Source organism: Streptomyces sp. NPDC045678, assembly GCF_056432085.1.
The window spans coordinates 1-57,671 of record NZ_JBWKJS010000011.1 but is presented as its reverse complement, the minus strand read 5'-3'; the positions used below and the strand labels follow the sequence as shown (position 1 = coordinate 57,671).

Below are 57,671 nucleotides of genomic sequence, written 5' to 3'. Positions count from 1 at the left end.
GCGGGAGAGTCTCCGGAACCAGTTTCTGAGCTGGGTACCCGGGGCGCCGAAGGAGCAAGCCCCTCCCTTGAATCTCTCAGGCCCCGTACCGCGCGGGCGAGGCACATCTGAAAAGCGGGCCGCCCCGGCGGTCCCACCCAAGGTGCAAGCCGGCGTCTCGGAGAACGAGACACTCCCGGCGAACCTCTCAGGTTCCGATGACAGATGGGGAGGACAGACCTCGCCGCCCGTCATGCCCTGGGAGTCCCCTTCATGAGCACTGCCCCCCGTCTCACCGCCCTCGATGCCGTGCATCGTGCGCTCGGCGCGACCATGACCGACTTCGCGGGCTGGGACATGCCGCTGCGGTACGCCAGCGAGCGCGACGAGCACAACGCCGTGCGCACCAAGGCCGGCCTCTTCGACCTGTCGCACATGGGTGAGATCACCGTCAGCGGCCCCGAGGCCGTGGACTTCCTGAACTTCGCGCTGGTCGGCAACATCGGCTCCATCGGCGTCGGCCGCGCCCGCTACACCATGATCGTCGCCGAGGACGGCGGCATCCTCGACGACCTGATCGTCTACCGGCTCGGCGAGCCCGACGCCCCCGAGTACATGGTCGTCGCCAACGCGTCCAACGCCCAGAACGTGCTGAACGAGCTGAGCAACCGCGCCGGGGAGTTCGACGTCGAGGTCCGCGACGACCGCGAGGCGTACGCGCTGCTCGCGGTCCAGGGCCCCGAGTCCCCCGGCATCCTGAAGTCCCTCACGGACGCGGACCTGGACGGCCTGAAGTACTACGCGGGCCTGCCCGGCACCGTCGCGGGCGTCTCCGCCCTGATCGCCCGCACGGGCTACACCGGCGAGGACGGTTTCGAGCTGTTCGTCTCTCCCGGTGACGCGGAGAAGCTGTGGGGCGCGCTGATGGAGGCGGGCACGCCCGTCGGCATGGTCCCGGCCGGCCTCTCCTGCCGCGACACGCTGCGCCTGGAGGCGGGCATGCCGCTGTACGGGCACGAGCTGACCGCCGGCCTCACGCCGTTCGACGCGGGCCTCGGCCGGGTCGTGAAGTTCGAGAAGACCAGCCAGTCGGACACCTTCCTCGGGCGTGCCGCGCTCGCGGCCGCCGCCGAGCGCGCCGAGACCGCCCCGCCGCGCAAGCTGGTCGGCCTGATCGCCGAGGGCCGCCGCGTCCCGCGCGCCGGTTTCCCGGTGGTCGCGGACGGCAAGGTGATCGGCGAGGTCACCTCGGGCGCCCCGTCCCCGACGCTGGGCAAGCCGATCGCGATGGCGTACGTGGACGCGGAGCACGCGGCGCCGGGCACCGAGGGTGTCGGCGTGGACATCCGCGGCACCCACGAGCCCTACGAGGTCGTGGCGCTGCCGTTCTACAAGCGCCAGAAGTGACCCCCGCGTCAGAAGTGACCCCCCGCACATCTTCCCCGTTCCGCAGCACCCACCCGCGTACAGGAGAATTCAGGTCATGAGCAACCCCCAGCAGCTTCGCTACAGCAAGGAGCACGAGTGGCTCTCGGCCACCGAGGACGGCGTGGCGACCGTCGGCATCACCGAGCACGCGGCCAACGCGCTCGGTGACGTCGTCTTCGCGCAGCTCCCCGAGGTCGGTGACACGGTGACCGCGGGCGAGTCCTGCGGCGAGCTGGAGTCGACCAAGTCGGTCAGCGACCTCTACGCCCCGGTGACCGGCGAGGTCGTCGCCGCCAACCAGGACGTCGTGGAGGACCCGTCGCTGGTCAACTCCGCTCCGTTCGAGGGCGGTTGGCTGTTCAAGGTTCGCCTCGCGGGCGAGCCGGACGACCTGATGTCCGCCGACGAGTACACCGCATTCACCGCCGGCTGACCCATACCGATAGGGATCGTGTGATGTCGCTTCTGAACACCCCCCTCCACGAGCTGGACCCGGACGTCGCCGCCGCCGTCGACGCCGAGGTCCACCGCCAGCAGTCGACCCTGGAAATGATCGCTTCGGAGAACTTCGCTCCGGTCGCGGTCATGGAGGCCCAGGGCTCGGTCCTGACCAACAAGTACGCCGAGGGCTACCCCGGCCGCCGCTACTACGGCGGCTGCGAGCACGTCGACGTCGCCGAGCAGATCGCGATCGACCGGGTCAAGGACCTGTTCGGCGCCGAGTACGCGAACGTGCAGCCGCACTCCGGCGCCTCCGCCAACCAGGCCGCCCTCTTCGCGATCGCCCAGCCCGGCGACACGATCCTCGGCCTGGACCTGGCGCACGGCGGCCACCTCACCCACGGCATGCGCCTGAACTTCTCCGGCAAGCAGTTCAACGTGGTCGCCTACCACGTCGACGAGGCCGGTCTGGTCGACATGGCCGAGGTCGAGCGCCTCGCCAAGGAGAACAACCCGAAGGTGATCATCGCGGGCTGGTCGGCCTACCCGCGCCACCTGGACTTCGCCGAGTTCCGCCGGATCGCCGACGAGGTCGGCGCGTACCTGTGGGTCGACATGGCGCACTTCGCCGGTCTCGTCGCCGCGGGCCTGCACCCGAACCCGGTGCCCTACGCGGACGTGGTCACCTCCACCACGCACAAGACGCTCGGCGGCCCGCGCGGCGGCATCATCCTGGCCCGCGGCAAGGAGTTCGCGAAGAAGCTGAACTCCGCGGTCTTCCCCGGCTTCCAGGGCGGCCCGCTGGAGCACGTGATCGCGGCCAAGGCCGTCTCCTTCAAGGTCGCCGCGTCGGACGACTTCAAGGAGCGCCAGCAGCGCACCCTGGACGGCGCCCGCATCCTGGCCGAGCGCCTGGTGCGGGACGACGCGAAGGCCGTCGGCGTCGACGTCCTGTCCGGCGGCACGGACGTGCACCTGGTCCTGGTGGACCTGCGCAACTCCGAGCTGGACGGCCAGCAGGCCGAGGACCGCCTCCACGAGGTCGGCATCACGGTCAACCGCAACGCCGTCCCGAACGACCCGCGCCCCCCGATGGTCACCTCGGGCCTGCGGATCGGTACGCCGGCGCTCGCGACCCGCGGCTTCGAGGCGGACGACTTCCGTGAGGTCGCCGACATCATCGCCGAGGCCCTGAAGCCGGACTTCGACGCGGCGTCCCTCAAGGCCCGTGTGACCGCTCTGGCCGACAAGCACCCCTTGTACCCCGGCCTGAAGTAGTTCCGTACCCTCTGTTTGTACGCTTTTGTTCGTATGCCGTTGTTCATACGTACGAAACATCGGGGCACCCCGCACACTGGAGAGTGAGCGAGGTGCCCCGCACCACGTCCCGCACCGCCTTGTACTTCTGCATCACCCCGGCAGACAACGGCGTCTACCAACCACCCTTGGAGTTCTCGTGGCCATCTCGGTCTTCGACCTGTTCTCGATCGGCATCGGCCCGTCCAGCTCCCACACGGTCGGACCCATGCGCGCGGCCCGCATGTTCGCGAGCCGCCTCAAGAACGAGGGCCTGATGGCCCACACCACGGCGATACGGGCGGAGCTGTACGGCTCGCTCGGCGCCACGGGCCACGGCCACGGCACCCCGAAGGCCGTCCTGCTCGGCCTGGAGGGCGAGTCGCCCCGCACGGTGAACGTGGAGGGCGCCGACGACCGTGTCGAGGAGATCAGGAGCGGCGGCCGCATCAACCTCCTCGGCATGCACGAGATCGACTTCGATTGCGACGAGGACCTGATCCTGCACCGCCGCAAGGCGCTGCCGTACCACGCCAACGGCATGACGATCTTCGCGTACGACCGTGAGGGCGCCCTCGTCCTGGAGAAGACGTACTACTCCGTAGGCGGCGGTTTCGTGGTGGACGAGGACGCCGTGGCGGGCGAGAACCCGATCGTGCCGGACGACACCGTCCTGCGGCACCCCTTCCGCACCGGCGACGAGCTGCTCCGCCTCACGGAGGAGACGGGCCTGTCCATCTCCGCGCTGATGCTGGAGAACGAGAAGGCGTGGCGCACCGAGGAGGAGATCCGCGCGGGTCTGCTCGACATCTGGGGCGTCATGCAGTCCTGCGTCTCGCGCGGCATGTCCCGCGAGGGCATCCTGCCGGGCGGCCTCAAGGTCCGCCGCCGCGCCGCGAACTCGGCCAGGCAGCTGCGCGCCGAGGGCGACCCGCAGGCCCGCGCCATGGAGTGGATCACGCTCTACGCGATGGCGGTGAACGAGGAGAACGCCGCGGGCGGCCGGGTGGTCACCGCGCCCACCAACGGCGCGGCGGGCATCATCCCGGCGGTCCTGCACTACTACATGAACTTCGTGCCCGGCGCCGACGAGGACGGCGTGGTCCGCTTCCTGCTGGCGGCCGGCGCGATCGGCATGCTCTTCAAGGAGAACGCCTCGATCTCCGGCGCCGAGGTCGGCTGCCAGGGCGAGGTCGGCTCCGCCTGCTCGATGGCGGCGGGCGCGCTCGCCGAGGTCATGGGCGGTTCCCCGTCCAAGGTCGAGAACGCGGCCGAGATCGGCATGGAGCACAACCTGGGCCTGACCTGCGACCCGGTCGGCGGCCTCGTCCAGATCCCGTGCATCGAGCGCAACGGCATGGCGGCGGTCAAGGCCGTCACCGCCGCGAAGATGGCGATGCGCGGCGACGGCTCCCACAAGGTGTCCCTCGACAAGGTCATCAAGACGATGAAGGAGACGGGCGCCGACATGAGCGTCAAGTACAAGGAGACCGCGCGGGGTGGTCTCGCGGTGAACATCATCGAGTGCTGAGGAGCTGGGCCGTCGAGCCGCGGACGACGAGTTCCGGCTCGAAGAGCAGCTCGCCGGGGTGCGTCTGGGTGCCGCGGATCTGGGCGCACAGCAGGTCGACCGCGGCGCGGCCCATCGCCTCGATGGGCTGGCGCACGGTCGACAGGGGCGGCTCGGTGCAGGTCATGAAGGCCGAGTCGTCGTAGCCGACGACGGAGACGTCGGCGGGGACGGAGAGGCCCTTGCGGCGGGCCGCCCTGATGGCGCCGAGGGCGAGCGGGTCGCTGCCGCAGACGATGCCGGTGACGCCGCGGTCCATGAGGCGCGCGGCGGCGGCCTGACCGCCCTCCAGGGAGAAGATGGACCGCTCGACGAACGCGTCGGGCAGCTCCATGCCCGCTGCCTCGGCGGTGTCGCGGGCGGCCACGAGCTTGCGGCGCGAGGGCACGTGGTCGGCCGGGCCGAGCACCAGGCCGATCCGTTCGTGGCCGAGCGAGGCGAGGTGGCGCCACGCCTGCTCGACGGCGACGGCGTCGTCGCACGCGACGCACGGGAAGTCGAGGCCCTCGATCGACGCGTTGATGAGGACGACCGGGATGTTCCGCTCGGCGAGGCGCCGGTAGTGGTCGTGCGGCGCGTCGGCCTCCGCGAAGAGGCCGCCGGCGAAGACCACGCCGGAGACGTGCTGCTGGAGCAGCAGGTCCACGTAGTCGGCCTCGGAGACGCCGCCCCTGGTCTGTGTGCACAGCACGGGGGTGAGGCCCTGCTGCGCGAGGGCGCCCCCGATGACCTCGGCGAACGCGGGGAAGATCGGGTTCTGCAGCTCGGGCAGCACGAGGCCGACGAGCCGGGCCCGCTCGCCGCGCAGCTGGGTCGGCCGCTCGTAGCCGAGGACGTCCAGGGCCGTCAGCACGGACTGTCGGGTCGCGGCGGAGACACCGGGCTTGTCATTGAGGACACGGCTGACCGTCGCCTCGCTGACCCCCACTTTCTTCGCAACTTGAGCAAGTCGTCGCGTCATGGCCGCAAGAATAGCGCAAGGCCTGCAAGCCAGTTACGTAAACGGCCGCCCGGAATCCGGACGGCCGTGCACGTGTGCACCTCCTGCACAGGTCAGGGCTGCATGGTGAGCTTGAACGTGGACGTGTCGTTCTTGATGTCCTGCCCGTTGCCGCTCAACTTGGGCCGTACGAACGTGGCTTCACCGACGGCAGGTCCCTGGCCCGCCTCCGGCATCTCGTTGACGTAGATGCCGATCGGCGCGCCCGTGATCGACACGTCGGTGAAGACGGTGTCCTTGACCGGGAACTCCGGTTGGCTGCCTGTGTACTTCGTCTGGAACATCACCCCGTGGAACGTCGGGTCGACGATGTCGACGTTGTTCACGCGGATCCCCTGGAAGACCTTCGACGCGGAGAACGCCCAGACGGCCGGGAAGTCCTGGCCCTTCCAGAAGGTGCCGCCGGCCCGCTCGACCGTGATGTTCTCGAACGTGGTCGGATCCTCGCCGAAGCCGTTCATCGGGTAGCCGAAGTCCAGCGAGGAGATGGTGATCCCGGAGTAGACGAGGGTGTCGGCGATGCGGCTGTTGCGGAAGGTGTTGTTGTAGCCGCCGTAGACGGCGAAGCCCGCCGCGCGCCAGGTCAGGAGCGAGGTCAGGTTCTCGTAGACGTTGTTCTTCATGTCCGCGCCGCCCGCGTCGATGGCGGAGAAGAGGGCGAAGCTGTCGTCGCCCGTGGCCCGCGCCTCGTTGTTGGCGACCAGGTTGTCGGTACTGCCGTTGGTCATGTTGACGCCGTCGGCGAACATGTCGCGGATCCGCGCGTTCTTGATGGTCATGCGGTCCGTGTTGGCGCCCCAGTAGAGGCACACCATGTGCTCGTTCCAGATGTCGTCGATGGTGATGTCGGAGACGTTCTGGAAGTCGAAGACCTTGCCGGGGCCGTCGATGCGGGACGTGTAGTTGCCGAAGTAGGCGAAGCCCGCGAAGGAGGAGCCCTTGGCGCTCGCCTCGGCACGGAATCCGACGTCCGTGTTGTCCTGGCTCCTCGGCGCGTGGAACCGGGTGAACCAGGGCCCGGCGCCGACGACCTGGACGGCCTTTCCGTAGACCTGGAACTTGCTGCTCGTCTCGTAGTCGCCGGGCGGCAGGTAGACGCCCGTCAGCTTTCCGCCGGTGTCCATGCGGACCTTGTCCAAGGCGTTCTGGACGTCCTGGTGCGTGAATCCGGCGGGCACCGTGTAGGCGGCCGGGTCGGGGTTGGCCTTCGCCGTCACCTGCTCCAGGTCGACGAAGTCGATGGCGTACCGGGAGGTGTTGGCGCCGTCCTTCTGCAGCTTGATCTTGCTGCCCGCCTTCACCGTCCCGTCGAGCATGACGTGCGCCTCGTCGTAGATGTGCCGGGCGGGTCCGGCTCCCGGCGAGTTGCCGGGCGAGGCCTCGTCCCCGTACAGCCAGGCGTACTTGGAGGTGAGGTCGATGGCCTTGCGGAAGACGCCGTCCACGTAGACGTTCAGGGTCGCCCGGGTGCCTCCGCCGCCCGGGGCGTCCGGGATGGAGAAGCGGGTGACCAGGGTGTTGGTGTCCTGCTTGGCGGTGAACTCCACGGACTCGCCGGTCGAGTTCAGCGTGACGGCCTTGCGGCCGGAGGCCTCGCCCGCCAGGTCGCCGACGGTGCGGTTGGGGCCGACGGTCTTCGCGCCGCCCGCGAGGACGCCGTCCTCCGCCTCGTAGGTGTCGTAGGGCATGTCGGCGCCCCTGCCGACGAACAGGGAGTGCGTGGTGGTGTTGTTCCCGCGCTTGACCGGCAGTTCGTTGGCGTCGTCGGCGATGACCGTGCGGATCGTGAAGCGGCCGTCGCCCGCGGTCCAGGTGCCGAGCTTGACCGGCGCCGTGGTGTCGCCCGCGCCGATCACGCCGTTGTGCTCCCCGGTCAGGGTCTTCAGTGTGGCGCCCTTGTCATCCTGGAGGATGAGCTTGATGCCGTGCCCGCCGGACGCGGACGCCTTCGCGCCCTGGTTCTTGACGGCGACACTGAAGGTGACCTCTTTGCCCTTGGAGGGCGCGGACGGCGTCCAGCTCACCGGGGACGCCACCAGGTCGGAGGAGTCGACCGGCTTGACCACGAGCGGGCTCGGCCCTGTGTAGGTGTTGTTGCCCTCGTCCTGTTCGATCACGTCGTTCTTGGTGTCCACCTCCGCGCTGAAGGGGTACGAGCCCGCGTCGCGCGCGCCCGTCCTGGCGCTCACCGTCGTCGACTCGCCCGCGCCGAGCGCGCCCACGGCCGCCGTGCCCGCCTTGTCGCCGCCGAGGCGGAAGACGGCGTCGGTGGCCGTCGAGGCCTCGGTGCCGCGGTTGCGCACGGTCGCGGTCAGGGTCAGTTCGTCGGTCTCGGTCGGCGCCTCGGGGGCGTACGACAGTTTGGTGATCTCCAGGTCGGGGTTGGCCGCCGGGGCGCCCATGACCTGGAACTCGGCCACCTGCCCGGCCGTGGCGCCGCTGTTTCCGGTGAACCTCAGGCGTACGTCGGCGACCTTGGCGGACACCGGGACGGTGACGGTGTTCTGGTTGCCCGACGGACTGAAGGAGTACTCCTTCTCCGCCACCAGCGAGGTGAAGTCGGAGGCCTTCTGCTCCCGCCCGAGGACCTGCATCTTCTGGGTGCGCGCGCGCCATCCGGCGTCCGGGTTGAGCTTGACGACGACCGCGTCGATGTCGGCGTTGGCGCCGAGCTCGACGGTCAGGGTGTTGGGGTAGCTGCCGGCGGCACCCTCCCAGTAGGTGGACGTCTGTCCGTCGTTGGCGTTCTCGGCGACGAAGGTGTGGATCACCGAGGAGGCGCTGATCGGCTTGGACTCGGCGAGGTTCTTGTTGCCGCCGCCGGGCCGGGTCACGGTGTTGCTGTGCGCGGAGACGTTGCCCGCCGCGTCGCGGGCCCGGACCGTGTAGGAGACGGTGACGCTCGCGGGACGGGTGTCGGTGTACGTCGTCGCGTCACCGGCCACGGACTTCAGGAGCTTGCCGTCCGCGTACACGTCGTACGCCGTGACCTTCACGTTGTCGTCCGACGCGCCCCAGGTCAGCTTGATCTCACCGCTGGAGGGCTGACTGAGGGTGAGGTTCGTGGGTGCGGTCGGCGCCTGGGTGTCGCCCGAATCCCCCTTCCGTGTCACGGAGTTGCTCTGGGGTGAGGCGTTGCCCGCGGCGTCGCGGGCCCGCACGTAGTACGTGACGGTGGCGCTCACGGGGCGTGTGTCGGTGTACGTGCGCACGTCACCGGCGACGCTGGTGAGCAGCTCCCCGTTGGCGTAGACGTCGTACGCGGTCACGCCCTTGTCGTCGTCGGAGGCGTCCCAGGCGAGCTTGACGCGGCCCGGCTCCGGTTCGGTGAGGGCGAGGTTCTTCGGCGCGGTGGGCGCCTGGGTGTCGCCGCCGGCCGGGCCGTAGATCTCCAGCTCGGACAGCTGGCCCGCGGGCTGCGCGGTGTTGGCGGTGATCAGGACGCGGACGTGGCGCGTGGTGACGGTGTCGAGGGCGAGGGTCGCGGAGTGTTCCGAGGCCGCGGTGAAGGCGTACTCCTTCGACGCGGTCAGGTCGGTGAAGTCCGAGCCGTCCGTGCTGCCCTGGATCTTGAGGGTCTGGCTGCGGTCGCCCCAGCCGTCGGGCAGGCGAAGGACCACCTCGTCGATCCGCGCCGAGCTGCCGAGGTCGGCCTGGATCCACTGCGGGAGCTTGCTGTTCTCGCTCTCCCAGTAGGTGGCGCGGTTGCCGTCGTTGGCTTTGGCGGCGGTGTAGTCCTGCGTGTGGCCGCTCGCCTTGAGGGTCTTGCCGAGCGCCAGGTTCACCGAGGCGTCGGCGGCCGCGTGCACCCGCAGTTCGGCGAGCTGGGCGGCGGGCCAGCCGGTGTTGGCGGTGATGTGCACCCGTACGAAACGGGTCTGCACGGACGGGAAGCGGATCGTCACCGTGTTGGCGGAGCCGGGCTCGAAGGAACGGGCCCCGGACGCGGCGAGGGTGCCGAAGCCGCTGCCGTCGGCGCTGCCCTGCACGGACAGGGTCTGCTTGCGAGCCTCCCAGGCGGGGGGCAGCTTGAGGACGACCTCGTCCACGCGCGTGCCGCGGCCGAGGTCGACCTGCACCCACTGCGGCAGGTCGGTCGACGCACTCTCCCAGTACGTGCCCGCGTCGCCGTCGGTGATGTGGGCTGCGCCGTACTCCGCCTTGGCGCTGCTCGCCTTGGCCGGCTTGCCCGCGGCCAGGTCGGGGCCGCCCGCCGCCGCCGCGGGCAGGGCGGGCAGGCCGAGGAGGAGGAGCGTCGCGGTGAGAGCGGCGGCGAAGGGCCGCCACCACCGGTGCGGTCTTCGGGCTCCGCCTCGTGCGGCGCGGGCTCCGCCCCGTGCGGCTCTGATGCGTCTCATGACTCGTGTGACTCCCTCACTGTGGGGCACGCAGTTTCTGGCGTGAAGCAGTGGGAGAATTGCAGAGAACTGTCGAGCTGACTACAGCCGTACCGGAAGTTGTGACAGCGCCAGTCGGGCCTACCTCCACCCCACCATCCAGTTTTTGCAATCTTCGTACAAGTTATTGCGCGCCCAGTTGCGTCGGTGGTTATGTGTGCGCCGCACCACCCGGCACCCGCAGCACGGACGTACAGCACGACCCGGAGGGGGTCTCCCGATGTCATCCACGAGCAGCCCACGCAGCCGCAGCGGCCGCACCCTGTCGCTCGCCACCGCGACCGTTCTCGCGCTGGTCGCGCTCACCGCGTGCGGCACGAGCAGCGACGGCACCGAATCGGACTCCGGCGGCAAGGTGAAGCTCGACGTCAACGGGCAGCCACCCAAGACCCAGGCCTTCGAGCGCAAGCTCTACGACAAGCACGTGCGGCAGTTCGAGAAGGCCAACCCGGACATCGACATCGTGCCCCACGAGGGCTTCATGGACCCGAAGACCTTCAACGCGAAGCTCGCGGGCGGCAAGCTGGAGGACGTCTTCTATGTCTACTTCACCGACACCCGGTCCCTGATCGAGAAGAAGCAGGCCGCGGACATCACGGACGCCGTGAAGGACATGCCGCGCCGCGGCGACCTCCAGGACCCGCTGATGAAGATCTTCCAGGACGACGAGGGCCGCCAGTACGGCCTGCCGACGTCGAACTACTCGATGGGCCTCATCTACAACCGCGCCCTGTTCGAGAAGGCCGGCCTCGACCCCGACCAGGCACCGAAGACCTGGGCGGACGTCCGCAGGGCCGCCAAGAAGATCGCCGCGCTCGGCGACAACACCGTGGGTTACGCCGACTTCTCCAAGAACAACCAGGGCGGCTGGCACTACACGGCGGAGCTGTACTCACGCGGCGGCCGGATCGCGACCGAGAGCGACGGCAAGTGGAAGGCCGCGTTCAACACGCCGGAGGGCAAGGCCACCTTCCAGGACCTCTACGACATGCGCTGGAAGGACGACTCCATGGGCAGCAAGCAGCTGCTCCAGGTCGAGGACGTCCAGCGGATGATGGGCTCCGGAAAGCTCGGCATGTACGTCGCGGCCGCCGACAACATCACTGTCATCGCCAAGCAGTTCGGCGGGAAGTACGCGGACTACGCACTCGCCCCCGTACCGGACGCGAAGTCCACGCTGCTCGGCGGCGAGGGCTACATGTTCAACCCCAAGGCGTCCCCGGCGAAGATCAAGGCCGGCGTCAAGTGGATCCAGTGGCGCTACCTCAACCCCGACGTCATCGAGAAGAACGTCGCCGACTACGCCGACGCCGAGCTCCCCGTCGGCATCCCGATGCCGACCGTCCCCGACGTCTTCGAGGGCGCCGTCCGCGACCGGGTCGAGAAGGCCAAACAGGACAAGGCGAACATGCCGACCGGCAACTACCGGGCGTTCATGGACTCCGCGCCCAAGGTGCCCGGCGTGATCGAACCGCCCAGGGCCCAGGAGGTCTACGCGGTCCTCGACTCGGCGATGCAGTCCGTCCTCACCAAGAAGGACACCGACATCGACGCCCTGCTCGACGACGCCGAGAACAAGGTCAACGCGATCTACGACGCCTCCTGATGAGCGTGTCGCTGAAGACCCCAAGCCGGCACCCTGCCATCGCACCGACCCCCTCCCCCGCACCCGGCAGACCGCGGGCGGCCCGCCGCCGCGCGTTGCGCGAGCACGTGACGGCGTACGGGTTCCTGAGCGCGGCCGTGGTGATCTTCGCGCTGTTCTCGTGGTGGCCGATCGTCCGCAACGTCCTCCTCGGCTTCCAGGACGTCAACTTCGCCACCGGCAACACCTGGAACGGCACCAGCAACTTCGAGAAGCTCCTCGACGACCCGCTGTTCCTCACCGCCTGGAAGAACACCGGCCTGTTCACCCTGTACGCGCTGGTCCTCGGCTTCGCCGTGCCGTTCCTGACCGCGGTGCTCCTCAACGAGTTCCGGCACGCGCGGGCCTACTTCCGGGTCCTCGTCTATCTGCCGGTCATGCTGCCGCCGGTGGTGGTGGCGCTGATGTGGAAGTGGTTCTACGACCCCGGCCCCGGCCTGTTCAACGAGATCCTCCGCACCCTGCACCTGCCGACGTCGGCGTGGCTCGACTCCTCTTCCACCTCGCTGATCTCCCTGGTCATCGTCTCCACCTGGGCCAACATGGGCACCACGACCCTCATCTACCTCGCCGCGCTCCAGACCATCCCCGGCGAGCTGTACGAGGCGGCGGAGCTGGACGGCGCGGGCGTATGGCAGCGGCTGCGCCACGTCACGGTCCCGCAGACCCGGTTCGTGCTGCTCGTCCTGCTGCTGCTCCAGATCGTCGCGACGATGCAGGTGTTCACCGAGCCATACGTCATGACGGGCGGCGGCCCCGAGGACTCCACGGTGACCGTGATGTTCCTCGTCTACCGGTACGCCTTCGTCTACAACGACTTCGGCACCGCCAGCGCACTGAGCCTGCTGCTCCTGATCGCCCTGGGCGTCTTCTCAGCCCTCTATCTGCGGGTCACCCGCGCCGCCAAGGAGTGAGTGATGTCCGCCTCGACGCGCACCCTCGTCCGCCCCGCCGTCCTGAGGACGCGCAAGGGACGACTGATCTACTGGTCGGCCCTCACCGTCGCGCTCGTCCTGTTCACGGTCGCCTTCATCGTGCCCCTGTACTGGGCGGCGACCGGCGCCATGAAGTCGTCCACGGAGCTCGCGCGGAACCCGCCCACGTACGTCCCCGAGAGCTGGCACCCCGAGAACTACGCGAAGGCATGGCGGGAGATGGACCTCTCCGGCTACTTCCTGAACACCGTCGTCCTGGCCGGCGGGGCGTGGCTGGTGCAGCTCGCCGTGCAGGTCCCCGCCGCGTACGCGCTGTCGAAGCTGCGCCCGCGGTTCGGGAACGTGGTCCTCGGCCTGATGCTCGTGACGCTGATGATGCCCGCCACCGCGCTCCTCGTGCCGGTCTACCTCACCGTCGTGGACGTACCCCTGTTCAACCGCAACCTGATCAACAGCCCCAGCGCGGTGTGGCTGCCCGCCGCCGCCAACGCGTTCAACATCTACATCCTGAAGAACTTCTTCGACCGGATCCCCGACGAGCTCCTCGACGCGGCGAAGGTCGACGGTGCCGGGCCGGTGACGACCATGTGGCGCGTGGTGCTCCCGCTGGCCCGGCCGATCATCGCCGTGGTCTCCATCCTCTCCATCGTCACGGCGTGGAAGGACTTCCTCTGGCCGCTGCTCGTGCTGCCCGACCCGGCACGGCAACCGCTGAGCGTGTTCCTCCAGCGCGTGGCCCAGGACACCCCGCTCAACAGCCTGGTGGCCGGGCTCGTCATGGCGTCCCTGCCCCTGGTCGCGCTCTTCCTGGTCTTCCAGCGCCACATCATCGCCGGGCTCGGCGCCGGCAGCCTCAAGGGCTGAGCTCTCCGCAGCACGTCTTCGGAGCACGTACGAAAGGACTCCCCTTGCCCAGCACGGAGTGGTGGCGCAGCGCTGCCATCTATCAGGTGTACGTCCGTTCCTTCGCGGACGGGAACGGCGACGGCACCGGCGACCTGGCCGGTGTCCGCTCCCGGCTCGACTATCTGGCCGAACTGGGCGTGGACGCCCTGTGGTTCACCCCGTGGTACCTGTCGCCGCTCGCCGACGGAGGCTACGACGTCGCGGACTACCGCACCATCGACCCGGCGTTCGGCAGCCTCGGCGAGGCCGAGAAGCTGATCGCCGAGGCCCGGGAGCTGGGCCTGCGCTGCATCGTGGACGTCGTGCCCAACCATGTGTCCGACCAGCACGAATGGTTCAAGGCGGCGCTGGCGGCAGGGCCAGGGTCCCCGGAGCGGGAGCTGTTCCACTTCCGGCCGCACTCGCCGGAGCCGCCCAACGACTGGGTGGGCGAGTTCGGCGGGGTGCCGTGGTCCCGCACGGAGGACGGCGAGTGGTACCTCCATCTGTTCGCGCCCGAACAGCCCGACCTCAACTGGGCCCACCCGAAGGTCCGGCAGGAACACGAGGACGTGCTGCGCTTCTGGTTCGAGCGCGGCGCCGCGGGCGTACGCATCGACTCGGCGGCGCTCCTCGCCAAGGCGGAAGGACTGCCCTCCATGGACCCGGCCCGCCCGCACCCCTTCCACGACCGGCCCGAGCTGCACGACATCTACCGCTCCTGGCGGCGGATCGCCGACGAGTACGGCGCCGCGCTGATCGGCGAGATCTGGCTGCCGGACGCGGAACGCTTCGCCCGTTACCTGCGCCCGGACGAGCTGCACACCGCCTTCAACTTCGACTTCCTGTCCCGGCCGTGGGACCCGGCGCGGCTGTGGGAGTCGATCGACCTGACCCTGACCACGCACGCCCCGGTCGGCGCCCCCGCCACCTGGGTCCTCGCCAACCACGACGTGACGCGCACCGTCACCCGGTACGGGCGGGCCGAGGACACCGGTTTCGCCTTCGAACGCAAACGGTTCGGCGTCCCCACCGACCTGGCCCTCGGCACCCGCAGGGCGAGGGCCGCGGCCCTGCTCACCCTGGCGCTCCCCGGCTCGCTCTACCTCTACCAGGGCGAGGAGCTGGGGCTGCCGGAGGCGGACATCCCGCGGGACCGCATCCAGGACCCGATGCACGCCCGGTCGGGCGGCCTCGACCCGGGCCGGGACGGCTGCCGGGTGCCGCTGCCCTGGGACGGCGCCCCGGAGCGGAGCTGGCTGCCGGTGCCGCCCGACTGGTCCGCGTACGCGGCCGAGCTCCAGGCCCACGACCCGGGCTCGATGCTCTCCCTGTACCGGACGGCGCTTCGGCTGCGGCGCTCCTTCGCCGACGCGGGACCGCTGCGCCGGCTGCGCGCCGACGAGCCGCGCGTGCTGTCCTTCGCGCGCACCTGCGAGCGGGACGGCGCCACGCTGATCTGTCTGGTCAACTTCGGGCCCGACGACGTGGCACCGCCCGCGGACACCGAACTCCTGCTGGCCAGCGGTCCCTTGTCCCCGCGGGGGCGGTTGCCGCAGGACACCGCGGTCTGGCTGCGGGCCTGAGCGCCCGCGGCCGGGCCGCACACCCCCGGTTCTCGTTTGTCGGCAGGGCGGGATTTCGGGGACCATGGCGGAAGGGGAGCGCGAGGGCTCCCCTTCCGCCATGCGTCACCCGGCGCCTGTGCCGCGCCGCGAGTTCGGAGTTCCGGCAGTGCTTTTCGACGTCACCCGCTCCGCGGTCACCGGCATCTTCGGCGAGCACCGGCTCGCGACGCTGCCCGCGTCCGCGTTTCCCGCCTCCGCCGCGGACACGCGGGGTGCCCGGCTCCTCCAGGCCGTCGGCGTCCCCACCGGGACGCTCCATCTGCGGGAGCCCGACGAGGACTCCGGGCTGCTGCCGCTCGTCCGGGAGGTCGTCGACGTCGAGGACTTCGAGGGTCTGGAGGGCGTCGAGGGCGGGGCCGAGGCAGCGGGCGCCTGGCCCGTCATCGGCTGGCTGCTCAACGCGCACCTCGTCCTCGACCCCGCTTCCGGCAAGGTGTACGCCTTCGACCCCGACGAGGAGACCGCGCAGGAACTCCACGCGGACGTCTCCTCCCTCGTACACGTCACCCTCCGGTTCCAGCGCCTGCTCGACGAGTTCACCTTCGACGACGAGGGCGACGACGGCGACGAGGAGGAGGCCGGCTTCGAGCGGCTGGAGCGCGAGGTCGACGGCATCCGCGAGGAGACGAGCCGCGTCGACCCGCTCCCTTTCCGGGACGACGAGACCATGTGGTGGGTGGTCGGCGACGAGATCGCCGCCGGTCAGCGCTTCACGGGTGACAGCCCGGGAGGGCGCTCGCTCTACGGATGACCGGGTCCTTCGGACGGTTTGCGTAGCCGTTTGCGTAGTTCTACGGATGCCGGGACCGCCCGCGCCCTGAAAAGCTGGCGGAGGATGTATGCGCATCCATGGGGAGCCGAGCAGCGTGCGTCCCGCCGCGCCGCGTCCGCACCCCACCCGGATCGTCCGAACTAGGAACGCACATGGGCCCGCAGGGCGCGATCAGGAACCTTCACGCCCGCGCCCGGGCCCGCGACGAGCGCCACGGCCGCCCCGAACACCACGAGCTCCTCGGCGCCGTCCTCCGGCTGGACGCCGAGCCGTACGGCAGGGTGCGCACCGCACGTGCCGAAGCGCTCGTCGACGAGGCCGCCGCCACCGGCGACCGCCCCCTGCTCGTGGCGGCGCTGACCCTCCTCGTCCACTCGTACAGCTTCGGCGGCGAGTGCGCGCGGACGTTCGTTCCGTTCCGGCGGCTGCTGCGCCTGTACGACGAGAATCCGGCGGACTTCGGCGAGGACGACGTCCGGCGGCTGCACTGGATGTTCAAGTGGGTGGTGACCGACGCGCGGCAGCACCCCGACGTCCCGCTCACCGAGGTCGAGGCGTGGCTGTCCCGGATGCGGCGCCGCTACCGTACGGCGCGCTACTCCGAACGGGCCGCGCACGGCGCCGAGTTCAGGCTCGCGCGACATCTGGGCGACGCGTCCCGCGCCACTCGTGCGTACGCGGCGTGGACGGCGGCGGCCCGCGACGCCATGGCCGACTGTCTGGCCTGCGAGTACGCGACGGAGGGCCTGCGGCAGCTGGACCTGGGCGACGACCGGGCGGCTCTCGACGGATGGGAGCCTGTCCTGAGCGGCACCCACAGCTGTCATCGCGAGCCGCACGAGACCCTCGCCCGCTCGCTGCTGCCCCTGGTCCGCTTCGGCCGCACGGACCGGGCCCGCGACCACCACCTGCGCGGCTACCGGCTGGTCCGCTCCGACGAGGCGTTCGGCCCCGTCGTCGGGCTGCACGTCGAGTTCTGCGCGCTCACCGGCAACGAGCCGCGCGGCCTGCGGATCCTCGCCGAGCAGAGCCGGCGCTGGGCCGACACGGGTGACCCGCTCGACCATCTGGAGTGGCTGGTCGGCGCCGCGCTGCTGATGCGCCGCGCGGTGGAGACGGGCCGCGGGGAGCGTCCGGTGCCGGGGCCGCCGGGTGGCGCGTGGACGGCGGCGACGCTCCTGGACCACACCCGGGAGGCGGCCCTCGGCCTCGCGGCCCGCTTCGACCGCCGCAACGGCACGACCACCGTCTCGGACGGCGCACGGTCCCGCATGGCCGCGGAACCACTCGTGGCCGACCTGCCGTTGGACATCCGGCCGCCCCGCCTCGCACCACGCCCCCGCGACCACCGGCACGGTCACGGTCACGACCACGAATCCGACTCCGCGTCGTCGTTGTCCCCGCTGAACCGGGCCCGGCTGTGCCTGACTCTCGCGCAGTCCTTGGTCTCGTCCGGCGACGGGGCGGGCCCGCAGGCGGCACGGCTCCTGACCGACGCCGCGTACTTCGCGGGGCTGCCCGGGGGAAGCCCGCACCTCAGCGCGCTGGCCCGGCTGCGGCTCGGCGGGCTGCACTGCGAGGCGGGCCGTCACGACGAAGCCGTAGCGGTCCTGGAGTCCGTAATCCCCGACCTCGGCGACGCCCACGAAGCGGACGACCGCACCCGGGCGCACACCTGGCTGGCCCGGAGCCACCTCCGCACGCACCACCCGGCGTTGGCAGCGGCCCAGTTCCTGCACGCCGCCGAACTCACCCGCGCCTCGCCCGACGGCCGGCACGAGGAGGCTTCCCTCACCCAGCGGGCGGCGCAGGCGCTGGGCCTGGCCGGACAGCCCGCGGAGGCGGCCCGGGCCTACGTGCGCGCGGAGGAACTCTGGCGCGCCCTCGGCGAGCACGGCGCCCTGGTCCGCGCGCGGCGGGCCCGGGCGTGGGAGACGCTGGCCGCACACGGCCCGGCCGCGGCCGACGCCGTCATGTCGGAGACCCTGGACACCAACCGGCGCCACGCCGAGGAGGCGGAACAGGACCCGGAGCGCACGGAGCTGCAGGTGGAACTGGGCCGCACCCATGCCCAGTTGGCGCGCCTCGCGATGGAACACGCAGACGGCCCGCCGCTGGCCGAGTGGGGCACCGCCGAGCAGTACACGGCCAACGCAGGCGCCTTTGAAGCCGCGCTCGGGCACACGGAACGGGCGATCGAGACGCTCCGCGCGTGCGGGGGGCCGGGTCTGGCGGACCTGCACCCCACGGAACTCCTCGCCGCCCGCTTGGAGTTCGTCCTGGGCCGTCGGGAGGAGGCGGCGATCCGGGCCCGGCGCCTTGCTGCCGCGGTACGCGAACGCCCGGACCCGGACGGCACGTTGGCGCTCCTCGCGGAGGAGTGCGACCTGATCGCCGGGCCGGGCCGTACACCACCGTGCTGACCGGCCACATCCCTCTACTCCCCGGAGCCCTCGGGGCCCCCGGGCGGCCCCGCGGCACAGCGCGTCACCAGCGTTGCCAGGGCCGCGCGTGAGGTGACGCCCGTCTTGCGGTACACCCGGCCCACGTGGCTCTCGACCGTGCGCGTGCTGAGGCAGAGCCGGTCGGCGACGGCCTGATTGGTGAGGCCCTCGGCGACCAGCGCGGCGATTTCGCGCTCGCGCGGCGTCAGGGACGCGAACGGGCCGGACGGCAGTGGCGGGACGTCGGCGTGCGGGCCCGGCGGTGCGGGTGGTGTCGGGCCGGGCGCGGGGCCGCCCGAAGGGGGCGGGGTGGTGGGCGCGTCCGCGCCTCTCGGCCCCCGCCCCGCCGCCCTCTCCCCTTCCGCCCGCCCCCGCGCCGCCATGTCCAGGAGCAGTCGGGCGCCGCCCTCCTCGGCGAGGCGGAGGCCGCGGCGGGACATGGTGGCGGCTCGGGCGGTGTCGCCCGTGGCGGCCGCGAAGGGGGCGCCGAGCAGGAGGCTCTGGGCCTCCCGCAGAACAGCCCCGGCCCGCGCGCATTCGTGCGCCGACTCCGTGAACGCCCGCGCCGCCGCGGCCAGTTCGCCGCGGCGGGCCGCGACGAGCCCGACGGCGCGCAGGGCCGCGCCCCGCTGGACGGGCAGGCCGAGACGGTCCGCCAGAGCGAGTGCGTGGGACGCCCAGCGTTCCGCGTCCGCCACGTCCCCGGTGGCCAGCGACGCGGTGACGAGCAGCTCGAAGAAGTTGGGCCGCATCGAGGGCTGTACGCGGGACAGGTCGCTGTCACCGCCCGCGTCGAGGAGGATGTCCCGCACCCGGTGCGGGTCGCCCGCGCCGAGCGCGGCGTACGCGAGGAGGCACCGGGACACCGTCGCCCACCAGCCCGCCACCGTCCCGACCGTCGCGGCCGCCTCCTCGGCCGCGGCCAGCACCTCCGGGTCACCGGCCGGCCGCACCTGCATGAGGATGAGGGCGCGTATGGCCCGGCTGAAGCCGAGGAGTTCGGCGCCGCCCAGCGCTTCGGCGACCGCGACGGACTCGTCGGCCCACTCCAGCGCTTCGAGCAGGCGCCCCGTGGTGAGGCGGGCGTACGCGCCGGTGAGCAGCAGTTGCGCCAGCGCGAAGGGCCGGCCGGTGCGCCGGGCGATGTCGACGCCGCGTTCGGAGTGGCGCTGCGCGGCGGCGCAGTCGTCGAGGAACACCTCGCTCCAGGCCAGGCGCACCAGCGACTCGCACTGCCCGGCGAGGTCGGCGTCGGTCGTGACGTCGGTGAGCGCGGCGGCCTCGGCGGCGTACGTGCGCGCCGCGGCGGTCTCCCCCTCGTACACCTCCCCGAGCGCGGCCAGCGTCAGTGCTTCCGCGGCGCCGAGTTCGTCGCCGCGGAGCCGGGCGTCGGCAAGGGCGTTCGCCAGTTCGTCGCGCACTTCGGGGTAGCGGATGGCGAACAGGGCGCGGGCGCCCCACTCGACGACCAGGCCGGTGCGCTGGGCGGGCGGCGGGCCGGGGCGCCGGTCGAGTTCGCGGCGGAGCAGGGCGCCGGCCGCCGCGTACCGTCCGAGGATGCGCTCCATGAAGGCGCACTGCACGACGGCGGACGTCCGCAGCGCGTCTCCGCCCTCCGGCCCTTCCGGGGCGGGGCGGTGCGTCGCGATGAGCCGGTGGAGCAGGTCCCTGCTCTCCTTGACGGCGCCGGTCATGCCGAGTGCGGTCGCCTTCTTGAGCATTAACTCGCTGCGGGTGGCGTGGTGTTCGGGCGTGTCGGGCAGGACGCGGAGGACCACGCCGAGGAGCCGCGCGCTGTCGGCGGGGGCCGTGGCGACCGCCTGCTCCGCGGCTTCCGTCAGGACCGCCGCCGCTTTGGGATCCCAGCGGGACAGGGACTCCTCCACGTGATGGGCGCGGTCGGTGAGGGACGCGCCGGTCCGGGTGAGTTCGACGGCGGCCGCGCGGTGCAGCTCGAGGCGGCGCCAGGGGTCGACGGCCTCGCGTATCCAGGCACGCAGGAGCGGATGGCGAGGGGCGAGGCAGCGGGCGCGACGGTCCGGTCTGAGCAGGTCGCGGTCCACCAGCACCCGCAGTGCCGCGACGAGTTCGAAGCGGTCGGCTCCCGTCACGGAGGCGATCCGCTCCGTGTTCGCATGCTCGCCGAGCACCGCGACGGCGTCCATGGCGGCCCGCTCCAAGGGGGAGAGCGCGGCGAGTTCGTCGAGGAACGCCGCCGAGTGGTCGCCGTGGAGGAGAGCGAGGAAGTGCAGCGGGCTGCCCTCGCTCGCCTCGTACATCTCCGCGGCCCGCTCCCGCGGCACCCCGGCGGCAAGCCCGTCGATCAACGCGTCGCCGCTCAGGGGGCCGAGGGCGGTCCGCAGTACGACACCGGAGTCGAGGCCGCGCGTGAGGGCGGCGGAGAGCGCCGACGGGGACTGCCGTTCGCGCCGGGCGACGGCCAGCAGGAACGGGGCGCGCACGGGGTGGCGTACGAGGTGGTCGACGAGCTCGACGGTCGCCTCGTCCGCCCAGTGCAGATCGTCGAGGACGACGACGAGACCACGCCCGCCGACACCGCCGAGCGCCACCGCGGTGACCCGGCACAGATCGAAGAGGTCAGCGCCCGAGACCACGCCGGGGACCGCCCCCGGGACCACGTCCGGGCACGCGTCGCCGGCCTCCCCCCGCACGACCGCGGGCAGCCCGCCCAGCGAGGGGAACGCACGGCGCGCACGCGGGTCGAGTTCGGTGAAGGCGTCCGTGAACGGCCGCAGCGGGCGCTCCCTGGCCCTCTCCGACCCCCTCCCCCGCAGCACGGTCACGCCCCGGGCCCGCGCGAGCGCCGCGAACTCCGTCAGCAGCCTGCTCTTGCCGATGCCCGGGTCCCCGACCACATCGACGACGCCCCCCGTCGCCCCCGCGGCTTCCGTCGCCCCCAGGTTCCGAAGGAGCGCTTCGAGGCGGCCGAGCTCCGCACTCCTGCCCACGAACGGCGCCCGCCCCGCGGACCCCGCCGCGCCTCCGACCATCTCCACCACAGCCCACGCCCCCCTCACGGAGGCGCGCGGCCCCCTCGGTGACGTTGTACCGCACCCGCCTCGCGCGCGACGCGGGCCGGGATCTCAGTTCGTGCACAAGATATGGAGAAAGGTCACGGTTGGGACACGGAAGGAAGCGCTGGCCATGGGGCGTACTCCTTGTCATCGGGCCCCTGCGCGGCCGCTACCCTAACCCCCGTCAGTAGTGCACCAAGAAGGGGTGGATCCGGTGGCGGACATCGAGGAAGCGCGCAAGACGTTCGAGCAGTTCGACGCGGACGGCGACGGCTTCATCACGGCGGCGGAGTGGAAGAGCGCCATGGCCAGGATGGGCGACTTCTACCAGACCGAGGCGGTGGCCGAGGCCGTGATCGGCACGAAGGACACCGACGCGGACAAGCGTCTCTCGTTCGACGAGTTCTGGGCGAGCCTGAACAAGTAGTCGTCGGTGGGTCGGCCGCGAACCGACGCAGCGGAAGGGCCCGGCACACCTGGTGTGCCGGGCCCTTCCCGTGCCGTCAGCGCTTCAACAGGAAGGTGAAGCCCCCGGAGAGCCTGCCGCCCGGCCGTACCGCGCAGCCCTCGGCGATCAGCCGGACCGGGATCCGGGCCGCGAGGCGGACCGAGACGTCGAGCGACTCGTCGTCGGGACGGTCCGGCCCGTCACCCGTGACGCGCTCGTCGAGGTGCCGGAATACCCCCGCCGATCCGGAGGTTACCTCCGTTACGACCGCGGCACCCCGCCGCCTCGCCTCGGAAAGGCAGTCAGTCATGAAGATCGGCATCATCGGCGCGGGCAACATCGGCGGCAACCTCACCCGCCGCCTCACCGCTCTCGGCCACGACGTCTCCGTCGCCAACTCGCGCGGTCCGCACACCCTGACCGCCCTCGCCGAGGAGACCGGCGCGAAGCCTGTCACCGTCGGCGAGGCCGCGCGCGGCGCGCAGGTCGTCGTCGTGACCATCCCGCTCAAGGCCGTCCCCGATCTGCCCGCGGGCTTCCTCGACGGCGCGGCGGAGGACGTCGCCGTCATCGACACCGGCAACTACTACCCGCAGCAGCGCGACGGGAAGATCGCCGAGATCGAGGACGGCCTGACCGAGAGCCGCTGGACGGAGCGGCAGATCGGCCACCCCGTCATCAAGGCCTTCAACGGAACCTACGCGCAGGACATCCTCGACAAGCCCCTGCCCAAGGGCGCCCCCGGCCGGGTCGCCCTACCCGTCTCCGGCGACGACGAGGCCGCCAAGAAGATCGTGCGCGACCTCATCGACGACCTCGGTTTTGACACCGTGGACAACGGCGGCCAGGACGACTCCTGGCGTCAGCAGCCCGGAACTCCCGTGTACGGGAACGTCGGTGGAACGGACGAGATCCGCAAGGCGCTGGACGCGGCGTCCCCGGAGCGTACGGCGGAGTGGCGCGCCTGACCGACGCGCCCTCCTGGGACGGCACTCAGGGCGTGGCCCACTCCCGCAGCGCGTCCTCGTTCTCGAAGTGGGCCACGTTCTTGTCCAGCGGCGTCGACGTGTACTGGTGGATCTTCCACTTCGCCTGGATGCGGGGCTTGCCCGCGCTGACGTAGTCGGCGATCCACAGTCCGTCGCCCGCGTAGGACGTGGTGTCGTGGTTCAGCCAGAAGTCCCGGTTGCAGTACAGGAGAACCCGGTGGTGGGGGCGCAACCGCTTCACCTCCCGGATGAAGCGGTCCTTCTCACCGTTGCTCGCTCGCGTGTGGTTGCCCGTCCACTCCCAGTCCGCCGCCAGCAGGTCCCCTTCCTCCTCAGGCGCCTTGCTCACGAAGTACTCCGCCTGGGCCTTGATGTTGCCCGGCCACAGGAAGTGGTAGTAGCCGACCACGCAGCCGCCGTCGCGGGCGCGCTTCGTCTGGGCGGACAGTTTCGGGTTGATGTATGAACGGCCCTCCGTCGCCTTTATGAAGACGAAGGAGAAGCCGTCCGTGTCGAAGGTCGTCTGGTGGGAGCTGACGTCGATGCCACGGATCACGGGCGCCTCCAGATTGGGCGCTAGGCAGTACCTGAACTGCCCGTTTGGTGCCCGCTGTCGGCTACGGCCAACCGTCAACCATCAACTGTTCAACGGAAGATCCCGGTGTGCCCGAGCGAGTAGCGGCCCGGCTGCGGGTACACCGCGAGGCCGTGCGGTCCTTCGCCGACCGGGATGCGGGCCAGCTGCACTCCGGTCCGGGTGTCGATGGCGTACACCTCGGAGTCGTAACGCCCGGACAGCCAGAGGGTGTTGCCGTCCGCCGAGACGCCGCCCATGTCGGGGCTGCCGCCGTCCGGGAGCTTCCACTTCTTGGTGAGTCTGTTCTTCGGGAAGTCGAAGACGGAGATGGTGCCCTCGCCCCGGTTGGAGATGTACATCTCCTTGGAGTCGCGGCTGACGTACAGGCCGTGGCAGCCCTTGCCCGTCGGCATCAGCTTCGGCTTCGTGAACTTGTCGCCGTCCAGGACCCACATGCCGTGCGCCATCATGTCGGCGATGTAGAACGTCTTGCCGTCGGGCGACATCTTCACGTCCTGCGGCATGGCGCCCTTGAAGGGGATCTTCTGCTGGCCGACGACCTCCATCTTCTCCGTGTCGACCTTGAGGAGTTCGCCGGAGAACTCGCAGGACACGATGAAGTAGCGGCCGTCCATGGAGAAGTCGGCGTGGTTGACGCCGGCGCAGGTGACGGGGACGGTCTTGGCGCGGTTCATGGTCTTCGGGTCGCGGAAGACGAGTTCGCGGTCCATGGAGGCCATCACGACGGCGTGCTTGCCGTTCGGCGTGAAGTAGAGGTTGTACGGGTCGGAGACCTCGACCGTACGGCCCGTCCTGCCGGTGACGGGGTCGATGGCGGTGAGGCTGTCACCGAGGTCGTTGTTGACCCAGAGCGTCTTCATGTCCCAGGAGGGGACGACGTGCTGCGGCTGGTTGCCGACCTTGATCGTCTCGATGACCTCGAACTTCTTGGGGTCGATGACCGACACCGTGTTGGACTCGGTGTTGGGGACGTAGACGCGCTCGAGGAACTTCTTGGCCACCGGCTGGAGCGCGTTGGGGCGGTCGGCGGCGTACGCGTCCTTGGGGTCGAGTACGGGCGGCATGCCCGGCAGACCCGGTGCCGCCTTCGGCTTCGCGGGCTTGCGGACGCCTTCGGTGCCGAGCGCTTCGGTGTCACCCTTGCCGCCGCCGCAACCCGCGAGGGCGGCGAGGACGGCGCCGGCTGCGAGCACGGCCGCGGTGCGCTTGGTGGCCTTGAGCCGCAGGGCGTGGGGCAGCGTCTCGTTCGGGTTCAGGTGCATCAGGTCAGCAGCTCCGTGGTCGTGACCGCGCGCAGGCCGCGGCGTTCCAGTTCTTCCAGGACGGCGGGCAGGGCGGCCACCGTGTCCGCGTACCCGAAGTGCAGACTCACGACGGACCCCCCGCGGATCTGGCCGGCGACGGTACGGGCCACGGCCGGGGCGCCCGGCGACGTGAAGTCGAGCGAGTCGACGTCGTACGAGAGGACGTGCGGGTAGCCCGCGCGGTGGGCGAGGCGCTCGACCAGGGGGGTCGCCGTCCGGGTGCGCGAGGGGCGGAACCAGGTGCCGACGGAGCCGGTGAGGCGGCGCAGGCGGTCCGCGCAGCCGGTGATCTCGGCGTAGGCGTCGGCCTCGGACATCGCGTTGATGTCGAGGTGGTGGTGGGTGTGGTTGCCCAGGTCGTGGCCGCCGTCGAGGATGCGGCGCGCCAGGTCGGGGTGGGCGTCGAGCCAGCTGCCGACGGCGAGCACGGTGACTCTCGCTCCGGCCTTCTCCGCCTGGGCGAGCAGCGCCTTCGCGGTGGCCGGGTCGCCCTGGCCGTGGAAGGTGAGGGCGACCTGGGGGCGGGCCCGGGGGCCGTGGCTGATCTGGGCAGGGAGGCCGGGGAAGCGGCGGGGTGCGGGGGCGGCGGCCGGGGCGGGCCCGGCCGGGCGGGGGGTAGTGGCTGCGGGCGGGCGGTCGCGTGCGGGGGCGGCGGGGCCGGTCGCGGCGCACCCGGTGGTCAGCGCGCCCGCGGCGACCAGGCCGGCGCCCGCGCGCAGGGCTCTGCGGCGGTCGGTCTCGATCACCGGACCATTTAATGGGAAAAACATGGAAAAGGCGCTGATTGCCCGCTTCGGCGGTGTTACGGGTCGGGGCCCGCACCCGGCGAGCAGCCTCTCGACCCTTGCTTATCGCCTGTCACAGCCGCCGCTTAACCAGCGTTTACCAGGCAGGTGTCCCATCTCACCAAGGATTCACCTCTAAACTGTGACGGTTTGCCCGCTTTTATTCAGGTGTGGGCTTTTGGATCGGGTGACGCCCGTCTGCCATAGTCGGGGACACGACCCCCATTGACCCGGGCTCAGGTCGTCCCGGCGGCCGTGGATCACACCCCCATGTCCACGCCGCTTCACGAAGGCCCCCTCGCGCCGACCACGGCAGCCGGGGGCTTTCGCGTATCCCGGCGGATCCCGGGGATCAGCGGTCGGCGGCCCGCATCTCGAACCACGTCGTCTTGCCGCGCGGCAGCAGATCCACACCCCACCGGTCGGAGAGCTTGTCGACGAGGAACAGGCCGCGGCCGCTCAGGTCCATCTCATGGACGGGCAACAGGCAGGGCAGCCCGCGCGACGGATCGCGGACCTCCACCCGGATCCAGCCGCGCCGCCGCTGCATGCGCAGGCCGAAGACGCGGGCGCCGGTGTGCCGCACGGCGTTCCCGACGAGTTCGGAGACGAGGAGGACGACGTCCTCGGTGAGTTTCGGGGAGAGCCCCCAGTGGCGCAGGACCACGACCTGGGCGAGGCGGCGCGCGATGGCGGCGGACTCCGGGCGCGACGGCAGCGGGACCTCCGCGTCCGTGGGATTGCCGAACAACTCGAGCGCCTTCAGCGCGTGTTCGTCCTCAACCGCCGGCGACCAGCGCGCCGCGGTCGCACTGCCGTGCCGCCGCGGCCGTTCGTCACCCTCCAGCCCCGCCATCCCCCCATCATGGCCGCCCAGAGCGCTCTCCGTGGCCGTTCCGGCGGAATAAGCCCCCCGGAACCATCCATTCCGGGGAGCCGGTTTGACATATGCCAGTGGCAGTTAAGAGCCGCTGTAGCGGCCGTGACCTGCGATGACCTCCCGCTTACGCATGATCACTTAAAGCTTTTCGACGGGTGCGCTTAAGGCTCTGTTAAGTCGTCCATAATCCGCCCCATCGAGGGACCCCGCCGCTGACGCCTCTTCAACTTGGCGCATGCACGGCCCAGTTCAGACGAACTTGGCCTTGCCGGGACCCTCCTCCACGAAGCTCCGCATGCCCCGCTCGCGGTCCTCGGTCGCGAACAGACCTGCGAACCACGTCCGTTCGATGGCGAGGCCCGTGTCGATGTCCGTCTCCAGGCCCGCGTCGATCGACTCCTTGGCGGCGCGCAGCGCGATGGCGGGACCCCGCGCCAGCCGCGCGGCCCACGCGTGCGCCTGCTCGTACACCTCGGCTGCGGGCACGACGCGGTCCACCAGACCCATGGTCAGCGCCTCGTCGGCCTTCACGTGGCGGCCGGTGAAGATCAGGTCCTTGGCCTTGGACGGGCCGACGAGCCGGGCCAGGCGCTGGGTGCCGCCCGCGCCGGGGATGACACCGAGCAGGATCTCGGGCTGGCCGAGCTTGGCGTTGTCCGCGGCGATGCGGAAGTCCGCGCAGAGGGCGAGCTCGCAGCCGCCGCCCAGCGCGTAGCCGGTGACGGCGGCGACGACGGGCTTGGGGATGCGGGCCACGGCGGTGAAGGACTCCTGCAGCGCCCCGGAGCGCACGACCATGGCCGCGTGGTCCATGGCCTGCATCTCCTTGATGTCCGCGCCCGCCGCGAACACCTTCTCGCCGCCGTAGATCACCACGGCGCGCACGTCGTCGCGTCGCGCCGCCTCTTCGGCGAGCTCCTTGAGGCGGTCCTGGGTGGCGATGTCCAGGGCGTTCATCGGGGGACGGTCGAGGCGGATCGTGCCGACGCCTTCGGCGACTTCGAGGGTTGCAGTCATGGCAGCAGGTTAACGGGGACTAACGGAACCGGGCCCGGTGCACTTGGTCACAGTGCGCCGGGCCCGGTACGGGAGAGGCGGATTCACCCGCCGGGAAGGCTTAGGCCTTCCACTCCTCCCACGACATGTTCCAGCCGTTGAGGCCGTTGTCCGGCTGGATCTCCTTGTCCGCGGAGTTCTTCACCACGACGACGTCGCCGATGAGCGAGTTGTTGAAGAACCATCCGGCGGGCGTCTTCTTGCTGTAGCCGCCGCGCACGTCGCTCAGGCCTATGCAGCCGTGGCTCGCGTTGGTGTTGCCGAAGGCACCGCCCGACCAGTAGTTGCCGTGGAGGAACGTGCCGGAGGTGGACAGGCGCATGGCGTGCGGGACGTCCTTGATGTCGTACTCGCCGCCGAAGCCGACGGTCTCGCCGTTCATCCGGGTCACCTGCAGCTTCTCGCTGATGACCATCTCGCCGTTGTACGTGGTGGTGCCGGGGGCGCCCGCGGTGATCGGGATCTTCTTGATCTGCTTGCCGTCGCGGACGACCTTCATCTGGTGCGTCTTGGCGTCGACGGTGGAGACCTGGCTCCGGCCGATGGTGAAGTTCAGCGTCTTGGTCTGCTTGCCGTAGACGCCCGGGCGGCCCTCGACGCCGTCGAGGTTGAGCTTGACGGTGACCTTCGTGCCGGCCTTCCAGTACTTCTCCGGGCGGAAGTCGAGGCGGTCGTTGCCGAACCAGTGGCCCTCGACGGGCACGGACGGTTCGGTCTTGATCTGGATGGCCTTCTCGACCGCGTCCGGGTCGGTGATGCCGCGCGTGAAGTTGACCGAGAACGGCATTCCGACGCCGACCTTCGAGCCGTCCTCCGGAGTGAACTGCCCGATGAAGGTGTTCTTCGGGGTCAGTGTCGTGAAGACGGTGTCCTTCGCGGACGCACGGCCCTCGGAGTCCTTGGCCACGGCGTGGACCTTGTACTTCGTCGCGGCCGCGAGATGGTGGGCCGGTGTCCAGCTCGTCCCGCCCGACGTGATCTTGCCGGGGACCGGATTGCCCTTGCCGTCCCGCACCTCGACCTCGGACAGCTTGCCCTTGGCCGCGGCTATCTTCAGGGCGCCGCTGGTGGCCACCGCGTCCGCGCCGTCCTTGGGGGCTATGGTGACGACCGCCGCCGAGGGGGCGTTCTTGTCCGCCTCGCCCTTGCCGTCACCGTCGCCCGAGTCCGAACCCCCGCCGCACGCCGCGACGAACAGCAGCGTCGCCCCGGACACCGCCGCCGTCAGAGTTCTGGCGCCCCGCCGTCGCGCGCGCACGCGCGCGCCAACCGACGTCCCCGATATCGGTCGCCCGTTCACGATCTCGTCTCCCCTCGCACGGCCTGTTCCAGGCCCGCACCCCAGTGCACCTGCGCGTTTCGGACACGCGCAAGCGATAGATAACCACACGGTTCCCGGCGAACAGTCCCCGCCAATGTCACCGTTCAGTTCCAACTGTCCCGGGGGTGCGGGCAGACCATGATCACCCGGTGGTCACGCGGTGGTCACCCGGCGATCATCCAGGGGATCAGGCGTTCTTCACCCAGTCCTTCCATTCCATGTTCCAGCCGCCGAGGCCGTTGTCAGGAGCGACTTTCTTGTCATTGCTGTTGATCACTTCGACGACGTCCCCGATGAGGCTCCGGTCGAAGAACCAGCCCGCGGGCGTGCGTGAGCTGCCGCCCTTCACATCGCGCAGGCCCACGCAGCCATGGCTGACATTGGTGTTGCCAGGGGCGTCCGGCGACCAGTAGTTGCCGTGCAGGAAGGTGCCGGAGGTCGTGAGGCGCATGGCGTGCGGGACGTCGGGGATGTCGTACTCGCCGCCGAAGCCGACGGTGCGGCTGTTCATGCGGGTCACCTCGAGCATCTCCGTCACCACCATCTTCCCGTTGTACGTGGTGGTCTTGGGGGCGCCCGCGGTGATCGGCACGGTGGAGAGCAGCTCGCCGTCCCTGCGTACCTCCATGGTGTGCTCGGCGGCGTCGACGAGGGACTGCTGGTCGCGGCCGACGGTGAAGGTGAAGCTCTTGTCCTGGAGGCCGTAGACGCCGGGGGCCGCCTGGACGTCGCGCAGGCGCAGGCCGACGGTGACCTTCGTGCCGGGCTTCCAGTACTTCTCGGGGCGGAAGTCGACGCGGCTCTTGCCGAACCAGTGCGGGCGGATGTCGACGTCCGGGTGCGCGGTGACGCGGATGGCGCGCTGGACGGCCCCGCGGTTCTCGATCTCCCGGTTGAACTCCAGGGAGACGATCATGCCGGTGCCGACGGTGGCGCGGTTCTCCGGTGCCACGTATCCGATGAAGCGCTCGTCGGGGACGTACGTGCGGAAGGTGGTGTGCCGGGCCGAGCGGCGGCCGTGGCCGTCCGTGGCGACGGCGTCGACCTCGTACGTGGCGGCCAGCGCGAGCGGCCCCCGGTCGAGGGGGCGCCACGTCATGCCGTCCTCGTCGATGCGGCCCGGTACGTCGAACTCCTGCGCGTCCTGCGTCCGGACGACCTTCACCGACTCGAGGCGGCCGTCCGGGACCTTCACCTCCAGGTGTTCGTCCGCCTTGACACCCTTGCTGTCGTCGTCGGGTGACACCCGGATCGCGTCCGCCGACGAGCGGGGCTTCCCCATCAGTCCGTCGACCCCTCCGGAGGAGCAGCCCGCGAGCAGCCCCGCCCATGTCAGTACCGCGGCCAGCGCGGCCCCTGCGCGCCGTGCGCGCCTCGCATCCTGATTCACGTGGGTCCCAACGACCGTCCCCCTGCCGGGGAAACGTGAGTGCGACGCGTGCGGTGGGCAGAACCATGGGGAGGACGACGCTTGGGGAGCCGCGGCCGGGACGCCGCACGCCCTTCTTCGCGCGTCGACCGACGGAGCCGCGGGAGGCCGACAGGTGGCGAGCGCACCCGAGCAAGAGGCAGTGCAGCAGGCGCGGGCGATGGGGCGCGACACGACGGAGCGGCCCGCGCCGGCATTGAACGGGAACAGGAGGGCGGCGACCCGCGCGGCGCCGACGCGACCCGTGTGGCCGGGGGCGCCGACGCCGCTCGGGGCACGCTTCCGGGTCGGGCCCGACGGGGTCGCGGGCACCAACTTCGCACTGTGGGCGGGCGGGGCGGAGGCGGTGGAGCTCTGTCTGTTCGACGACGGGCAGGTGGAGACGCGCTGTCCGCTGACCGAGCTGACACACGAGATATGGCACGGTTTCGTGCCGGGCGTGCGGCCGGGGCAGCGGTACGGCTACCGCGTGCACGGCCGCTGGGACCCGTGGACGGGCGCCCGCTGGAATCCGGCGAAGCTGCTCCTCGATCCGTACGCGCGGGCGGTGGACGGCGGCCCGGGGCTCGACTACGGATCGCTGCCCGCCGAGGTGTACGGGCATGTGCGGGACTGGCCGCAGCAGCATGTGGCGGACACGGTCCGCGACGACCGTGACTCGGCGCCGTACGTCCCGAAGGGCGTGGTGGTGCACGACGACGCGCCGGACGACGAGTGGACCGACGACCGCAGGCCGAAGACGCCGTGGGCGGACTCGGTCATCTACGAACTGCACGTGCGCGGCTTCACCAAGCTCCATCCGGGGGTGCCCGAGGAACTGCGCGGCACGTACGCGGGGCTGGCGCACCCGGCGGCGCTCGACCATCTCGTACGGCTCGGGGTGACGGCGGTCGAGCTGCTGCCGGTGCACCAGTTCGCGCACGAGGACCATCTGCTGCGGCGGGGGCTGCGCAACTACTGGGGCTACAACTCGATCGGCTACTTCGCGCCGCACGCGGCCTACGCGGCGTCCGGGACGCGCGGCGAGCAGGTCGGTGAGTTCCGGCGGATGGTGCGGGCGCTGCACGAGGCCGGCATCGAGGTGATCCTGGACGTCGTCTACAACCACACGGCGGAGGCCGGGGAGCTCGGCCCGATGCTGTCCTTGAAGGGCATCGACAACCGCGGCTACTACCGGCTCCAGCAGAACGACGCGCGGCGGTACGCGGACTACACCGGCTGCGGGAACACGCTCCAGGTCGTCCAGCCGCACGTGCTGCGCCTGATCACCGACTCGCTGCGGTACTGGGTCTCCGAGATGGGGGTGGACGGGTTCCGGTTCGATCTGGCGGCGGCGCTGGCGCGCTCCTTCCACGACGTCGACATGCTGTCGCCGTTCCTCGCGGTGATCGCGCAGGATCCGGTGCTGCGGCGCGTGAAGCTGATCGCCGAGCCGTGGGACGTGGGGTCCGGCGGCTATCAGGTGGGGGCCTTCCCCCCGCTGTGGACGGAGTGGAACGACCGCTACCGGGGTGCGGTGCGGGACTTCTGGCGGGGCGCGCTGCCGGACGTACGGGATCTGGGATACCGGTTGTCGGGGTCGAGCGATCTGTACGCGTGGGGCGGGCGCAGGCCGTACGCGTCGGTGAACTTCGTGACGGCGCACGACGGTTTCACGCTGCGGGACCTGGTGAGTTACGAGCGGAAGCACAACGAGGCCAACGGCGAGGGCAACCGGGACGGCTCCGACGACAACCGGGCGTGGAACTGCGGCGCCGAGGGCGAGAGCGACGACGCGGACGTCACGGCGCTGCGCAGGCGCCAGCTGCGCAACCTGATGACGACGCTGCTGCTGTCCACCGGTGTGCCGATGCTGGTCGCGGGCGACGAGATGGGCCGCACGCAGGGCGGCTCCAACAACGCGTACTGCCAGGACAACGAGATCAGCTGGGTCGACTGGGGGCTCAGGGAGGAGCCGGGCTGGCGGGAGCTGTTCGCGCTCACGTCCCGCCTCATCGAGCTCAGGCACCGGCATCCGGTGCTGCGCAGGCGGGCGTTCTTCTCCGGGCGCGCGCACTCCGCGGACGGGCTGCGGGACCTGGCCTGGTTCACGGCGGGCGGCGGGGAGATGACGGAGGCGGACTGGTACGCGCCCAGGGCGACGCTCGGCATGTATCTGTCGGGGCGCGACATACCCGGCAGGGACGCGCGGGGCGCGCCGGTCGTCGACGAGAGTTTCCTCGCGGTGCTGCACGCGGACGGGGAGCCGTCGGCATTCGTGCTGCCGGGTCCGCCGTGGGCGGACGCGTACGAGGTGGTGGTGGATACATCCCTGGAGGACCAGGCCACGCCGCCCGGCACGGTGCACCGGGCGGGCGAGACGGTGACGGTGCCGGGGAGGTCGGTGCTGCTGCTGCGGGTGACCACCTGACACCGGTGCTGTCGCGGGGCCCCGAAATATGCGCGCGCTTGGTCCGTACCTATGTCTTGCCCCTGCTCTTGGGTGACCCCAAGCTCGCCTTATGGACCTGGAGTTGCGGCACCTCAAGACGATCCGGGCGATCGCCGACGCGGGCAGCCTGACCAAGGCCGCCACCGCGCTCGGGCTCGCCCAGCCCGCCCTGAGCGCGCAGTTGAAGAGGATCGAGCGCGCCCTGGGCGGCCCGCTCTTCGAGCGGGGGCGGCACGGGGTGCGGGCCACGGCGCTCGGCGAGTTCGTGCTCGCGCGGGCCCGGGTGGTCCTGCCCGCGGTGAGCGGGCTGCGGGAGGAGGCGCAGCGGTTCGTACGGGCGTGGGAGGGCGGGGCGGGGTTCCGGCTCGGCGGCATCCACGGGCCGCTGCTCGGGGCGCTGGTGGACCGGCTCGCCGCGGCGTACCCGGGGGTGCCGGTGTCGACGCACACCTCGTGGTCGGAGCGGGAACTCGCGTCCCGTACGGCGGAGGGCCGCCTCGACTTCGCGCTGGTCGGCACGTGCGGGGCGAGCGCGCCGCCGGAGAGCGAACTCCTCGTGTGGCGCGAGGTGGCCCGTGATCCGGTCTTCGTCATGCTGCCCACCTCCCATCCGCTGGCGGGCGTCCAGGAGATCGACCTCTCGCTGCTGGCGGACGAGGCGTGGACGGACGTGCCGGGCGACGGGTGTTTCGCGGACTGTTTCTCGGCGGCGTGCGCGCGGGCGGGGTTCACGCCGTCGCGCGTGTACGAGACGGATGTCGCGTCGTGCGTGCATCTGGTGCAGGTGGGGCGGGCGGTGGGGCTCTGCCGGGCGACGTTCCCGCCGACGCCGGGCCTGGTGACCAGGCCGCTCACCGGGGCGCCGCTGTACTGGCGGCACCTGCTGGGCTGGCATCCGGCGGCGCCGGCCCACGACACGGCGGCGGCGGTCTTCGCGCAGGCCCGCGCGGCGCACGCGGAGGCGGCGGCGCGCAGCGAGAGCTATACGGCCTGGCTCTCGGCGCCCTCGCCGCCGTCTCCGTGACCCGATGACGCACGGGCGGTCCATAACGTCGGCGTACGGGGTCGAATGACAGCTCCTCGGGGGCTGTTGAGAGTTCTACCGTGTGGGCGATCCCCGCTCGTCCTTGGCACCACGAGGAGACCTCGTATGCTCCCCACCCATCACAGACGTGTCGCCGCCGCGTGTGCCGCGGTCACCGCTGCCGGTGCGCTGGTCTTCGCCGGTCTGCCCGGCGCCGCGTCCGCTTCCCCCTCCTCCTCCCCCGCTTCCCTCTCCTCTCCCCGGCTCTCCCCCGCCGAGAGCGCCGCCGTCGGCAAGACCTCTCCCGGAGTCTTGAAGGCCATGCAGCGCGACCTCGGCCTCACGTCGGCGCAGGCCGAGGCCCGTCTGGTCAACGAGGCCGAGGCCGGCGCCGTCGCGGGAGCCCTGCGGAACGCGCTCGGCCGTGACTTCGCGGGTGCCTGGGTGCACGGCGCCACCTCCGCGAAGCTCACCGTGGCGACGACCGACGCCGCCGACGTCCCCAGGATCGAGGCGCGGGGCGCGCGGGCCGCGGTCGTCGGCCACTCGGTCGCGCGGCTGGACGCGGCCAAGGCCCGTCTCGACCGCGCGGCGAAGAGGACGGCGACGCGTGACGCGCCGGTCTGGTACGTCGACGTGCGCTCCAACGCGGTCGTCGTGCGGGCCGTGCGGACGTCCGCCGCGAAGTCCCTCGTCGAGGCGGCGGGCGTGGACTCCTCCCTCGTACGCGTGGAGCGGACGGCGGAGCGACCGCGGCCGCTGTACGACCTGGTGGGCGGCGAGGCGTACTACATGGGTGGCCGCTGCTCCATCGGCTTCCCGATCACCAAGGGCACCCAGCAGGGCTTCGCCACGGCCGGTCACTGCGGGCGCGCCGGCACCGCGACCACCGGCTACAACCAGGTGGCCCAGGGCTCGTTCCAGGCGTCGGTCTTCCCCGGGAACGACATGGCCTGGGTCGCCACGAACACGCAGTGGACCGCCACCCCGTACGTGAAGGGCCAGGGCGGCCAGCGGGTCGGCGTCGGGGGCTCGACGCAGTCCCCGGTGGGTGCGTCGATCTGCCGGTCGGGCTCCACTACGGGGTGGCACTGCGGCACCATCTCGCAGCACAACACGAGCGTCACCTACCCCGAGGGCACCATCAGCGGCGTGACGCGGACGACGGTCTGCGCGGAGCCCGGCGACTCGGGCGGCTCCTACATATCGGGTAGCCAGGCGCAGGGCGTCACCTCGGGCGGTTCGGGCAACTGCTCCAGCGGCGGTACGACGTACCACCAGCCGATCAACCCGCTGCTCCAGCGGTTCGGTCTGACGCTGAAGACCACCGGCGGCGGTGAGGACCCGGGTCCTGGCGAGCCGGAGCCGGGCGGCACGTGGGCCGCGGGCAAGGTGTACGCGGCCGGTGACTCCGTCACGTACGGCGGGAGCACCTACCGCTGCCTCCAGGGCCACCAGGCGCAGCCGGGCTGGGAGCCGCCGAACACGCCGGCGCTCTGGCAGCAGGCGTAACGCCCGCGGGCCTGCCGGTCAGGCGCTGAGGATGCCGCGGTTGTACGCCGTCGCGACGGCCGCGGCACGGTCCTTGACGCCGAGCTTGCCGTAGATGTGGGTGAGGTGCGTCTTGACCGTGGCCTCGCTGATGAAGAGTTCCGCGGCGATCTCACGGTTCGACGTGCCCCTGGCGACGAGCGCGAGCACTTCCCTCTCACGGGTGCTCAGCGGTTCGTTGCCGGGGGCACGCACGCGTGAGACGAGGCGGGACGCGACGGCGGGCGAGAGGACGGTGCGTCCTTCGGCGGCGGCGCGGACCGCGGTGAACAGTTCGTCGCGCGGGGCGTCCTTGAGCAGGTAGCCGGTGGCGCCCGCCTCGATCGCGGGGAGCGTGTCGGAGTCGGTGTCGTACGTGGTGAGGAGCCGATCGGTTGATGCCGGGCTACGACCCCGTGGGCCGTGCGGCACACCTCCGGCCCCGCTCGTGGGCCTGGACGCGGCGCCCGCGCGTCCCGGTGTCCGCGCACCGGGTGAAGTGGTCGACGAGGACCCTGCGCCTGACGGTGTCGCGCCCGCCCCCGGGGTGGTCGTCGGCGTCCGCGACGACCAGGATGCGGTGCTTGCGCAGCATCGCCTTCCGTATGTCCCTGGACGCCTTCTCCCTGCCCTGGAGCGAGCGGGAGGCGGCGGGGCTCCCGGCAGGGGTGAGGACGTCGTCGACGCGGCTCTGCGGCGTGCGCGGGTCGAACTGGAGCGGCGGCAGGACGGCGGAGGCGGCCAGGGTGAGGCCCAGGCAGACGGCGGCCAGGATGGCGATTGTGGTGGTCGGCGCGCTCGGCTGCCGGTCCACCGGCTGCCGTTTCACCGGCTGCCGTTGCGTCGGCTGGGCGAGGGCATGACGGAGCTCCGCGTGGCGTGAAGGGGTGGGCGGCGACCGGGACGCCGGGCTGTCGCCGGTCGGCCGCGATCACGGTTCACACGCTAGGCAGCCGCACGATGAAGGGCGTCACCTGCGATGACGAGGCGCCGGCTCCGTCGCGGGAGTGACGCGGGACCGGCATCGGCCTCGGGGAGTAGCACTTCCGTACCCACTGCCGTACCCGCTTCCGCACCCGTGGCGTGTCCGCGGACTTGGGCGCAGGCCCTAGGTCCAGCGCAGTACCGCGTACCGTCCAAAACTCGGTGGGCTCTGTCAGTGGCGATCCGTAGGCTCGCTCCTGATGCCAAAATCAGATGCCCCTGCCAAGGATCGGTCCGCCGTACGGACGCTGATGCGCCTCTGGCCGTACGTGCGCCCGGTCCGAACTCGCCTCATCACCGCGGCGGTTGTCGCGGTCATCGCCTCCTGCACGGGGCTCGTCTTCCCCCTCGTGCTCAAGTGGATGGTGGACGGCCCGGTGGCCGACCGGGATCCGACGGGGGTGTGGCTGGGAGCCCTGCTGCTGCTTCTGCTCGGCGTCACGGAGGCGCTGCTGTTCGGGCTGCGGCGGTGGCTGGTCGCCCGGCCGCTCGCGAGCGTGGAGGCGGCGATGCGGGCGGACCTCTTCCGCCATCTGCAGCGGCTCCCGGTGGCCTTCCACGACCGGTGGGCGTCCGGCCAGCTGCTGTCGCGCGGCACGACCGACCTGATGCTGCTGCGCATGTTCCTCGCGTTCCCGCTGACGTTCCTGCTGGTCAATGGGGCGACGATCGTGGTGGGCGTGATCATCCTGCTGGGGCAGGACTTCGCGCTCGGGCTCGTGCTGCTCGCCCCCGTGGTGCCGATGGTCATCGCGACGGCGTACTTCGAGGGGCGGTACGCCGCCGTGGCGCGGCAGGCGCAGGACCAGGTCGGCGATCTGACGACGGTCGTCGAGGAGAGCGTGCTCGGCATCCGCATCATCAAGGGCTTCGGCCGCCACCGCAGCCAGGCGCGGGCGTTCCGCGAGCTGTCGCACACGCTGCGCGGCACCGAGATGGCCAAGGCGCGGCTGCTCGCCGCGATCTGGGCCGTGATCGTGACGCTGCCCGAGATCGCCATCGGGGCGGCGCTGGTGCTCGGCACGGTGCGGGTCGCGGACGGCGGGCTCTCGGCCGGCACGCTGGTCGCCTTCCTGTCGACGGCGCTCGCCCTGCGCTGGCCCGTGGAGTCGATCGGTTTCCTGCTCGCCATGAGCCAGGAGTCGGCGACGGCCACGGAGCGGTACTTCGAGGTGATGGACGCGGAGCCGGAGAGCGGGACGGGGACCGCGGCGCGGAAGGGGGACGCCGAGGACCACCCCGGTGACGGACTGCGCTTCCACGACGTCGAGTTCAGGTACCCGGACGCCGCGGCGGACGCCCCCGCCGTCCTCTCCCACGTCGATCTGCACGTACGCCGCGGCGAGACCATGGCGCTCGTCGGCGCGACCGGCAGCGGCAAGACGACGCTCACCGCGCTGGTGCCCCGGTTGCACGAGGTGACCGGCGGACGCATCACGCTGGACGGCGAGGACATCACCGCGATGGACCGCGCTCACCTGCGCACGCTCGTGGCCGTCGCCTTCGAGGAGCCCACCCTGTTCTCCGCCACGGTCGGCGAGAACGTCCTGATGGGTGCCGAGGAGAGCGCCGGTGACGCCGAGCTGGCCCGCGCGCTCGACGTGGCGCAGGCCGGATTCGCGCACGCCCTGCCGCAGGGCACCGGCACGCAGGTCGGGGAGCAGGGCCTGAGCCTCTCCGGTGGCCAGCGCCAGCGTCTCGCCCTGGCCCGCGCGGTGGTCGGCCGCCCGCGCTTCCTGGTCCTCGACGACCCGCTGTCCGCCCTCGACGTCCACACGGAGGCGCTGGTGGAGGCGGCGCTGCGGAGGGTCCTCGCGGACACCACCGCGCTCGTCGTCGCCCACCGTCCTTCCACGGTGCTGCTCGCCGACCGGGTCGCCCTGCTGTCGGGCGGCCGCGTCGCCGCGGTCGGCACGCACCAGGAACTCCTGCGGAACAACGCGGAGTACGCGTGGCTGATGTCGGGCGCCGAGAACATGGCGGACCCGCCGCCCACACCCCCGCCCGCCACGCCCGCCCCACCCACCGGCCCCGCGACCGGCCCAGCCACCGGACACCCCACCGAGGAGGCCGCCCGATGACCGTGCCCTCATCCGTACGGGAGAAGCCCTTCGACCCCGAGGAACCCGAGCAGCCCGACGAACCCGATCTCCCCGGCGGGCCGTCCGCCGAGCCGGACGACCCGTTCGACAAGGACGAGCTGCCCGCGCCCCCGGGCGCCACCCGCGCCCTGCTGCTCTCGCTGCTCTCACCGCTGCGCCGGCGCGTCGTGCTCGCCGCCGTACTGCTCCTCGTACAGCAGGCCGTCGTGCAGGCGGGACCGCTGCTCGTCGCGTACGCCATCGACCGCGGCGTGCCCGCGGTGCGCGCCGACGACTACGGCCCGCTGATCGCCGTCGCCGCCGGCTACCTGTGCTGCGCCGCCGCGGGCGGCGCCCTCCAGTACGCGTTCATCATCGCCTCCGCACGCGTCAACCAGGACGTCCTGCTCGACCTGCGCGGCCGCATCTTCCGGCACGCGCAGGCGCTCAGCGTCGACTTCCACGAGCGGTACACCTCGGGACGGCTCATCTCCCGCTCCACCACCGACGTCGAGTCGCTGCGCGAGCTGCTCAGCGAGGGACTGCAGGAACTCCTCACGGTCATCCTGTCCTTCGTCTACATCTCGGCGATGCTGCTCTGGCTCGACCTGGGCCTGGGCGCGGTGGCGGTCGCCTCCTTCATCCCGCTGTACCTGCTCATCCGCCTCTACCAGCGGCGCGCCGGCGTCATGTTCCGCCACCGGTCGACCGCGATAGCCGCCGTCATCGTGAAGTTCGCGGAGACCATGAACGGCATCCGGCCGGTGCGCGCCTTCCGCAGGGAGCGGGCCAACGACGCGGACTTCGGCGTGCTCAACCACCGGCACGAGCGGACCAACGGCGACGCGATGCTGGAGATGGCCCGCTACGTCGTCGGCTCGCGGCTCGTCGCCAACACCGCGGTGGCCGCGATCGTGCTGTGGGGCGCCCACCGGGTCGCCGACGGCGGGCTCGCGCTCGGCGTGCTGGCCGCGGCGGTGCTGTACCTGCGGCGCCTGTACGACCCGATCGACCGCCTCGGCATGTTCCTCAACTCCTACCAGTCCGCGGCCGCGTCCCTGGAGAAGGTCGCGGGGCTGCTCGCCCAGACCCCGACCGTGCCCGAGCCGGACGCGTCCACGGCGCGCCCGCTGCCGGTCCTGGAGTCCGGTCACCCGGGTCGCGAAGTCCGCTTCGAGGGCGTGCGGTTCGCCTACCGCACGGGCGGCGAGATCCTGCCCCGCTTCGACCTCACGCTGCCCGCGGGGCAGACCGTGGCGGTGGTCGGCTCGACAGGCGCGGGCAAGTCGACGCTGGCGAAACTGCTCGCCCGCTTCTACGACCCGACGGAGGGCGGCGTCCTCCTGGACGGCGTCGACCTGCGCGAACTCGCCCTCGCCGAGCTGCGGCGCGGGGTCGTCATGGTGACGCAGGAGGCGTTCCTGTTCTCCGGGACCGTGGCGGAGAACATCGCGATCGGCCGCCCGGAGGCCACCCGCGAGGACATCGAGCGCGCGGCGAAGGCCATCGGCGCCCACGACTTCATCACGTCGCTCCCCGACGGTTACGACACGGACGTACGCAAGCGGGGCGGCCGGATCTCCGCGGGCCAGCGGCAGCTGGTCGCGTTCGCCCGCGCACTGCTCGCCGACCCGGCGGTGCTGATCCTCGACGAGGCGACGAGTTCCCTGGACATCCCCGGCGAGCGTGCGGTGCAGCGCGCCATGCACACAGTGCTGCGCGGCCGCACGGCCGTGGTCATCGCCCACCGCCTGTCCACGGTGGAGATCGCCGACCGGGTGCTGGTCATGGAACACGGCCGCATCGTGGAGGACGGCACGCCCGACGAACTCATCGCGGGCACGGGCGCGTTCGCGGAGCTGCACCGGGCGTGGCGCGAGAGTGTGGTGAGCTGACGTCATGAGCGACGAGGCGAGCACTGACATGCGGGTGGGACCGACGGGGGCCGCCGAGGTGGTCACCATCCCGGCGAGCCATCAGGGGTATCCGGGGGTCGCCTTCGGCGGGTACGTCGCCGGGCTGCTCGCCGCACACGCCTCGGCCGGTACGGTCCGGGTGGACTTCCGGGCCGCGACGCCCGTGGACACACCGCTGCGGCTGGCCGAAGCGGACGGCGGCGGCGCCCGGTTGACGGGCGAGTCGGGCACGGTGCTCGCGACGGCGACACCCGTCCCCGGCCTGCCCGTCTCCGGCGCACCGGACGCGCCGTCCTGGGAACAGGCAGCGGCGGCGGCCGAGGCGTTCCTGGCGGCCGGGCCGACGGGGCTCGCCGCGGACGGAACCGTGGTCGACTGCTTCGGCTGCGGACCGCGCCCGCCGGGCCGTGGCCTGCGCCAGTGCTGCATGCCGGTGCCCGGCCGTGACGTGGTGGCGACGGCGTGGACGACGCACCCCGCCTTCGCGGACGCGCGGGGACTGATGCGCACCGAGCTGCTCTGGGCCGTCCTCGACTGTCCGACGGCCTGGGCGGGCGTGCACGTCGGATCCATCCGTCCCGGCGCGGTCACGGCCTCTCTCACGGCGAGCCTGCTGCGCCCCGTGGCCGCGGGTGAGGACCACATCACGTACGCCTGGCCGGTCTCGTCGGCGGGCCGGAAGCACACGATGGGCGCGGCGGTGACGACGGCGCGGGGCGAACTGTGCGCGGTGGGCGAGGCGTTGTGGATCGATCCGCGGGAGGGGTCCGGGACCCGCGGAAGCTGACCGATCGGCAGCAATGGGGATATCTCGTGTCTCCCGCCCCCATGCGCCACAGGACTGGACCACCAGCGAAATACAGCCACGCGTCGTCGGCCGTCGTGGCGCGCACCGCTCTCGAACAGGGTTCCGCACAGCGTCTTCGCGCGAGCGTGACGTGCACGCCTTCCGGCGCCGCACGCTCCCCGGACGCCCGCCCGTGGGCCGTCGGCCGCGGCTCCGGATAGCGAACGCGCGCCACCGGCCAACGGACTGAATTCGGCCAACTACTGATGCGCACCTGACAACAGGTGCTCTCCGGTGCCACTCTTCCCCTCAACCGTCGCACGACTTTCAACAAGGCGACGGTTTCTCTTCACGCAACACCCGTTGTGCACAGCCCAGTTCTGCGTTCCGCCTTGCTCTGCCCGGACGGCGACCCAACCGCCCGGTAGCTCTGGCCGCGCATCCCGCGGCCGCGCAGAAGGAGTCCGTGTTGAGAAACACCTCCCACAGACACACCCCCCGCACTCGTTCGGTCCGCACCCGCGCGACCGCCGCCGGTGCTCTCTCCGCCGTTGCCGCGCTCCTGGCCGTGGCTGTTCAGGCAGGCCCCGCATCGGCCGACGACCCGGCCGTCAAGGCGAGCCCCGCGGCGGCCCAGAAGCTCGGCAAGGTCGACCCCGGCGCCCTGGCCGCCAAGCTCTCCCCCGCCCAGCGCGCGGAGCTCCTCCGCGACGCCAACGCCACCAAGGCGCAGACGGCGAAGGACCTGAAGCTCGGCGCCAAGGAGAAGCTGGTCGCCCGCGACGTCACCAAGGACCGTGACGGGACCGTCCACACCCGCTACGAGCGCACCTACGACGGCCTGCCCGTACTCGGCGGCGACCTCGTGGTCGACACCGCGAAGTCCGGGAAGACCGAGGGCGTCACCAAGGCGGTGAAGGCGCAGCTCAAGGGCGTCGACACGAGCGCCGGCATCAAGGCGTCGGCCGCCGAGAAGCAGGCGCTCGGTGCGGCGAAGGCCGCGGGTTCGAAGAAGACCGACGCGGACCGGGCGCCCCGCAAGGTCGTGTGGATGGCCAAGGGCAAGCCGACCCTCGCGTACGAGACCGTGGTCGGCGGGCTGCAGCACGACGGCACCCCGAACGAGCTGCACGTCATCACGGACGCCGCCACCGGCAAGAAGCTCTTCCAGTGGCAGGGCATCGAGAACGGCACCGGCAACACGCAGTACAGCGGCCAGGTGACGGTCGGATCCGTCCAGTCGGGCTCCTCGTACAACCTGACCGACTCGGGCCGCGGCAACCACAAGACGTACAACCTGAACCGCAGCACGTCGGGCACCGGCACGCTCTTCTCCGGTCCGGACGACATCTGGGGCAACGGGCAGCCCGCCAACCTGGAGACCGCCGGCGCGGACGCCGCCTACGGCGCCCAGCTCACCTGGGACTACTACAAGAACGTGCACGGCCGCAGCGGCATCCGCGGCGACGGTGTCGGCGCGTCCTCGCGGGTCCACTACGGCAACAACTACGTCAACGCCTTCTGGCAGGACTCCTGCTTCTGCATGACGTACGGCGACGGCACGGGCAACGCCAAGCCGCTGACCTCCATCGACGTGGCGGCCCACGAGATGACGCACGGCGTCACCTCGGCGACCGGCAACATGACGTACAGCGGCGAGTCCGGCGGCCTGAACGAGGCGACGTCCGACATCTTCGCGGCGGCCGTGGAGTTCAACGCCAACAACGCCCAGGACAAGGGCGACTACCTCGTCGGCGAGAAGATCGACATCAACGGCGACGGCTCCCCGCTGCGCTACATGGACAAGCCCTCCAAGGACGGCGCGTCCAAGGACGCCTGGTACTCGGGCATCGGCAACATCGACGTGCACTACTCGTCCGGTGTCGCCAACCACTTCTACTACCTGCTGAGCGAGGGCAGCGGCCAGAAGGAGATCAACGGCGTCCAGTACGACTCGCCGACCTCCGACGGCCTGCCGGTGACCGGCATCGGCCGCGACAAGGCGTCGCTGATCTGGTTCAAGGCGCTCACCACGAAGTTCACCACGACCACCAACTACGCGGCGGCCCGCACCGGGACGCTCGCGGCGGCCGGTGAGCTGTACGGCACCACCAGCAACGAGTACAAGGCCGTCGCCCACGCCTGGGCGGCCGTGAACGTCGGCAGCCGTCCGGGCGGCGAGGAGCCCCCCGGGACGTCCTTCGAGAACACCACGGACGTCAACATCCCGGACGCCGGCGCCGCGGTGACCTCCTCCGTCAACGTCACCGGCCGCACCGGCAACGCGCCGAGCGCCCTCAAGGTCGGCGTCGACATCGTGCACACGTGGCGCGGTGACCTGAAGGTCGACCTGCTCGCTCCCGACGGGACGGTCTACCCGCTGAAGCCGGCCAGTTCCTCCGACTCGGCGGACAACGTCAAGGAGACGTACACGGTCAACGCCTCCTCCGAGGTGGCCAACGGCACCTGGAAGCTGCGCGTCCAGGACGTGGCCCGGCAGGACACGGGCTACATCAACAGCTGGAAGGTCACCTTCCCGTAAGCCCACCGCACCAGCAGACGGCGCCGCCCCGGGTGACTCAACTCCCCGGGGCGGCGCGCTTTTTGCTGCTCAGAGACAGTTCACACGCTGTTCGCAATGCGTGCGTCGACTCCCGCTCAACGAACTATTTCCGGCCAACATGCGATCAACTGATGACATGTACCTGGCTCGAATGACACTCTTCCCTCGCACCACACACGAGTCACACCCGCACCGCATCTTTCATGCCCGGACGGACACCCACACCGCCCGGGCCCCCCACAGAAGGAGCCTGCGTGACCCCCCACATATCCCGTAAGCGTTCGATGCTGGCGATCTCCACCGCGGTCGCCGCCGGAGCGCTGCTCGCCGCCGGTCTGACCACCGGCGCCTCCGCGCAGCCCGTCTCCGCGTCCGGCGCACCCGTCAGCCTCTCGGCGTCGGCCCGCGCGGACCTGCTGCAGGACGCGAACGCGGACAACGCCGCCACCGCCGACAAGATCGGCCTCGGCGCCAAGGAGAAGCTGGTCGTCCGCGACGTCGTCAAGGACGCCGACGGCACCACGCACACCCGCTACGAGCGCACCTACGACGGCCTGCCCGTCCTCGGCGGCGACCTCGTCGTGCACACCGCCAAGAGCGGCAAGGTGAAGAGCGTCACGAAGGCCACCAAGGCCACGGTGAAGGTCGCCTCCACCGACGCGAAGCTCGGCAAGTCGGCCGTCGCCAAGTCGGCCGAATCGACCGCCGCCAAGGCCAAGACCACCAAGGCCGACGCGCAGGCGCCGCGCAAGGTGATCTGGGCCGCCGAGGGCAAGCCCGTCCTCGCGTACGAAACCGTCGTCACCGGCGTGCAGAAGGACGGCACGCCCAGTCGGCTGCACGTCATCACCGACGCCGCGACCGGCAAGAAGCTCTTCGAGCGTCAGGCCATCGAGAACGGCACCGGCAACAGCCAGTACAGCGGCAAGGTCGAGATCGGCTCCAAGAAGGGCAGCAGCGGCTTCGACCTGACCGACGACTCGCGCGGCGGCCACTCCACGTTCAACCTGGAGAACGGCCAGGGCGAGGGCAAGCTCTTCACGGACGACGACGACACGTGGGGCACCGGCAAGCCGGACGACGCCCAGACCGCCGCCGTCGACGCCGCCTACGGCGCCCAGGTCACCTGGGACTACTACAAGAACGTCCACGGCCGCGAGGGCATCAAGGGCGACGGCAAGGGCGCGACCTCCCGCGTCCACTACGGCGACTCGTACGTCAACGCCTTCTGGGACGACAGCTGCTTCTGCATGACGTACGGCGACGGCGAGGGCAACAAGAAGCCCCTCACCTCGATCGACGTCGCGGCCCACGAGATGTCGCACGGCGTCACCTCAGCCACCGGCAACATGGAGTACAGCGGTGAGTCCGGCGGCCTGAACGAGGCCACCTCGGACATCTTCGGCTCCTCCGTCGAGTTCAACGCCAAGAGCCCCGAGGACATCGGCGACTACCTCATCGGCGAAGAGATCGACATCAACGGCGACGGCTCCCCGCTGCGCTACATGGACAAGCCCTCCAAGGACGGCCAGTCCCTGGACAGCTGGAGCGCGGACGCGGGCAACGTCGACGTCCACTATTCCTCGGGCATCGCCAACCACTTCTTCTACCTGCTGTCCGAGGGCAGCGGCGCTAAGGAGATCAACGGCGTCAAGTACGACTCGCCGACCGCCGACGGCTCCAAGGTCGAGGGCATCGGCCGCGACAAGGCCGAGAAGATCTGGTTCAAGGCCCTGACGGCGTACTTCACGTCGACGACCGACTACAAGGCGGCCCGCGAGGGCACGCTGAAGGCGGCGACGGACCTCTACGGCGCGGACTCGGCCGAGGTCAAGGCCGTGGGCGCGGCGTGGACGGGCGTCGCGGTCAAGTAGGCACCACCCCGTAACGGGCGGCACCCGGAGGTACCTTCCTCCCTCCGGGTGCCGCCTTTCCGTGTCTCCCCTTCATCCGCTCCTGAACTCGCGGCTGTTGGCCCGGTTCTTCGCGATGTTCCGTGTCCTCCTGGTGCGGGCCGACCCGGCGACGACGGCGAGCACCGCCAGTGACCTCGACCATTCGGCGAGGTGGCGCTGCATCCAGTCCGTGACCTCCGCCAACTCGGCGGCCGTAGGCACATGACCGTCCTCGACGGACAGCCAGAACAGCCAGTCCTGGACGCGGCGGCGGATGAACCCGCGGAATGCCGCCACCCTGAGCCGGTCGGTCTCCGGCAGCAGCCCGTCCGCCCACTGCCGGAACCCGTCAGGTCCTGTCGCCTCCCGGGCGATCTCGTCCACGAGGGCGGCCACCGCCGTCCTGGCCCCGCTCTCGTCGGGGTCGCGCAGGATCGTGGCCACGACCGCGCGGTCCCGGTCGCGGTTCGGCGAGGACGCGGTCACCGAGACGACGCGCAGGTACACGGCCGTACGGGCGTGGTCGTCCGCGACGGCTTCATCGACGTCCACGTCGTGGATACCGGCCGCCGCCAGCAACTCGGCCACATCGGTGCGCAAGGTCATGTGCACCATCTTCCTGTCTCCGGCCCCTCTCACCGCATCAGAACCCCCGCCTCCTCCCCCGTCGCCTCGGAGGGCACCGCCACGAGACCCAACTCCGCGGCTCCCCCGGAGAGCAGGCGGTGTGCGGGCAGGATCCGTACCGTGTAGCCGAAGGGTCCCGTGCGGTCCAGCGCGAGCGGCCCCTCGTACACCCGCCGCCCCTCCACGTCGGGCCCGCTGACCGGCTTCAGCGGCATCGGAGCGGGGTCGGTGAGGTGGTCCTCCGGGTCGACGCGGCCCGCGACGGCCTGTACCTCCACGTCGTCCGGGGACAGGTCACCGAGGTGCACCCGCACCCGGAGGGAGAGCGTGGCGCCCAGTTCGGCGGTGGCGCCGCTCGCCGACGCCTCGACGTGGTCGACGGCGACCCGCGGCCAGGCCGCCCGGACCCGCGCCTTCCAGGAGGCGAGCTCACCCGCGGCGGTGGCGTCCAGCGCACGGTGGGCGCGCGCGGCGGGCGCGTACAGCTGCTCCACGTACTCGCGCACCATCCGGCCCGCGAGGACCTTCGGGCCCAGCCGGGTCAGGGTCCTGCGGACCATCTCGATCCAGCGGTCGGGCAGGCCGCCGGGGCCCTGTTCGTAGAAGCGCGGCGCGACGCGGCGCTCCAGGAGGTCGTAGAGCGCGGCGGCCTCCAGGTCGTCGCGGCGGTCGTCGTCGGTGGCGGCGCCGTCCGCGGTCGGGATGGCCCAGCCGAAGTCCGGCTCGAACCATTCGTCCCACCAGCCGTCCAGGACCGAGAGGTTGAGGCAGCCGTTCAGGGCCGCCTTCATCCCCGACGTCCCGCACGCCTCCAGCGGCCGGAGCGGATTGTTCAGCCACACGTCGCAGCCCGGATAGAGCTTCTGCGCCATCGCCATGCCGTAGTCCGGCAGGAACACGATGTGCCGGCGCACCCGCGGGTCGTCGGTGAACCTGACCAGCTCCTGGATGAGCCGCTTGCCGCCGTCGTCCGCCGGGTGCGCCTTGCCCGCGACGACGATCTGCACGGGCCGCTCCGGGTGGCGAAGCAGCTCCATCAGCCGGTCGCGGTCGCGCAGCATCAGCGTGAGGCGCTTGTACGAGGGGACGCGGCGGGCGAAGCCGACGGTGAGGACGTCCGGGTCGAGGACGCCGTCGATCCAGCCCAGCTCGGCCGTGGCTGCGCCGCGCTGCCGCCACGAGTCGTGCAGGCGCCGCCTGACCTCGTCCACCAGCTGCTCGCGCAGGGTGCGGCGGAGTTCCCAGATGTCGGCGTCCTGGATGTCGGCCACCGCGTCCCACCGGTCGGAGCCGCCGACGGAGAGGGCGTCCTCGGTGCGCCGTTCGCCGATCTGCCGGGCGCCGAGCCGGAAGACCTCGGGAGCCACCCAGGTCGGGGCGTGCACGCCGTTGGTGATGGAGGCGATCGGCACCTCCTGGGCGTCGAAGCCCGGCCACAGGCCCGCGAACATCTGGCGGCTCACCGAGCCGTGCAGGGTGCTGACGCCGTTGGCGCGGCTGCCGAGCCGCAGGCCCATCACCGCCATGTTGAAGAGGTTGGGCTCGCCTCCCGGGTACGTTTCCATGCCGAGCCGCAGGACGTCCCCCGCGTCGATGCGGGGCAGCTCGGCGCCGGGGCCGAAGTGGCGGGCGACGAGCTCGCGGTCGAAGCGGTCGATGCCGGCGGGCACGGGCGTGTGGGTGGTGAAGACGGTTCCGGCGCGCACGCTTTCGAGCGCGGCGTCGAAGCCGATGCCTTGGTGGGCGAGTTCATGGATGCGTTCGAGGCCGAGGAATCCGGCGTGGCCCTCGTTCGTGTGGAAGACCTCGGGCTCGGGGTGCCCGGTCAGCCCGCAGTACGCGCGGACCGCCCGCACCCCGCCGATGCCGAGCAGCATCTCCTGGAGCAGCCGGTGCTCGCTGCCGCCGCCGTAGAGCCGGTCGGTGACGTCGCGCTCGCCGGGCTCGTTCTCCTCGACGTCCGAGTCGAGCAGGAGCAGCGGGACCCGGCCGACCTGTGCCTGCCAGACGTGGGCGCGCAGCGACCGGCCGCCGGGCAGCGCCAGCGCCACGATGGCGGGGGCGCCGTCGGCCTCGCGCAGCAGGACGAGGGGGAGCTCGTTGGGGTCGAGGACCGGGTAGTGCTCCTGCTGCCAGGCGTCGTGGGACAGCGACTGGCGGAAGTAGCCGTGCCGGTAGAGCAGTCCGACGCCGATGAGCGGCACGCCGAGGTCGCTCGCGGCCTTCAGGTGGTCACCGGCGAGGATGCCGAGGCCACCGGAGTACTGCGGCAGGGCGGCCGTGATGCCGAACTCGGGCGAGAAGTAGGCGACGGCGCGCGGCAGCGGCCCTTCGCCACCTGCCTGCTCCTGGTACCAGCGCTCCCCTTCCCCGTACGCGCGGAGGTCGTCGGCCGCCTCGCCGAGCCGCCGCAGGAAGTCCTCGTCGCGCGCGAGCTCGTCGAGCCGGGCGGGCGGCACCTCGCCGAGGAGCCGCACGGGGTCACAGCCGGACGCCTCCCACAGCCTCGGGTCGACGGACTTGAACAGGTCACGGGTGCGCGGATGCCAGGACCAGCGCAGATTGCGGGCCAGCTCGGAGAGCCGGCCGAGGGGCTCGGGAAGGACGGGACGAACGGTGAATCGACGGATGGCCTTCACAGCGACTCCACCTCTAGGGGGAATGCGTTACAGATCGACCTACGCGTCGACGGTAGCGGTGACCGGGCCCCGGCAACTACGGCGCACGGACGGGCGCGAAAGCGGCGGGCGCCCGTCGGGGGACGCTCCGACCGCCCCGCCGCACCGGCGGTAATCTGCAACCTGCCGTGCGAACACGGCACTTGGCGGACGAATGCCGGGCAACAGCGGCAACGGGGGAGCGGGCGGATGATCGGGCAGCTGCGGGAGTCGTCCCCGCCGCGCATAGGGCCGTACGAGACGCTGGCCCGGCTCGGCGCGGGCGGCATGGGTGAGGTCTTCCTCGCGGCGCCCGGGCCGCACGAGCCGGGCCGCCCCTACGACCCGGACGCGCTCGTCGCCGTGAAGGCGATCCGTGAGGACATCGCGGGCGACGCGGCGTTCCGCGCCCGGTTCCGGCGCGAGATCTCCGTCGCTACGTCCGTCGACAGCCCGTACGTGGCCCGGCTCGTCGCCGGTGACGCGGACGCCGGGCAGCCGTGGCTCGCCACGGAGTACGTCGCCGGGCCGAACCTCGCCGAAGCGGTGCGACGGCACGGCCCGCTGCCGGCCGCCTCCGTCGCCCGGCTCGGCGCGGGGGTGGCCCGCGCGCTGACCGCGGTGCACGCGGCCGGCGCCCTGCACCGCGACCTGAAGCCCGCCAACGTGCTGCTCGGCGCGGACGGCCCCAAACTCATCGACTTCGGCGTGGCGCGGGCGCTCGGCGCGACCACGATGACCTCGACGGGCCTGCTGGTCGGCACGCCCGGCTTCATGTCCCCCGAGCACGTGGCGGGCGGCCGCCACGTGGTGCCCGCCTCCGACGTGTTCTGCCTGGCGTCGGTCCTCGCCTACGCGGCAACGGGCGATGACCCCTTCGGCGACGGTCCTGTGGCGGCGGTCCTGTACCGCGTGTCGCGGGCGGAGGCGCGGCTGGAGGGCGTGCCGGAAGCGCTGCGTAAGCTCCTCGCGACCTGTTTGTCGCGTGAGCCCGGGGAGCGGCCGGGGGCGGAGGACATCGCGGCGGGGTTGGAGGCGTTGCGCGGGGACGGGGGTGAGGGTGACTGGCCCGAGGACGTTCTCGGAGGGATCGCCGACGCTCGGCGCGACGTCGAGCAGCTGTGTGCTTCGGGGCGGCCGCTGCTGCCCCTGCCCCCGGTGCCCGCCGGTCCCGGCCGTCCCGCGACGCAGACTCCCACGCGTACGCCCACGGCGTTGAGCACTCCGGCCCCCGCGTCCGGGCCGGACGGCGCACCCGTCCCGCCCGTCCCGCCCGGCCCGGACGTCCACGGGATGCCCACCATGAGCTCGGCCGCCCCCGCTGCCGCCGCACCGCCCCGCCGTGGGATCGGGCGCCGCGGTGCCGTGCTCACCGTGGCCGCCGTGGCCGTGGCGGGCGCCGTCGTCGGCGGGGTGCTCGCCGTGATGGGGCCCGAGTCCGGCTCGGGGGAGGGATCGGGCCAGGGTTCTGGCTCCGATTCCAGTTCCGGTTCCGGTTCCGGTTCCGACGCGGGTGGTGGCACGTCCGGCGGGTCCGCCGCCCCCGGCGCCGCGCGACCGAGTCTCTCCCCCGCCCGGCTCGTCGCCACCGCCGGAGTCGACGCGGGCGGCACCGACGACCGCAGCGGCCAGGTACCGCAGTACCAGGCGCAGCGCCCCAAGGGCTGGAAACCGTGGCGCGCCGAGTTCGGGCACGCGACGATGGGGTGTGCCGCCGACACCGAGGCGGTCGTGTGTCTGCTCACCAACGGCACGTACGAGGCGCGCAGCGCCGTCGACGGGCACCGCCTGTGGACGTCGGACGGCCGCGACGCGCAGGACGACGGGGTGGGCGGCGAGGCGTACATCAGCCCGTCCGGGGCCTTCTTCACCCCGGGCGACGAACAGGCGCCGACCGTGCGCGGCGGAACGGCCGTCATCGCGTACAAGGGCCGCGTGCAGGTCCGCGACTCGAAGAGCGGCGACGTGCGGTGGACGGCGAGCACCCCGGCGGGCAAGCGGGCCACGTCCGCCCTGCTCACCGACGACCACCTGATCGTCTCCTCCGAAGGTTCCATGGAGGGCACGGACGGCACAGAAGGGCCGACGGGCGCCACGGTCCAGGCGTTCCCCGTCGAACACGGCGGCGCCCCCGTGTGGACGTACGACCTCAGCGAGAAGACGCTGTCCAAGGCGGAGGAGGGCAACTACACCGCCGTAGTCGTCCACGACGGTCTGGTCTACGCCGACTCCCGGGACGGCGTCGTCGCCATCGACGAGAAGAAGGGCGACCGTGTGGGCGGCGCCTTCGACGACGGCCAGTGCCGTTCCCTCATGGCCGACACCCGGGGAACCGCGGACACGGACGACGACCAGATCCTCTGCGCCCACGTGCTCAACGGCACCGGTGACATCGACGATCCGACCGCCGATCCGCAGACCCGCGTGACCCGCCTGGACGCCCGCACGCTCGCCGTCGAGGGCACGTTCGGCTTCAAGGCCCCGCCGACCGGCCCGGACGGACACCCCGGCGCGGACATCGTGGTGAGCGCGGTGTCGCCCCGCGCGGCCGTCGCGTACGACACGGCGCGCGAGAAGCTGCTCGTCGCCGACCCGAAGAACGGCAGGGTCACCCGCCGCGAGCCGATCTCCGTGGTCGACTACGTCATCGAGCGGCCCGTGTCCTCCGGCGCGCTCCTCATCGGCGACCGCGCCCTGACCGCCGACAACACCACGCTGCGGACGGTGCCGCTGACGGCGGCGGGCGAGGTCCGCTCCGTGCGGGTCCCCGGCGCCCCGGGCAACCGCGTCGCGAAGCCGCCGGAGGACCTGGGCACGGTGGTCGCCGACCAGCCGAAGCCGCCGACGGTCCTGCCGTTGGGCGGGGTCGCGACGATCGTGTACGACCAGGGGACGGTCGTCTCGGTCGAGCTGCCCTCCTGAGTCTCCCCGGCCCGCCCCGGCTCCAACTGCCGTACGCAGACCACCCCTTGGAGGATCCGTGCTCGACCCCCTGTCCGGGCCGCCGCGCCAGGTCGGCCCGTACCGGCTGCTCGCCCTCATAGGCGCCGGCGGCATGGGCGAGGTCTACCTGGCCCGCGAGCAGCGGCCCGGCGCACCGCTCGTCGCGGTCAAGACCGTCCGGCCGGACCTGGACATCGACCGGGAGTTCCGGATCCGGTTCCGCCGGGAGATCGCGGCGGCGCGCGCGGTCCCGGGCCCGGGCACGGCGGCGCTGCTCGACGGGGACGCGGACACCGAGGTGCCGTGGCTGGCGACCGAGTACGTCGCCGGGCCCTCGCTCGCGGACGCGGTGCGCCGCTGCGGGCCGCTCCCCGCCGACGCGGTCCGCGCGATCGGCGCAGGACTCGCCCGCGCGCTGGCCGCCGTGCACGCCGCGGAGGTCCTGCACCGCGACCTCAAGCCCGGCAACGTGCTCCTCACCCGTGACGGCCCCACCCTCATCGACTTCGGCATCGCGCAGGCCTTCGACGCGACGGCGCTGACGACGGCCGGGATGGTCGTCGGCACACCCGGGTTCATGGCGCCCGAACAACTGGAGGGCAGCCACGCGGTGGTGCCCGCGTCGGACGTCTTCACGCTGGGCGCGGTGCTCTGCTTCGCGGCGACGGGGCGCGGGCCGTTCGACGACCAGGAACTGGCCTCGGTGATCTTCCGCATCGCGCAGGGCGACGCGGACCTTTCGGCCGTGCCGGAGGGGCTGCGCACGGTGATCGCGGAGTGTCTGCGCCCGGCACCCGACGACCGGCCCACGGCGGTGGCGCTCGCGGACCGTCTGGCGGACGGCACCGGGCCGCCCGCCGTGCCGTGGCCCGCGCCGGTGCTCTCGCTCTTCGCCGAGCACCGGGAAGCGGTGGCACGGTGCGAACGGGCCACAGGGCAGGGGCTGTCGACCGGGCGGGCCGCACTCGCCGACGCGGCCACCGTTTCCGGGACGGAGCCGCCGCGGACCGCGCAGGCCCCCGTGGCCCGTCGGCGCCGCACGTGGTGGATCGTCGCCGCGGCGGCGGTGGCGGCCGCGGTGACCGTCACGGCGGTGCTCCTGCCGGGGGACGGCGACGAGAAGGCCGGTGGGAGCGGGAGCGGCCAGGGCCCCGGCGCCGCGGGCCCGTCCCGCTCGGGCTCCCCCGCCCCCCGCGTCGTCCCGGAGTACGGAAACGCGGGCCACTCGGGCGAGTTCGGCGCCGCGAAAGTCACCGCCTCCGCTCGCCCCGAGGGCTGGAAGCCCTGGTCGGTGCGGCGGCCGAAGGGCCTGGACGACCGGGGCAACGGCTGCGTACTGGTCGCCGCGAAGCTCGTCTGCCGGGACGGCAAGGGCGCCGCCACCGCCCTCGACGCCGCGACCGGCGCCCACCGCTGGACCTCGCGCGGCTTCCCGGTCACCGCCGACGGCCTCCGGCTCGTCCAGGAGCTGCCGCCCGTGAGCGACGGCGAGCGCGTGTACGTTCCGAGCGAGCGCGGCGTGATCGCCGTCGGCCTCGCCCGCGGTGCCGAGCGCTGGCGCAAGCCGACGGCGCCCGACACGGCCGTGATGGCCCTGACGTACGCGGACGGGGTCGTCTACACCGCCGAGTTCGGCTTCGCGGACGAGACGGCGGGCCCGAGCCGCGCCCGCGTCCGCGCCCGCCGCGCCGAGGACGGCCACGAACTGTGGACGTCGCCCGCGCTGCCCGCCAAGGTCCAGCACGCGCTGCTGGTGCGGGACGGCAAGGTGTACGCGGCCGTCGAGGGCAAGGGCGTCCTGACGCTCTCCACCACGGACGGCAAGGTCACCCGCCGCGCCCCGGAGCAGTCCTGCTACGGACTCCTCGCCCACCGCGGGTCGATCCTGTGCTGGGACCACGCCACCCCGGGCGTCCGCGAACTCGACCCCGCGAGCCTGGCCACCCGCCGCACGCTGGCACCCGGCCTGGAACCCGCGCTGCCACCGGTCGTGGGCGACGCGGACGTCCTCGTCGTGGCCACGGGAAGCCCCGACCCCGACGACCCGGTCACCCACACCATGACGGCCTTCGACTGGCGCACCGGCAAGCGCCTGTGGCGGTACGGAGGGCCGCAGCACACCGTGTCCCTCGCGCTGGCGGGCGAACGGGTGCTCGCCGTCGGGCTGTTCGAGCTGTGGGGCCGCTCCACGGAGGGCGACGTCGACTCCTACCGCAGGAAGGACGTCCCGCTGGCGGAGGGACGGACGGAGTACGACGATCCGCCGTCCCTGCGCTCCCCGCTGTACGTGGGCGGCGCCCTGTTCACCGCCACGGACGACGGGAGGATCCTCTCCGGCTACGCCCCGTAGCCGTACCGGCAGCGGTTCAGGCGTAGCGGTGTCCGGGCCAGTGCGGGTCGTCCCACCGGGAAGCGAGTCCGAGGCCGAGGAGCCGTACGCGGTGCAGGAGGTCCTCGGACGCGCCGTGGGCGCGGAGGCGGGCCGGTGCGTGGCGGACGAGCCAGGCGGAGAGCTTCTGCCGTTTCCGCTCGTCCTCCTCCCCCTCCGTCCAAGGGCTGTTGTCGCCGAGCAGCTCGTACTCCCACTCCGTGACCGCGAGAGCCAGGTGGCGGTCGGGGACGGGTCCCGTGGACCGCTCCCATATGCCGAGCCACGGCTCCGGCGTGCCGGACGCCTCGGTGCACAGCGCGAAGATCTCGTGCGCGGGCTCGGGCGGATCCGGCTGGGCGAGGGTCCACGTCCACCAGGCGCGCAGGAACTCCTCCACGGCCGCGGCCTGCTCGGCGGGCCACTCCTGCCACGCGCCCTCCGCCAGGAAGTGCCCGACCTCCGCCATGCCGTAGAGCGGCGGTACGACCAGGCCGTACACGAGGTGCACGGCGAGCTGCGGCAGGATGCGGCGCGTCATCGCGGGCTTGTCGCGCCAGTCGCAGACCTGCCAGGTGCGCGCCAGGAGTTCGGGGTCGAGCTCCACGCCCGGCACCCGCAGCAGCTCGACGTCCTCGTCGGGCCCCCAGTGGCAGTCGCACTGGACCTCGTCGGGGTGAGCGGTCTCTCCGCGGAGGGCGACGGCGAGGCCGTCCAGGGCGGCATCGAGCCGCGGTCGCGCCGGTGGGCGGGGGTCGACGTTCGTCATGACGTCTGCCTTCAGGTACTCCGGCGGCTGCCGCCTGCCGAAGAGCGCGACCTTACCCGACGTGTCCCCGGCACGCCTCCGCGATCACGGCCGTGTCCCAGTAGAAGGGCCGCACCTCGGTGATCCGTCCGGCCCGTACCGTGACCGTCTGGAGCATGGGGAAGGTGAGTTCGCGGCCCGTCGCGCGGGCGCGGGCCCGGATGTCGCTGTGGACGACCGCCGTTGGCCCCGTGGCGAGGAACTCCTGACTCGTGAGGGCGAAGGCCTCCCACGTCTCGCTCATCGCGAGGAAGAACCGCGCCATGCCGTCGTGCCCGCGCCACGTCCCGCCGTAGGGCAGGCCTTCGGCCTGGTGGAGGACGACCTCCGGCGAGAAGTACGGCGCGAGCAGGGCGAACGAGGCCCGGCCGGGGCCGCCCGCCGCCAGGTACCTCTCCTCCGCGGCGTACATGCCGGTCAGCACCCGCACGGAATCCGTCATGGTCGTGGCGTCCGAATGAGTAGTCATGTCCCCATCCGACCGTGCGGGCGCCTCCCACACCGGCGCTTTTCGGACCTCTGCCTCGCCGGGCGGCGGCCCCCGTACCGCCCCGTCCAGCCGCGCGCTCTCGCGCCGCCGGGCCTATGCGCACGGTTCAACGAGCCATACGGCATATGCGAATTCGGTCCGCTCTTGCCATTCATGGCGAGGCCGGTCTTGCATGCGCCCTTACGCACTAGTAGTTAACAAAGCGCCGGATTGCCCACCCGAAGGGTGTGGGAAGGCTCCTTCGGTACGCACTCGGCCCACCGGCCGGCACGCACCGCGGAACCTTCTCCAGCCCCCGTATCCGTGCAGCGGACAGGAGCGGTCAGACATGCCTCCAGGCTCAACCCCGCCGAGCTCGCCCAAGCATCCCACCATTCCCGTCCTGGACGTGCGCCCCGCCGTCCACGGCGGGCGAAAACCCGCGAAGGCGGTGCCGGGAGAGACGTTCCAGGTCACCGCCACCGTCTTCCGCGAAGGACACGAAGCGGTCGCCGCCAATGTCGTCCTGCGCGACCCCGAGGGGCGCCCCGGCCCGTGGACCCCCATGCGGGAGCTCGCGCCGGGCACCGACCGGTGGGGCGCCGACGTGACACCGGACGCCGAAGGGCGCTGGACCTACGCCGTGGAGGCGTGGGGCGACCCGGTCACGACCTGGCGCCACCACGCGCAGATCAAGATACCCGCGGGCATCGACACCGATCTGGTGCTGGAAGAGGGCGCCCGGCTCCACGAACGCGCCGCCGCCGGCATACCGGGCAGTGAGCGGGCCACCGTCCTCGGCGCCGCCGACGCACTGCGCGACACGGGCCGCCCACCGGCGGCCCGTCTTGCTGCCGCCCTCACCCCGGAGGTGCGGGGAGCCCTCGACCGCCACCCGCTGCGCGAACTCGTCACCCTGTCCGACGAGTTGCCGCTCCTCGCCGAGCGACGGCGGGCCCTCTTCGGATCCTGGTACGAGTTCTTCCCGCGCTCGGAGGGCGCCGTCGTCGAGAAGGGGGCGCCACCCGTCCCGGGAAACTTCCGCACGGCCGCCGCGCGGCTTCCCGCCATCGCCGAGATGGGCTTCGACGTGGTGTACCTGCCGCCGATCCATCCCATCGGCACCACCTACCGCAAGGGGCCGAACAACTCCCTGTCGGTGGGCCCCGACGACGTGGGAGTGCCGTGGGCGATCGGTTCGCCCGAGGGCGGTCACGACGCCGTCCATCCGGATCTGGGGACGCTCGACGACTTCGACGCGTTCGTGCGCCGCGCCGAGGGGCTGGGCCTCGAAGTGGCCCTGGACTTCGCGCTGCAGTGCTCCCCCGACCACCCGTGGGTGGAGAAGCACCCCGACTGGTTCCGGCGCAGGGCGGACGGCACCATCGCGTACGCCGAGAATCCGCCGAAGAAGTACCAGGACATCTACCCGCTCGCCTTCGACAAGGACATGCCGGGTCTCGTCGCGGAGACGGTACGGCTGCTGCGGTTCTGGATGGGGCACGGCGTACGCGTCTTCCGCGTCGACAACCCGCACACCAAGCCCGTCGTGTTCTGGGAGCAGGTGCTCGCCGACATCAACGGGACCGACCCCGACGTCATCTTCCTCGCCGAGGCGTTCACCCGGCCCGCGATGATGCAGACCCTCGCGGCCATCGGCTTCCAGCAGTCGTACACCTACTTCACCTGGCGGAACGGGAAGGACGAACTCACCGACTACCTCACCGAGTTGTCGCGGGACACCGCGCACTTCCTGCGCCCCAACTTCTTCGTGAACACCCCGGACATCCTGCACGCCTACCTCCAGGACGGCGGCCGCCCCGCCTTCGAGGTGCGGGCGGTGCTCGCGGCGACCCTGTCGCCGACGTGGGGCGTCTACAGCGGATTCGAGTTGTGCGAGAACACCCCCGTCCGGCGCGGAAGCGAGGAGTATCTGGACTCGGAGAAGTACCAACTGCGGCCCCGGGACTGGGAGTCGGCCGCGCGCAGAGGCGACACGATCGCACCGCTGATCACCGCGCTCAACCGCGTCCGGCGCGCGAGTCCCGCCCTCCGGCAACTCCGTGACCTGCACTTCCACGGGACCGATCAGGAGGCGGTGATCGCGTACTCGAAGAAGGCCGTAGACGAGCACGGTTCGAACATTGTTCTGGTGGTCGCCAACCTCGACCCTCACCACACCCAGGAGGCCACGGTCTCGTTGGACATGCCGCAACTCGGCCTCGACTGGCACGAGTCCGTGCCGGTGCGCGACGAGCTCACCGGCGAGACCTACCACTGGGGCAGGGCCAACTACGTGCGCCTGGATCCCGGCCGCGCGCCC

At 71.7% G+C, this 57,671-nt stretch carries 38 protein-coding genes, 2 pseudogenes and 2 riboswitches (1 of these 42 running past the window's edge); of the genes and pseudogenes, 23 read left to right on the top strand and 17 right to left on the bottom strand.

Annotated elements, in window-relative coordinates; all coding sequences use genetic code 11:
* Nucleotides 1-101: riboswitch (glycine riboswitch) on the top strand; it begins 9 nt to the left of the window's first position.
* Nucleotides 102-214, top strand: a riboswitch (glycine riboswitch).
* A 38-nt stretch (nt 215-252) separates the two neighbouring features.
* The 4 genes from gcvT to AC07DO_RS33020 all read left to right on the top strand — a co-directional run bounded on the left by gcvT (nt 253) and on the right by AC07DO_RS33020 (nt 4,675).
* Nucleotides 253-1,386, top strand: a complete 1,134-nt coding sequence (gene gcvT / locus AC07DO_RS33035) for a glycine cleavage system aminomethyltransferase GcvT (protein WP_479064981.1) — start codon at nt 253-255, stop codon at nt 1,384-1,386.
* A gap of 76 nt (nt 1,387-1,462) precedes the next feature.
* Nucleotides 1,463-1,840 (top strand): glycine cleavage system protein GcvH, encoded by a 378-nt coding sequence (gene gcvH, locus AC07DO_RS33030; protein ID WP_479064979.1) that lies wholly within the window; start codon nt 1,463-1,465, stop codon nt 1,838-1,840.
* A 23-nt stretch (nt 1,841-1,863) separates the two neighbouring features.
* Nucleotides 1,864-3,126, top strand: a complete 1,263-nt coding sequence (glyA, locus tag AC07DO_RS33025) for a serine hydroxymethyltransferase (RefSeq protein WP_479064977.1) — start codon at nt 1,864-1,866, stop codon at nt 3,124-3,126.
* A gap of 178 nt (nt 3,127-3,304) precedes the next feature.
* Entirely contained in the window at nt 3,305-4,675 is a 1,371-nt protein-coding gene (locus AC07DO_RS33020; protein ID WP_479064975.1) for an L-serine ammonia-lyase, read from the top strand.
* Here AC07DO_RS33020 and AC07DO_RS33015 read toward each other — a convergent pair.
* Nucleotides 4,662-5,675 (bottom strand): LacI family DNA-binding transcriptional regulator, encoded by a 1,014-nt coding sequence (locus AC07DO_RS33015; protein WP_479064973.1) that lies wholly within the window; start codon nt 5,673-5,675, stop codon nt 4,662-4,664. The genes AC07DO_RS33020 and AC07DO_RS33015 overlap by 14 nt on opposite strands.
* Nucleotides 5,676-5,767: 92 nt before the next feature.
* Entirely contained in the window at nt 5,768-10,072 is a 4,305-nt protein-coding gene (locus AC07DO_RS33010; RefSeq protein WP_479064971.1) for a discoidin domain-containing protein, read from the bottom strand.
* A 259-nt stretch (nt 10,073-10,331) separates the two neighbouring features.
* Between AC07DO_RS33010 and AC07DO_RS33005 the strand changes: the two genes are divergently transcribed.
* From AC07DO_RS33005 to AC07DO_RS32980, 6 genes are all read left to right on the top strand, one after another.
* The gene (locus tag AC07DO_RS33005) at nt 10,332-11,717 is read left to right on the top strand and encodes an ABC transporter substrate-binding protein (protein WP_479064969.1); all 1,386 of its coding nucleotides are present in this window, start codon (nt 10,332-10,334) and stop codon (nt 11,715-11,717) included.
* On the top strand, nt 11,717-12,670 hold the full coding sequence (locus AC07DO_RS33000; protein WP_479064967.1) for a carbohydrate ABC transporter permease: 954 nt from the start codon (nt 11,717-11,719) through the stop codon (nt 12,668-12,670). The genes AC07DO_RS33005 and AC07DO_RS33000 overlap by 1 nt, the downstream gene beginning before the upstream one ends.
* A 3-nt stretch (nt 12,671-12,673) precedes the next feature.
* Complete coding sequence (locus AC07DO_RS32995) at nt 12,674-13,555, top strand: carbohydrate ABC transporter permease (protein ID WP_479064965.1); 882 nt, start codon at nt 12,674-12,676, stop codon at nt 13,553-13,555.
* A gap of 44 nt (nt 13,556-13,599) precedes the next feature.
* A complete protein-coding gene (locus tag AC07DO_RS32990; RefSeq protein ID WP_479064963.1) occupies nt 13,600-15,162 on the top strand; it encodes a glycoside hydrolase family 13 protein in 1,563 nt (520 codons plus the stop codon).
* Between the two features lie 148 nt (nt 15,163-15,310).
* Entirely contained in the window at nt 15,311-15,955 is a 645-nt protein-coding gene (locus tag AC07DO_RS32985) for an SUKH-4 family immunity protein (protein ID WP_479065404.1), read from the top strand.
* Nucleotides 15,956-16,128: 173 nt separating this feature from the next.
* The gene (locus AC07DO_RS32980) at nt 16,129-18,399 is read left to right on the top strand and encodes a hypothetical protein (RefSeq protein ID WP_479064961.1); all 2,271 of its coding nucleotides are present in this window, start codon (nt 16,129-16,131) and stop codon (nt 18,397-18,399) included.
* A gap of 14 nt (nt 18,400-18,413) precedes the next feature.
* Here AC07DO_RS32980 and AC07DO_RS32975 read toward each other — a convergent pair whose 3' ends face one another.
* Nucleotides 18,414-21,431, bottom strand: a complete 3,018-nt coding sequence (locus tag AC07DO_RS32975) for a helix-turn-helix transcriptional regulator (RefSeq protein WP_479065402.1) — start codon at nt 21,429-21,431, stop codon at nt 18,414-18,416.
* Between the two features lie 238 nt (nt 21,432-21,669).
* On the opposite strand from AC07DO_RS32975, the gene AC07DO_RS32970 reads away from it, so the two are divergent.
* Nucleotides 21,670-21,882 carry an EF-hand domain-containing protein gene (locus tag AC07DO_RS32970; RefSeq protein ID WP_150172461.1) on the top strand — a complete coding sequence of 71 codons (213 nt, stop codon included), beginning with the start codon at nt 21,670-21,672 and terminating at the stop codon, nt 21,880-21,882.
* A 76-nt stretch (nt 21,883-21,958) separates the two neighbouring features.
* Here AC07DO_RS32970 and AC07DO_RS32965 read toward each other — a convergent pair.
* Nucleotides 21,959-22,117: pseudogene (locus tag AC07DO_RS32965) on the bottom strand (DUF1062 domain-containing protein); the annotation flags it as partial.
* 94 nt (nt 22,118-22,211) lie between these two features.
* On the opposite strand from AC07DO_RS32965, the gene AC07DO_RS32960 reads away from it, so the two are divergent.
* On the top strand, nt 22,212-22,871 hold the full coding sequence (locus tag AC07DO_RS32960; protein WP_479064959.1) for an NADPH-dependent F420 reductase: 660 nt from the start codon (nt 22,212-22,214) through the stop codon (nt 22,869-22,871).
* 25 nt (nt 22,872-22,896) lie between these two features.
* On the opposite strand, the gene AC07DO_RS32955 is transcribed toward AC07DO_RS32960, so the two are convergent.
* From AC07DO_RS32955 to AC07DO_RS32925, 7 genes are all read right to left on the bottom strand, one after another.
* Entirely contained in the window at nt 22,897-23,448 is a 552-nt protein-coding gene (locus AC07DO_RS32955) for a glycoside hydrolase family 25 protein (RefSeq protein ID WP_479064957.1), read from the bottom strand.
* Nucleotides 23,449-23,537: 89 nt separating this feature from the next.
* Entirely contained in the window at nt 23,538-24,752 is a 1,215-nt protein-coding gene (locus AC07DO_RS32950) for a YncE family protein (protein ID WP_479064955.1), read from the bottom strand.
* Nucleotides 24,752-25,540, bottom strand: a complete 789-nt coding sequence (locus tag AC07DO_RS32945) for a polysaccharide deacetylase family protein (protein WP_479064953.1) — start codon at nt 25,538-25,540, stop codon at nt 24,752-24,754. Before AC07DO_RS32945 ends, AC07DO_RS32950 begins: the two co-directional genes overlap by 1 nt.
* A 391-nt stretch (nt 25,541-25,931) precedes the next feature.
* Nucleotides 25,932-26,435, bottom strand: a complete 504-nt coding sequence (locus AC07DO_RS32940) for an ATP-binding protein (RefSeq protein WP_150186326.1) — start codon at nt 26,433-26,435, stop codon at nt 25,932-25,934.
* Between the two features lie 273 nt (nt 26,436-26,708).
* Nucleotides 26,709-27,476, bottom strand: a complete 768-nt coding sequence (locus AC07DO_RS32935; RefSeq protein WP_268773574.1) for an enoyl-CoA hydratase/isomerase family protein — start codon at nt 27,474-27,476, stop codon at nt 26,709-26,711.
* Nucleotides 27,477-27,576: 100 nt separating this feature from the next.
* Nucleotides 27,577-28,815 (bottom strand): L,D-transpeptidase, encoded by a 1,239-nt coding sequence (locus AC07DO_RS32930; protein WP_479064950.1) that lies wholly within the window; start codon nt 28,813-28,815, stop codon nt 27,577-27,579.
* Between the two features lie 208 nt (nt 28,816-29,023).
* Nucleotides 29,024-30,226, bottom strand: coding sequence for a L,D-transpeptidase (locus AC07DO_RS32925; RefSeq protein ID WP_479064948.1), 1,203 nt, complete (start codon nt 30,224-30,226; stop codon nt 29,024-29,026).
* Nucleotides 30,227-30,380: 154 nt separating this feature from the next.
* Between AC07DO_RS32925 and glgX the strand changes: the two genes are divergently transcribed.
* The 3 genes from glgX to AC07DO_RS32910 all read left to right on the top strand — a co-directional run bounded on the left by glgX (nt 30,381) and on the right by AC07DO_RS32910 (nt 35,232).
* Nucleotides 30,381-32,675 carry a glycogen debranching protein GlgX gene (gene glgX, locus AC07DO_RS32920; RefSeq protein WP_479064946.1) on the top strand — a complete coding sequence of 765 codons (2,295 nt, stop codon included), beginning with the start codon at nt 30,381-30,383 and terminating at the stop codon, nt 32,673-32,675.
* 91 nt (nt 32,676-32,766) lie between these two features.
* A complete protein-coding gene (locus AC07DO_RS32915; RefSeq protein ID WP_479064944.1) occupies nt 32,767-33,720 on the top strand; it encodes a LysR family transcriptional regulator in 954 nt (317 codons plus the stop codon).
* Between the two features lie 126 nt (nt 33,721-33,846).
* Nucleotides 33,847-35,232 (top strand): carbohydrate-binding protein, encoded by a 1,386-nt coding sequence (locus AC07DO_RS32910; protein ID WP_479064942.1) that lies wholly within the window; start codon nt 33,847-33,849, stop codon nt 35,230-35,232.
* Between the two features lie 18 nt (nt 35,233-35,250).
* Here the strand turns inward: AC07DO_RS32910 and AC07DO_RS32905 are convergent.
* Nucleotides 35,251-35,637, bottom strand: a pseudogene (locus tag AC07DO_RS32905) (LuxR C-terminal-related transcriptional regulator); the annotation flags it as partial.
* Nucleotides 35,638-35,656: 19 nt separating this feature from the next.
* Complete coding sequence (locus tag AC07DO_RS32900; protein ID WP_479064941.1) at nt 35,657-36,079, bottom strand: hypothetical protein; 423 nt, start codon at nt 36,077-36,079, stop codon at nt 35,657-35,659.
* Nucleotides 36,080-36,434: 355 nt separating this feature from the next.
* Here AC07DO_RS32900 and AC07DO_RS32895 point away from each other — a divergent pair, with 355 nt between their 5' ends.
* From AC07DO_RS32895 to AC07DO_RS32875, 5 genes are all read left to right on the top strand, one after another.
* Entirely contained in the window at nt 36,435-38,315 is a 1,881-nt protein-coding gene (locus tag AC07DO_RS32895; protein ID WP_479064939.1) for an ABC transporter ATP-binding protein, read from the top strand.
* Nucleotides 38,312-40,210 (top strand): ABC transporter ATP-binding protein, encoded by a 1,899-nt coding sequence (locus AC07DO_RS32890; protein ID WP_479064937.1) that lies wholly within the window; start codon nt 38,312-38,314, stop codon nt 40,208-40,210. Before AC07DO_RS32895 ends, AC07DO_RS32890 begins: the two co-directional genes overlap by 4 nt.
* Before the next feature lie 4 nt (nt 40,211-40,214).
* Nucleotides 40,215-41,018 carry a PaaI family thioesterase gene (locus AC07DO_RS32885; protein WP_479064935.1) on the top strand — a complete coding sequence of 268 codons (804 nt, stop codon included), beginning with the start codon at nt 40,215-40,217 and terminating at the stop codon, nt 41,016-41,018.
* A 466-nt stretch (nt 41,019-41,484) separates the two neighbouring features.
* On the top strand, nt 41,485-43,560 hold the full coding sequence (locus AC07DO_RS32880; RefSeq protein ID WP_479064933.1) for a M4 family metallopeptidase: 2,076 nt from the start codon (nt 41,485-41,487) through the stop codon (nt 43,558-43,560).
* Between the two features lie 275 nt (nt 43,561-43,835).
* Complete coding sequence (locus AC07DO_RS32875) at nt 43,836-45,455, top strand: M4 family metallopeptidase (protein ID WP_479064931.1); 1,620 nt, start codon at nt 43,836-43,838, stop codon at nt 45,453-45,455.
* Nucleotides 45,456-45,527: 72 nt separating this feature from the next.
* Here the strand turns inward: AC07DO_RS32875 and AC07DO_RS32870 are convergent, their stop codons facing one another.
* Nucleotides 45,528-46,082: a hypothetical protein gene (locus AC07DO_RS32870; RefSeq protein WP_479064929.1), complete on the bottom strand. Its 555-nt coding sequence runs from the start codon at nt 46,080-46,082 to the stop codon at nt 45,528-45,530.
* A gap of 29 nt (nt 46,083-46,111) precedes the next feature.
* Entirely contained in the window at nt 46,112-48,742 is a 2,631-nt protein-coding gene (gene glgP / locus AC07DO_RS32865) for an alpha-glucan family phosphorylase (protein ID WP_479064927.1), read from the bottom strand.
* 228 nt (nt 48,743-48,970) lie between these two features.
* On the opposite strand from glgP, the gene AC07DO_RS32860 reads away from it, so the two are divergent.
* Both AC07DO_RS32860 and AC07DO_RS32855 read left to right on the top strand, forming a co-directional pair.
* Nucleotides 48,971-51,682 (top strand): protein kinase domain-containing protein, encoded by a 2,712-nt coding sequence (locus tag AC07DO_RS32860; protein WP_479064925.1) that lies wholly within the window; start codon nt 48,971-48,973, stop codon nt 51,680-51,682.
* Between the two features lie 58 nt (nt 51,683-51,740).
* Entirely contained in the window at nt 51,741-54,053 is a 2,313-nt protein-coding gene (locus AC07DO_RS32855) for a protein kinase domain-containing protein (RefSeq protein ID WP_479064923.1), read from the top strand.
* 16 nt (nt 54,054-54,069) lie between these two features.
* Here AC07DO_RS32855 and AC07DO_RS32850 read toward each other — a convergent pair whose 3' ends face one another.
* Together AC07DO_RS32850 and AC07DO_RS32845 are read right to left on the bottom strand one after the other, a co-directional pair.
* Nucleotides 54,070-54,840, bottom strand: a complete 771-nt coding sequence (locus tag AC07DO_RS32850) for a hypothetical protein (RefSeq protein ID WP_479064921.1) — start codon at nt 54,838-54,840, stop codon at nt 54,070-54,072.
* Nucleotides 54,841-54,892: 52 nt separating this feature from the next.
* Nucleotides 54,893-55,348, bottom strand: a complete 456-nt coding sequence (locus tag AC07DO_RS32845) for a nuclear transport factor 2 family protein (protein ID WP_479064919.1) — start codon at nt 55,346-55,348, stop codon at nt 54,893-54,895.
* A 349-nt stretch (nt 55,349-55,697) separates the two neighbouring features.
* On the opposite strand from AC07DO_RS32845, the gene AC07DO_RS32840 reads away from it, so the two are divergent.
* Nucleotides 55,698-57,671: alpha-1,4-glucan--maltose-1-phosphate maltosyltransferase (locus AC07DO_RS32840; protein ID WP_479064917.1), on the top strand; the 1,974-nt coding region annotated here is incomplete at its 3' end.

Bases quoted from the DNA above. Each gene is read 5' to 3' on its own strand.
- AC07DO_RS33010 (WP_479064971.1), bottom strand. From the start codon at position 10,072: ATGAGACGCATCAGAGCCGCACGGGGCGGAGCCCGCGCCGCACGAGGC.
- AC07DO_RS32890 (WP_479064937.1), top strand. From the start codon at position 38,312: ATGACCGTGCCCTCATCCGTACGGGAGAAGCCCTTCGACCCCGAGGAA.
- AC07DO_RS32950 (WP_479064955.1), bottom strand. From the start codon at position 24,752: ATGCACCTGAACCCGAACGAGACGCTGCCCCACGCCCTGCGGCTCAAG.
- AC07DO_RS32980 (WP_479064961.1), top strand. From the start codon at position 16,129: ATGGGCCCGCAGGGCGCGATCAGGAACCTTCACGCCCGCGCCCGGGCC.
- AC07DO_RS32975 (WP_479065402.1), bottom strand. From the start codon at position 21,431: ATGGTCGGAGGCGCGGCGGGGTCCGCGGGGCGGGCGCCGTTCGTGGGC.
- AC07DO_RS32870 (WP_479064929.1), bottom strand. From the start codon at position 46,082: ATGACCTTGCGCACCGATGTGGCCGAGTTGCTGGCGGCGGCCGGTATC.
- AC07DO_RS32845 (WP_479064919.1), bottom strand. From the start codon at position 55,348: ATGACTACTCATTCGGACGCCACGACCATGACGGATTCCGTGCGGGTG.
- AC07DO_RS32910 (WP_479064942.1), top strand. From the start codon at position 33,847: ATGCTCCCCACCCATCACAGACGTGTCGCCGCCGCGTGTGCCGCGGTC.
- AC07DO_RS33000 (WP_479064967.1), top strand. From the start codon at position 11,717: ATGAGCGTGTCGCTGAAGACCCCAAGCCGGCACCCTGCCATCGCACCG.
- AC07DO_RS33015 (WP_479064973.1), bottom strand. From the start codon at position 5,675: ATGACGCGACGACTTGCTCAAGTTGCGAAGAAAGTGGGGGTCAGCGAG.
- glyA (WP_479064977.1), top strand. From the start codon at position 1,864: ATGTCGCTTCTGAACACCCCCCTCCACGAGCTGGACCCGGACGTCGCC.
- AC07DO_RS32860 (WP_479064925.1), top strand. From the start codon at position 48,971: ATGATCGGGCAGCTGCGGGAGTCGTCCCCGCCGCGCATAGGGCCGTAC.
- AC07DO_RS32885 (WP_479064935.1), top strand. From the start codon at position 40,215: ATGAGCGACGAGGCGAGCACTGACATGCGGGTGGGACCGACGGGGGCC.
- AC07DO_RS32915 (WP_479064944.1), top strand. From the start codon at position 32,767: ATGGACCTGGAGTTGCGGCACCTCAAGACGATCCGGGCGATCGCCGAC.
- AC07DO_RS33005 (WP_479064969.1), top strand. From the start codon at position 10,332: ATGTCATCCACGAGCAGCCCACGCAGCCGCAGCGGCCGCACCCTGTCG.
- gcvT (WP_479064981.1), top strand. From the start codon at position 253: ATGAGCACTGCCCCCCGTCTCACCGCCCTCGATGCCGTGCATCGTGCG.
- AC07DO_RS32940 (WP_150186326.1), bottom strand. From the start codon at position 26,435: ATGGCGGGGCTGGAGGGTGACGAACGGCCGCGGCGGCACGGCAGTGCG.
- AC07DO_RS32995 (WP_479064965.1), top strand. From the start codon at position 12,674: ATGTCCGCCTCGACGCGCACCCTCGTCCGCCCCGCCGTCCTGAGGACG.
- AC07DO_RS32935 (WP_268773574.1), bottom strand. From the start codon at position 27,476: ATGACTGCAACCCTCGAAGTCGCCGAAGGCGTCGGCACGATCCGCCTC.
- AC07DO_RS32850 (WP_479064921.1), bottom strand. From the start codon at position 54,840: ATGACGAACGTCGACCCCCGCCCACCGGCGCGACCGCGGCTCGATGCC.
- AC07DO_RS32895 (WP_479064939.1), top strand. From the start codon at position 36,435: ATGCCAAAATCAGATGCCCCTGCCAAGGATCGGTCCGCCGTACGGACG.
- AC07DO_RS32960 (WP_479064959.1), top strand. From the start codon at position 22,212: ATGAAGATCGGCATCATCGGCGCGGGCAACATCGGCGGCAACCTCACC.
- gcvH (WP_479064979.1), top strand. From the start codon at position 1,463: ATGAGCAACCCCCAGCAGCTTCGCTACAGCAAGGAGCACGAGTGGCTC.